This is a genomic window from Caballeronia sp. GAFFF1, from assembly GCF_023630705.1.
GTDB lineage: Bacteria > Pseudomonadota > Gammaproteobacteria > Burkholderiales > Burkholderiaceae > Caballeronia.
Genome location: NZ_JALQEM010000031.1, coordinates 1 through 56,531, shown reverse-complemented (window position 1 = coordinate 56,531; position 56,531 = coordinate 1). Strand labels below are relative to the sequence as shown.

The 56,531-nt window shown below is 64.9% G+C and carries 52 protein-coding genes and 1 pseudogene (1 of these 53 running past the window's edge); 35 read left to right on the top strand and 18 right to left on the bottom strand.

The features are described 5' to 3' along the window. The 5 genes from NCR37_RS17145 to NCR37_RS17125 all read right to left on the bottom strand — a co-directional run. Window positions 1-401, bottom strand: partial view of an ATP-grasp fold amidoligase family protein gene (locus tag NCR37_RS17145; RefSeq protein WP_250474239.1) — the beginning only. Its footprint begins 460 nt before the window's first position; 401 of the gene's 861 nt are visible here — the first part of the coding sequence; the start codon lies at window positions 399-401; the stop codon falls past the left edge of the window. Window positions 402-542: 141 nt separating this feature from the next. Beyond that, the gene (locus NCR37_RS17140) at window positions 543-1,820 is read right to left on the bottom strand and encodes a glycosyltransferase (protein ID WP_250474051.1); all 1,278 of its coding nucleotides are present in this window, start codon (window positions 1,818-1,820) and stop codon (window positions 543-545) included. A gap of 201 nt (window positions 1,821-2,021) precedes the next feature. After that, entirely contained in the window at window positions 2,022-3,341 is a 1,320-nt protein-coding gene (locus NCR37_RS17135; RefSeq protein ID WP_250474050.1) for an SUMF1/EgtB/PvdO family nonheme iron enzyme, read from the bottom strand. A 171-nt stretch (window positions 3,342-3,512) separates the two neighbouring features. Then, complete coding sequence (locus NCR37_RS17130; RefSeq protein WP_250474049.1) at window positions 3,513-4,235, bottom strand: helix-turn-helix domain-containing protein; 723 nt, start codon at window positions 4,233-4,235, stop codon at window positions 3,513-3,515. 111 nt (window positions 4,236-4,346) lie between these two features. Further along, on the bottom strand, window positions 4,347-4,823 hold the full coding sequence (locus tag NCR37_RS17125; protein ID WP_250474048.1) for a universal stress protein: 477 nt from the start codon (window positions 4,821-4,823) through the stop codon (window positions 4,347-4,349). A 216-nt stretch (window positions 4,824-5,039) separates the two neighbouring features. Between NCR37_RS17125 and NCR37_RS17120 the strand changes: the two genes are divergently transcribed. From NCR37_RS17120 to NCR37_RS17110, 3 genes are all read left to right on the top strand, one after another. Next, window positions 5,040-6,608 (top strand): MFS transporter, encoded by a 1,569-nt coding sequence (locus NCR37_RS17120; RefSeq protein ID WP_502800542.1) that lies wholly within the window; start codon window positions 5,040-5,042, stop codon window positions 6,606-6,608. A gap of 82 nt (window positions 6,609-6,690) precedes the next feature. After that, window positions 6,691-8,268 carry an aldehyde dehydrogenase (NADP(+)) gene (locus tag NCR37_RS17115; protein WP_250474047.1) on the top strand — a complete coding sequence of 526 codons (1,578 nt, stop codon included), beginning with the start codon at window positions 6,691-6,693 and terminating at the stop codon, window positions 8,266-8,268. 55 nt (window positions 8,269-8,323) lie between these two features. Then, window positions 8,324-9,262: an SMP-30/gluconolactonase/LRE family protein gene (locus tag NCR37_RS17110; RefSeq protein WP_250474046.1), complete on the top strand. Its 939-nt coding sequence runs from the start codon at window positions 8,324-8,326 to the stop codon at window positions 9,260-9,262. On the opposite strand, the gene NCR37_RS17105 is transcribed toward NCR37_RS17110, so the two are convergent. From NCR37_RS17105 to NCR37_RS17095, 3 genes are all read right to left on the bottom strand, one after another. Then, complete coding sequence (locus NCR37_RS17105; protein WP_250474045.1) at window positions 9,259-9,690, bottom strand: GNAT family N-acetyltransferase; 432 nt, start codon at window positions 9,688-9,690, stop codon at window positions 9,259-9,261. The two genes, NCR37_RS17110 and NCR37_RS17105, sit on opposite strands and share 4 nt — an antisense overlap. 48 nt (window positions 9,691-9,738) lie before the next feature. Beyond that, window positions 9,739-10,338 (bottom strand): short chain dehydrogenase, encoded by a 600-nt coding sequence (locus NCR37_RS17100; RefSeq protein WP_250474044.1) that lies wholly within the window; start codon window positions 10,336-10,338, stop codon window positions 9,739-9,741. A gap of 88 nt (window positions 10,339-10,426) precedes the next feature. Next, the gene (locus NCR37_RS17095; protein WP_250474043.1) at window positions 10,427-10,894 is read right to left on the bottom strand and encodes a hypothetical protein; all 468 of its coding nucleotides are present in this window, start codon (window positions 10,892-10,894) and stop codon (window positions 10,427-10,429) included. 178 nt (window positions 10,895-11,072) lie between these two features. Here NCR37_RS17095 and NCR37_RS17090 point away from each other — a divergent pair, with 178 nt between their 5' ends. Continuing rightward, window positions 11,073-11,225 (top strand): hypothetical protein, encoded by a 153-nt coding sequence (locus NCR37_RS17090; protein ID WP_248323117.1) that lies wholly within the window; start codon window positions 11,073-11,075, stop codon window positions 11,223-11,225. Between the two features lie 56 nt (window positions 11,226-11,281). Here NCR37_RS17090 and NCR37_RS17085 read toward each other — a convergent pair whose 3' ends face one another. Then, window positions 11,282-11,875, bottom strand: a complete 594-nt coding sequence (locus NCR37_RS17085) for a DUF3005 domain-containing protein (RefSeq protein WP_250474042.1) — start codon at window positions 11,873-11,875, stop codon at window positions 11,282-11,284. A gap of 280 nt (window positions 11,876-12,155) precedes the next feature. Here NCR37_RS17085 and NCR37_RS17080 point away from each other — a divergent pair, with 280 nt between their 5' ends. Together NCR37_RS17080 and epsC are read left to right on the top strand one after the other, a co-directional pair. Further along, the gene (locus tag NCR37_RS17080; protein ID WP_175942044.1) at window positions 12,156-12,389 is read left to right on the top strand and encodes a DUF6566 family protein; all 234 of its coding nucleotides are present in this window, start codon (window positions 12,156-12,158) and stop codon (window positions 12,387-12,389) included. Between the two features lie 165 nt (window positions 12,390-12,554). Then, window positions 12,555-13,550: a serine O-acetyltransferase EpsC gene (gene epsC / locus NCR37_RS17075; RefSeq protein WP_250474041.1), complete on the top strand. Its 996-nt coding sequence runs from the start codon at window positions 12,555-12,557 to the stop codon at window positions 13,548-13,550. Window positions 13,551-13,598: 48 nt separating this feature from the next. Here the strand turns inward: epsC and folE are convergent, their stop codons facing one another. The 3 genes from folE to NCR37_RS17060 form a co-directional block, all read right to left on the bottom strand. After that, window positions 13,599-14,249, bottom strand: coding sequence for a GTP cyclohydrolase I FolE (gene folE / locus NCR37_RS17070; protein ID WP_250474040.1), 651 nt, complete (start codon window positions 14,247-14,249; stop codon window positions 13,599-13,601). A gap of 114 nt (window positions 14,250-14,363) precedes the next feature. Then, window positions 14,364-14,816 (bottom strand): VOC family protein, encoded by a 453-nt coding sequence (locus NCR37_RS17065; protein WP_250474039.1) that lies wholly within the window; start codon window positions 14,814-14,816, stop codon window positions 14,364-14,366. Window positions 14,817-14,839: 23 nt separating this feature from the next. Next, on the bottom strand, window positions 14,840-15,262 hold the full coding sequence (locus tag NCR37_RS17060) for a YybH family protein (protein WP_250474038.1): 423 nt from the start codon (window positions 15,260-15,262) through the stop codon (window positions 14,840-14,842). 113 nt (window positions 15,263-15,375) lie between these two features. On the opposite strand from NCR37_RS17060, the gene NCR37_RS17055 reads away from it, so the two are divergent. The 5 genes from NCR37_RS17055 to NCR37_RS17035 all read left to right on the top strand — a co-directional run bounded on the left by NCR37_RS17055 (window position 15,376) and on the right by NCR37_RS17035 (window position 20,751). Further along, window positions 15,376-16,011, top strand: coding sequence for a TetR/AcrR family transcriptional regulator (locus NCR37_RS17055; protein ID WP_250474037.1), 636 nt, complete (start codon window positions 15,376-15,378; stop codon window positions 16,009-16,011). Window positions 16,012-16,149: 138 nt separating this feature from the next. Next, window positions 16,150-18,027 carry an ABC transporter permease gene (locus NCR37_RS17050; protein WP_250474036.1) on the top strand — a complete coding sequence of 626 codons (1,878 nt, stop codon included), beginning with the start codon at window positions 16,150-16,152 and terminating at the stop codon, window positions 18,025-18,027. Beyond that, window positions 18,024-18,809, top strand: coding sequence for an ABC transporter ATP-binding protein (locus NCR37_RS17045; RefSeq protein ID WP_250474035.1), 786 nt, complete (start codon window positions 18,024-18,026; stop codon window positions 18,807-18,809). The genes NCR37_RS17050 and NCR37_RS17045 overlap by 4 nt, the downstream gene beginning before the upstream one ends. Next, complete coding sequence (locus NCR37_RS17040) at window positions 18,806-19,513, top strand: ABC transporter ATP-binding protein (RefSeq protein ID WP_250474034.1); 708 nt, start codon at window positions 18,806-18,808, stop codon at window positions 19,511-19,513. Before NCR37_RS17045 ends, NCR37_RS17040 begins: the two co-directional genes overlap by 4 nt. A gap of 32 nt (window positions 19,514-19,545) precedes the next feature. Next, entirely contained in the window at window positions 19,546-20,751 is a 1,206-nt protein-coding gene (locus NCR37_RS17035) for an ABC transporter substrate-binding protein (protein ID WP_250474033.1), read from the top strand. Here NCR37_RS17035 and NCR37_RS17030 read toward each other — a convergent pair whose 3' ends face one another. After that, the gene (locus NCR37_RS17030) at window positions 20,752-21,336 is read right to left on the bottom strand and encodes a DNA-3-methyladenine glycosylase (RefSeq protein ID WP_250474237.1); all 585 of its coding nucleotides are present in this window, start codon (window positions 21,334-21,336) and stop codon (window positions 20,752-20,754) included. 34 nt (window positions 21,337-21,370) lie between these two features. Here NCR37_RS17030 and NCR37_RS17025 point away from each other — a divergent pair, with 34 nt between their 5' ends. The 16 genes from NCR37_RS17025 to NCR37_RS16950 all read left to right on the top strand — a co-directional run bounded on the left by NCR37_RS17025 (window position 21,371) and on the right by NCR37_RS16950 (window position 36,377). Then, on the top strand, window positions 21,371-21,817 hold the full coding sequence (locus NCR37_RS17025) for a low affinity iron permease family protein (protein WP_250474032.1): 447 nt from the start codon (window positions 21,371-21,373) through the stop codon (window positions 21,815-21,817). A gap of 534 nt (window positions 21,818-22,351) precedes the next feature. Further along, window positions 22,352-22,477, top strand: a complete 126-nt coding sequence (locus tag NCR37_RS17020) for a hypothetical protein (protein WP_371747449.1) — start codon at window positions 22,352-22,354, stop codon at window positions 22,475-22,477. A gap of 76 nt (window positions 22,478-22,553) precedes the next feature. After that, window positions 22,554-23,063: an A24 family peptidase gene (locus NCR37_RS17015; RefSeq protein ID WP_250474031.1), complete on the top strand. Its 510-nt coding sequence runs from the start codon at window positions 22,554-22,556 to the stop codon at window positions 23,061-23,063. Between the two features lie 12 nt (window positions 23,064-23,075). Beyond that, on the top strand, window positions 23,076-24,053 hold the full coding sequence (gene cpaB, locus NCR37_RS17010; protein WP_250474030.1) for a Flp pilus assembly protein CpaB: 978 nt from the start codon (window positions 23,076-23,078) through the stop codon (window positions 24,051-24,053). Between the two features lie 43 nt (window positions 24,054-24,096). Then, window positions 24,097-25,629 carry a type II and III secretion system protein family protein gene (locus NCR37_RS17005; protein WP_250474029.1) on the top strand — a complete coding sequence of 511 codons (1,533 nt, stop codon included), beginning with the start codon at window positions 24,097-24,099 and terminating at the stop codon, window positions 25,627-25,629. A gap of 10 nt (window positions 25,630-25,639) precedes the next feature. Further along, the gene (locus NCR37_RS17000) at window positions 25,640-26,014 is read left to right on the top strand and encodes a CpaD family pilus assembly lipoprotein (RefSeq protein WP_250474028.1); all 375 of its coding nucleotides are present in this window, start codon (window positions 25,640-25,642) and stop codon (window positions 26,012-26,014) included. Window positions 26,015-26,039: 25 nt separating this feature from the next. Further along, on the top strand, window positions 26,040-27,266 hold the full coding sequence (locus NCR37_RS16995; RefSeq protein ID WP_250474027.1) for a CpaE/TadZ family protein: 1,227 nt from the start codon (window positions 26,040-26,042) through the stop codon (window positions 27,264-27,266). Beyond that, entirely contained in the window at window positions 27,266-28,678 is a 1,413-nt protein-coding gene (locus NCR37_RS16990) for a TadA family conjugal transfer-associated ATPase (RefSeq protein WP_250474026.1), read from the top strand. Before NCR37_RS16995 ends, NCR37_RS16990 begins: the two co-directional genes overlap by 1 nt. Beyond that, the gene (locus NCR37_RS16985) at window positions 28,675-29,640 is read left to right on the top strand and encodes a type II secretion system F family protein (protein WP_250474025.1); all 966 of its coding nucleotides are present in this window, start codon (window positions 28,675-28,677) and stop codon (window positions 29,638-29,640) included. Before NCR37_RS16990 ends, NCR37_RS16985 begins: the two co-directional genes overlap by 4 nt. Beyond that, a complete protein-coding gene (locus NCR37_RS16980) occupies window positions 29,637-30,596 on the top strand; it encodes a type II secretion system F family protein (RefSeq protein ID WP_250474024.1) in 960 nt (319 codons plus the stop codon). Before NCR37_RS16985 ends, NCR37_RS16980 begins: the two co-directional genes overlap by 4 nt. Continuing rightward, complete coding sequence (locus NCR37_RS16975) at window positions 30,593-31,498, top strand: tetratricopeptide repeat protein (protein WP_250474023.1); 906 nt, start codon at window positions 30,593-30,595, stop codon at window positions 31,496-31,498. The genes NCR37_RS16980 and NCR37_RS16975 overlap by 4 nt, the downstream gene beginning before the upstream one ends. Beyond that, complete coding sequence (locus NCR37_RS16970; RefSeq protein WP_250474022.1) at window positions 31,495-32,016, top strand: TadE/TadG family type IV pilus assembly protein; 522 nt, start codon at window positions 31,495-31,497, stop codon at window positions 32,014-32,016. Before NCR37_RS16975 ends, NCR37_RS16970 begins: the two co-directional genes overlap by 4 nt. A gap of 131 nt (window positions 32,017-32,147) precedes the next feature. Further along, a complete protein-coding gene (locus NCR37_RS16965) occupies window positions 32,148-32,705 on the top strand; it encodes a pilus assembly protein (RefSeq protein WP_250474021.1) in 558 nt (185 codons plus the stop codon). Further along, the gene (locus NCR37_RS16960; RefSeq protein ID WP_250474020.1) at window positions 32,702-34,486 is read left to right on the top strand and encodes a vWA domain-containing protein; all 1,785 of its coding nucleotides are present in this window, start codon (window positions 32,702-32,704) and stop codon (window positions 34,484-34,486) included. The genes NCR37_RS16965 and NCR37_RS16960 overlap by 4 nt, the downstream gene beginning before the upstream one ends. Window positions 34,487-34,568: 82 nt before the next feature. Beyond that, entirely contained in the window at window positions 34,569-35,072 is a 504-nt protein-coding gene (locus NCR37_RS16955; RefSeq protein ID WP_250474019.1) for a DUF6496 domain-containing protein, read from the top strand. A gap of 180 nt (window positions 35,073-35,252) precedes the next feature. Further along, window positions 35,253-36,377 carry a succinylglutamate desuccinylase/aspartoacylase family protein gene (locus NCR37_RS16950; RefSeq protein WP_250474018.1) on the top strand — a complete coding sequence of 375 codons (1,125 nt, stop codon included), beginning with the start codon at window positions 35,253-35,255 and terminating at the stop codon, window positions 36,375-36,377. A 33-nt stretch (window positions 36,378-36,410) separates the two neighbouring features. Here the strand turns inward: NCR37_RS16950 and NCR37_RS16945 are convergent, their stop codons facing one another. Next, a complete protein-coding gene (locus NCR37_RS16945) occupies window positions 36,411-38,402 on the bottom strand; it encodes a glycoside hydrolase family 28 protein (protein ID WP_250474017.1) in 1,992 nt (663 codons plus the stop codon). 295 nt (window positions 38,403-38,697) lie between these two features. Between NCR37_RS16945 and NCR37_RS16940 the strand changes: the two genes are divergently transcribed. The 4 genes from NCR37_RS16940 (at window position 38,698) to NCR37_RS16925 (ending at window position 47,300) form a co-directional block, all read left to right on the top strand. Then, window positions 38,698-39,591: an alpha/beta fold hydrolase gene (locus NCR37_RS16940; protein ID WP_250474016.1), complete on the top strand. Its 894-nt coding sequence runs from the start codon at window positions 38,698-38,700 to the stop codon at window positions 39,589-39,591. Window positions 39,592-39,765: 174 nt separating this feature from the next. Continuing rightward, a complete protein-coding gene (gene uvrA / locus NCR37_RS16935; RefSeq protein ID WP_250474015.1) occupies window positions 39,766-45,576 on the top strand; it encodes an excinuclease ABC subunit UvrA in 5,811 nt (1,936 codons plus the stop codon). Then, window positions 45,576-45,980 carry an ACT domain-containing protein gene (locus NCR37_RS16930; protein ID WP_250474014.1) on the top strand — a complete coding sequence of 135 codons (405 nt, stop codon included), beginning with the start codon at window positions 45,576-45,578 and terminating at the stop codon, window positions 45,978-45,980. The genes uvrA and NCR37_RS16930 overlap by 1 nt, the downstream gene beginning before the upstream one ends. Before the next feature lie 39 nt (window positions 45,981-46,019). Continuing rightward, window positions 46,020-47,300, top strand: a complete 1,281-nt coding sequence (locus NCR37_RS16925) for a DUF445 domain-containing protein (protein ID WP_250474013.1) — start codon at window positions 46,020-46,022, stop codon at window positions 47,298-47,300. Window positions 47,301-47,302: 2 nt separating this feature from the next. On the opposite strand, the gene NCR37_RS16920 is transcribed toward NCR37_RS16925, so the two are convergent. Together NCR37_RS16920 and NCR37_RS16915 are read right to left on the bottom strand one after the other, a co-directional pair. Next, window positions 47,303-48,490: a hypothetical protein gene (locus NCR37_RS16920; protein WP_250474012.1), complete on the bottom strand. Its 1,188-nt coding sequence runs from the start codon at window positions 48,488-48,490 to the stop codon at window positions 47,303-47,305. A gap of 392 nt (window positions 48,491-48,882) precedes the next feature. Continuing rightward, a complete protein-coding gene (locus NCR37_RS16915) occupies window positions 48,883-49,149 on the bottom strand; it encodes a hypothetical protein (RefSeq protein WP_250474011.1) in 267 nt (88 codons plus the stop codon). Between NCR37_RS16915 and NCR37_RS16910 the strand changes: the two genes are divergently transcribed. From NCR37_RS16910 to NCR37_RS16895, 4 genes are all read left to right on the top strand, one after another. Next, entirely contained in the window at window positions 49,124-49,600 is a 477-nt protein-coding gene (locus tag NCR37_RS16910; protein ID WP_250474010.1) for a nuclear transport factor 2 family protein, read from the top strand. The two genes, NCR37_RS16915 and NCR37_RS16910, sit on opposite strands and share 26 nt — an antisense overlap. Continuing rightward, entirely contained in the window at window positions 49,597-51,510 is a 1,914-nt protein-coding gene (locus NCR37_RS16905) for an amylo-alpha-1,6-glucosidase (protein WP_250474009.1), read from the top strand. The genes NCR37_RS16910 and NCR37_RS16905 overlap by 4 nt, the downstream gene beginning before the upstream one ends. 88 nt (window positions 51,511-51,598) lie before the next feature. After that, window positions 51,599-54,334: an MGH1-like glycoside hydrolase domain-containing protein gene (locus NCR37_RS16900; protein WP_250474008.1), complete on the top strand. Its 2,736-nt coding sequence runs from the start codon at window positions 51,599-51,601 to the stop codon at window positions 54,332-54,334. A 124-nt stretch (window positions 54,335-54,458) separates the two neighbouring features. Continuing rightward, a complete protein-coding gene (locus NCR37_RS16895) occupies window positions 54,459-54,899 on the top strand; it encodes a hypothetical protein (protein ID WP_250474007.1) in 441 nt (146 codons plus the stop codon). A gap of 9 nt (window positions 54,900-54,908) precedes the next feature. On the opposite strand, the gene NCR37_RS16890 is transcribed toward NCR37_RS16895, so the two are convergent. Together NCR37_RS16890 and NCR37_RS16885 are read right to left on the bottom strand one after the other, a co-directional pair. Next, window positions 54,909-56,045, bottom strand: a complete 1,137-nt coding sequence (locus NCR37_RS16890; RefSeq protein ID WP_250474006.1) for a TAXI family TRAP transporter solute-binding subunit — start codon at window positions 56,043-56,045, stop codon at window positions 54,909-54,911. 122 nt (window positions 56,046-56,167) lie between these two features. Beyond that, window positions 56,168-56,531 (bottom strand): annotated as a pseudogene (locus tag NCR37_RS16885) (hypothetical protein); the annotation flags it as partial.

Here is a 56,531-nt window from a genome sequence, read left to right as displayed (position 1 = left end):
GACAACCAGCGCTGCGCCAGCGCATTCAGCGCCTCGAACGAGGTCTCGCGCTTGTCCCTGACGAGCTTCACGAACCCGCAGCCGTGATTCGCCTTCATCACGAAGGTAGAAGGAAGCGCGTCGAAGTCGCGCTGGGTGAAAGAGGACGGCGCGGCAAACAACGGAATCAGATACTTTTCGCCAATCTTGTCCGCGACATAGGCGCGAACCTTCAGCTTGTCGGAGAGATCGGAATAGCGCGGGTCGGGCGCAAGGCACCGCTGCAAGACTTTCTCGTTGAACGTGGCCGGATTGCGCAGATTCGGAAAGCGCCCGATCCTGCGACGATGATAGAGGCTCAACAACACTTTGTCGGGCAAGCAATACTTGATGCCGTGAATGAGCATTTGTCTGGCGGTCATTCGTTTGCCTCCATCGTCAGCGGTCGATTCAAACGCTCGCTCAGTTAGGATCGGAACGCACAATGACGAGATTCGGATGCTGGACGCGACGTGGCTCGACGGGGAGCCCGGCGCCGGAATGGTCAAACGAGAATGCAGGCACTAGCTGGGTGGACGGTTGCAACCGACTGCTACCTCGTCGCCATGATAGGCGTGGTCTTCCGCGCCTGCGGCAGTAGCGTATCCGAACGTTCGGACGAGCAGTCTTTCCAGATCCGCATCGAGCGCCTGGCCGTTGAACTCGTTCTCCACCTTGCGACGGGCGTTCTTGCGGATCGCCTCGACGTCGACCTTGCCCTCCACGATTGCGGACAGCGCCTCGGCAATGCCGTTTGCCGATCGCTCCTCGACGAGCAGGCCGGTCGCGCCGTGCGTCACGAGTTCCGGTATTCCGCTATGCCGGGTCGCGACGACCAGCACGCCGGTCGCCATGGCCTCCATGATCGACACCGGAATGCCTTCCATGTCGCCGTTGCTGGCCACGACCGAGGGCAGCAGGAACACGTCGGCGCTCTTCAGTTCTTCGAATACGCGCTCGTGCGCGCACTTGCCGAGAAAGTTGATCTCGTTCGTGCTGGACGACGCAGCGCGGCGCAGCGTGTCTTCGAGCGGTCCGAAACCGATGAGATTGAGTTGCACCGGATGCCGGCAACTGCGCACGCCTTCGATGGCGTACGCCAACCCCTTCTTCTCGGTGAATCGAGCCACGCTCAGCACCCTGAGCGGGCGATGCAGCGGCCGGTTGCTCGCCTGCGGAGTCAGCCGGTGCGTCTCCACGCCCACATGGTGAACCTTCGTTCGCGATTCGGGCGCGCCCCATTCGATGAGCCGGTTGCGCCACAGATTACTGATCGGAAGGAGCAGCGGGCTCAGGCGAAAGAGGCGCCGATAATGCGGCAGCCATCGTTCGACGACCGCCTGATCGCTCATGTCGGCACCATGAAAGACGGTGACGATGGGCCCGGTCAACAGTCCGGCTTCCTTCAGATACATGGCACGCACGCCGATGGGGCCGAAGTGCGCGATTACCACGTCGAAGTCGATGCCCTCCGTGTCGCCGCCCGACACGATGTCGATGAATGCAGAACGGCAGCCGGTCGCCGCCGCGCGAAGGGCGACAGACAGGCGCTTGCGCCGCTTGTCGTCGATGCACGCGAGCGCGCCGAGTTTCGCGCACGACATGGAGTGGCGCAGCATGCTGACGTCCTGCCGGAAGACGCGCAACTGCACGCGTCCCCGCGTGGGATCCACCGCAGAGTCGTCGTACTTCGCGGCCAGGGCGAATACCTCGTGACCGCGCTCTGCGAAGCCTTTCATCTGACGGAGAACGAACGTTTCGGAAGGAACCGGCAACTTGTCGACGATAAATGCAATTCGCATCGGCTACCCTCGGTGAAATGGTCGCGTCAAGGGCCGATGGTAGACCATCGAAAATGGAAATGCACTCGCTGCGTGGCCGCTGCAATCGATTCATTCGTCGCACGAATCGACGGGTGGCGATGTCGTTGCCGGTTCGATATCCGGGTGAAGCGATAGAATGATTCGTTCACCGAACGAATGTTCTACGCTTCCCGGCTGGGCTCAGGGGCCGGTTACGCAGCGAAAGCCTGCATAGACGTACTGATAGTGCCCCTGAAACCAGTTGCGAAAGCTCGGGCGCAGCATGCATGCAGCCGTTCGCGGAGAACCGCCTTTGATGACGAAGTGCTTGCCGTCGAAGAAGTTGGCGGAATAGCCGAGATAGAAGGGAAACGGCTTGAAGCCTTCGAGCGGGCCGAAGGTCGTCGATGTCCACTCCCAGCCGTTGCCGTACTGCCCTTCCACGCCGAAGTCGCTGCGGTTGTCCGGATGCGCCTGCACGGGCGTCGGGTCCCAGCGGCGGAAGTCGAAGTTGCCTTCCGCGACGTGCGGCGCGCCGATGGCCGCGCGCTGCCATTCCGCTTCCGTCGGCAGGCGCTTGCCGGCCCAGCGAGCATACGCGTTCGCTTCGGCATAGCTCACGTAGACGGGCCAGTCGAGCGGCAGCGCGATCTCTTCGAACATCGTGCGCAGCTTCCAGCCCGAGTCGGTTCGGCGCTGGCTGTCGGCGCCTTCGTCGCCGCGCACCCAGAACGCCGGATGCGCGATGCGCTGCGCCTCTTTCCACGCCCAGTCGGCGTCGTTCCATAGTTCGCGGTTCCAGTAACCGCCCGCGTCGATGAAGCGCAGATAGTCGCCGTTCGTCACCATGTAGCGGTCGATCTCGAATGCAGGCACGTCCACGCGCACTTCGCCGAATTCGTTGTCCCAGCCGAATCGCTGGCTTTCGCGCGAGAGACCGAGCGTCACGCTGCCGGCCGGCACGTGCACGGTTTCATGCGAAAGGACGCGGTCCGACGTGCGCTCGGACGCGGCATCGGCCGGTGCTTTTTTCCTGTCGACCGGTAATTGATGCAACATGTACGCGAGCGTTTCCGCGTGCATGAGCCGATGCTCGATCGCGACTTCGAGCAGCTTCGCCGGCGAGTCGTCGGTGGAAACGGGGTGCGGGACGAGCGAGATGGGATCGAAGCGCGCGTCGATGTCAGCGCGCACTTGCGCACGGTACGCGTGCACTTCGTCGAGCGAAGGCCAGTCGCCGGGTTCGTCCGTCGGCAGGCCGCCGTCCACCGGGTCGATGCCGAACGCGAAAAGTCGATCGTAAGCGGGCTGGGCGTTCGGCAGATGGAACAGGCGCTGGTCGAACAGATTGCGGTCGAACGCCTCGAGGTGGCCGATATAGAACACGATACGGTGCCGCTCGGCAATCGGCCGGTCGTACAGATGCTCGCGCTTGACGATATCGAAGAGTTCGTCCGTGACGCGGCGCGCTTCGGCGAGCCGGTCGAGCAGCGGATGACGCAGGGATGGTTCGCGATTCATGTCGCTCGGTCTCCGTGGCAGGCCAAGGCTGTGCCCTGGAAATCACAAAAGACTAATGCGAAGCGAAGCGCGTGCCAAGCCGATAATGGCCGGCGTTTGTTCGGGCATGGCGAAGAATCCGACTCGAAGCCACGCCGGGCGGGGCGGCAGGCGAATCGTCAGGTTTTGCGGTCAGATACTGCGCAGGCGCTCGAAATCGCGTATGCGGATGGATTTGCCGTGCGCCTCGATGAGCCCGAGCTTGTCGAAGCGTGACAGCGTGCGGCTCACGGTTTCGAGCGTCATGCCGAGATAGCTGCCGATGTCGTCGCGTGTCATGCGCATGGTGAACTCCGTCGCGGCGTAGCCTCGCCGCGCGAGCCGCGCCGACATGTCGAGCAGAAGGCGCGCGACGCGTTCGTCGGCGCGCAGCATGCCGAGTCGCACGACATGGTCCGATTCACGGTTGATGGCCTGGCTCATCATGCGATGCATGCGCCGCTGAAGCGCGTCGGTTTCGCGGCACATGCGCTCGAAAAGCGCGTAAGGCACGACGCAGACGGTGCTGTCTTCCAGCGCCACCGCGTCGCACGTATGCCGCCCGTCGCCGATGCCGTCGAGGCCCAGGGCGTCGCCCGCGAGTAAGAGTCCGGTGACGCGCTCGCGGCCGCCGTCGCGGCTGCTGCCATGCGTGACGAGCGTCTTGAGCGAGCCCGAGCGCACGGCGTAGAGCGAATCGAACGGGTCGCCGGCGCGAAACAGCGCCTCGCCGCGCCGTATCTTGCGCGTGACCGAGATGATGTTCTCCAGCCGCGAGACGTCGTTCGCGCAGAGCCCTTCAGGCATGCACAGATGGCGCATGGCGCAGCTCGAACAATGCGCGGCCCGGCGCCGCATGGAAGTCGAATCGGACATGGCGGACTTCGTTTCTTGATAAATGACAAAACGATTGTCCCATAGCAGACGTTGCCGACACCGCGAAAAAATGCCGCGCCCCGGCGCCTTGCCGGATGCTTACGTCATGAGTTATTCGGGGCGTCCCGAAACGTCCGAAGCGCCTGCCGCCGAGGGAATCAGCAGCACCGGCAGCGTGGCCTGGCGCAGACAACGCTCGGCGACGCTGCCGAGAATCAGCCGTTGCATGCCCTTGCGGCCGTGCGTGCCCATCACGAGCAGGTCGGCATTGAACGTGCTGGCAGCCGAGAGAATCAGCGAGGCGACGTCGTCGCTCGCGGTGGCGTCGGCGGTCACGACACTGCCCGGAATGCCGCGCGCTTTCATCGCCTCGCCGGCCTCGCGGGCGAGCGTCGCGCCTTGCTCGGCGAGCCCCGCCTGCAACAGCGACGGATCGTAGCCGGGCACGTCCATGTAGAGCGGCCCGCTTTCGATGACGTAGAACGGCTGCATGACGGCCTCGTGCTTGACCGCGAGATCGAGCGCCGTCTGGAAGGCGCGTTGCGAGGTGCGGCTACCGTCGATAGCGACGATGATGCGCTTGAACATGGCATGTGCTCCGTTGATCGATGTCGAATGCGGGACGGCGTCTCGCTGCGGCCCGGCGCGTGGGCGCGGCTGAACGCACGGGCAGGATAGCGCGCGCATTCCGCATACGGCTCGCGCATTTTGGCGATGAGTCGATCCGCCGCATGCAACGCCGTACAATTCGTCTTTCCACCGACTAAGCGCCCGCTTAACACCGACCGCATGACCGACGCCCGCATGACCGACGCCCCTCCGCACGCCCTTGCGTTCCGCACGGCTCTTTACGCGATGCTCGGCATCGGTCTCGTCAACATGCTGGTCGCGCTGGATCAGACCGTGGTCAGCACGGCGCTGCCGTCCATCGTCGCGGAACTGCACGGCTTCGAGTATTACGCGTGGATCGCGAGTGCCTACCTGCTTGCTTCCGTCGTCACGGTGCCCGTGTTCGGGCGGCTCGGCGACTATTTCGGGCGCAAGCGCTTCGTCATCGCGGCGGTGATTACGTTCACCCTGGCGTCCGTGCTGTGCGGGCTCGCGCCGAACATGCTGTTTCTCGCGCTGGCGCGCGGGCTGCAAGGCGTCGGCGGCGGCATGATGGTCGGCACCGCGTTCGCCGCGATTCCCGATCTTTTCCCCGATCCACGCACGCGCGTGCGCTGGCAAGTCGTGCTTGCGGCGGCCTACGGCATCGGCACGGCGGCGGGGCCGTCCCTCGGCGGCTGGATGAGCCAGCACTGGGGCTGGCGTTCGACCTTCCTCGTCAATCTGCCGGTCGGCGCGGCGGCGTTGTACTTCATCTGGGCGCATCTGCCGAATCTGCACCGGCCGCGCGAAGGCGGCGTCAAGATCGACTGGCTCGGCGCGGCGCTCGTCGCGCTCGTGCTCGGCGGATTTCAGTCGCTGATCGAGTCCGTGCCGAAAAGCGGCTTGTCGGGCGGCAACATCGCGCTCGGCTGCGTGGTCGTGGCGGGCGCGGCGGCGCTTCTCGTCTGCGAGCGGCGCGCGACGCATCCGATCCTGCCGCTCGACATCTTCCGCGATCCGCATCTGGTCACGCTGTTCACGCTGTCGTTTCTCGCGGGCTTCGTGATGTTCTCGCTGATCTTCTTCGCGCCGCTGTTGTTGCAGGGCGGCTTCGGGCTTTCGCCGCAAGAAGCCGGTCTGCTCGCGACGCCGATTGCCGCGTGCATCGCCATCGGCAGCTTCGTCAATACGCGCATCGTGATTCATCTGCGCAAGCCGACGAAAATCCTGACCATCGGGTTTTCGCTCTTGCTGGTGGCCTCGGTTGCGCTGGCGTTCGCGCGCGCCACGACGCCGCACGTGTGGATCGAGTTGCCGATGGCCGCGGTCGGCATCGGCCTCGGCTTCGTGCTCAACAACATGAATGTGTTCGGACAGGAGATCGCGGGCCGCGAGCGCTTCGGCATCACGACGGCGCTCCTGCAATCGACGCGCATGGTGGGCGGCATGCTCGGCACGAGCATCGTGGGGACGATCGTCGCGCATCATTACGCGAGCGTCGTGACGCGCACGATCAGCGTGCTCGGCGCGGGCGCGGCGGCGCAGTGGCAGCCGCGTTTCGCGGACCCGCGTATTCTCGTGGACGAAGCGTTGCGCGACACCGTGCTGCGCGAGCTGACGGCGGCGGGGCTGGACGCGCCCGCGCTTTTCGACGCCGCCCGCGATGCGCTCGTGCAGTCGGTGCATATCGGCGTCATGCTGACGGGCGTGGCCGCGCTCGTCGCCGCGCTGCTCGTGCGGCGCATCGGACACATCACGTTCCGGCGGGCGGGAAAGGTCTGAGCGGCACGCGTAATGCGTGCGCGGCACGTTCACACTCGTTGGCGCCCGTGACGGGCGGCAGCACCAGCACGGAGAAATCACCATGATGATCACCGGAGAAATGCTCATCGGCACGACGGCCGTGCGGGGCACGGACGCCACGCTGCGCGCCTTCGACCCGGCGCGCAACGTCGATCTCGAACCCGTGTTCGGCGGCGGCGGGGCGGCGGAAGTCGCGCGCGCGTGCGAGCTGGCCGACGCCGCGTTCGATCCGTATCGCCAGGCGCCGCTCGAAACGCGCGCGCAACTGCTGGAAGCGATCGCGGACAACATCCTCGGAATGGGCGATGCGCTCATCGAGCGCGCGCAGGCCGAATCGGCGCTGGCGAAGGCGCGGCTCGAAGGCGAACGGGCGCGCACCGTCGCGCAGTTGCGGCTCTTTGCGTCGCTCGTGCGCGAGGGGCGCTGGCTCACCGCGACGCTCGATTCCGCGCAGCCGGAGCGCAAGCCCGCGCCGCGCCCGGACTTGCGCTTGCAGAAGATTCCGGTCGGACCGGTCGCCGTGTTCGGCGCGAGCAATTTCCCGCTAGCGTTCTCGGTTGCGGGCGGCGACACGGCGGCGGCGCTGGCAGCGGGCTGTCCGGTCGTCGTCAAGTCGCATCCGGCGCATCTCGGCACCTCCGAGATGGTCGGGCGCGCGGTGCAGAAGGCCGTCGCGGAAACGGGCCTGCACGAAGGCGTGTTCTCGCTCGTCGTCGGCGCGGGCAATGCCATCGGCGAGGCGCTCGTCGCGCATCCGGCGATCAAGGCGGTCGGCTTCACGGGCTCGCGACGCGGCGGGCTGGCGCTCATGGAGATCGCATCGAAGCGCCCGGAGCCGATCCCGGTCTTCGCGGAAATGAGCAGCGTCAACCCGATGTTCGCGCTGCCGGGCGCGCTCGCCACGCGCGGCGAGTCGCTTGCGGCGGGTTACATCGACTCGGTGACGCTCGGCGTCGGACAGTTCTGCACGAACCCGGGGCTCGTGTTCGCGCTCGCGGATGCCAAGCTCGACGCTTTCGTGGATCACGCGACAGCCGCGCTCGAAAAGAAGGAAACGCAGACAATGCTCACCGCGGGCATCGCGGCGGCGTACGACGACGGCATCCGGCATCGCGACGAGTCGGGCGCGCAGCGCATCGCGACGGGACAGCAGACGGAGGCGGCGAGCGGCGCGCTGCCGGCGCTGTATCGGGTGAGCGCGGAGCAGTTTCTCGCGAAGCCGCATCTCGCCGACGAGATTTTCGGGCCGACGTCCGTGATCGTCGCGTGCGAGGACGAAGACCAGATGATCGCGGTGGCGCGTCAGCTCGAAGGCCAGCTGACGGCGACGCTGCTGATGGATAACGACGATATCGACTTCGCGCGGCGGCTGTTGCCGGTGCTCGAACGCAAGGCCGGGCGGATTCTGGCGAACGGGTTTCCGACGGGCGTCGAGGTGTCGTACGCGATGGTTCACGGCGGCCCGTATCCGGCGACATCCGATGGCCGCTCGACCTCCGTCGGCGCGATGGCAATCGAGCGCTTTCTGCGGCCGGTGTGCTATCAGGACTTGCCGGCGGCGCTCTTGCCCGAGGCGCTCGCCGACGAAAACCCGCTGAATCTCTGGCGCCTGCGCGATGGCGAACTGGGGCCGAACTGACAACGCCGTGTCCTCTTGCGGCATTCCATCGAACCTTCAACGAAAACTCGAACCGATGACCCTTTCCGACCGCCGCTATCCCGACCCCGCCGTACGCGTGCTCGATCCGCGTTTCAACGCGCTGCGCATTGCATCGGCGTCGGTCGAGTGTCTCTATCAGGGCGCGCGCTGGTCGGAAGGTCCGGTCTGGTTCGGCGACGGGCGGTATCTCTTGTGGAGCGACATACCGAACAACCGCATCCTGCGCTGGGACGAGGAAAGCGGGCAGGTCGGCGTGTTTCGCAAGCCGTCGAACAACGCGAACGGCAACACGCGCGACCGCGAAGGGCGGCTCGTGACGTGCGAGCATCTCACGCGGCGCGTGACGCGCACCGAGTACGACGGCTCCATCACCGTGCTCGCGGATCGTTATGACGGCAAGCCGCTCAATTCGCCGAACGATGTAGTCGTGAAGTCGGACGGCTCCATCTGGTTCAGCGATCCGACCTTCGGCATCGACGGCTTCTACGAAGGCGAGAAGCAGTCCTCGCAACTCAAGCCGTGCGTGTATCGCGTCGACGGACAGAGCGGCGAGATCACCGTAGTGATCGACGACTTCATCGGTCCGAACGGACTCGCGTTTTCACCCGACGAATCGGTGCTGTACGTGGTCGAGTCGCGCTCGACGCCGCGCAAGATCTTCGCATTCGACGTGCTCGACGGCGGTCGCGCGCTCGGCAAGCGGCGCGAAGTCATCGACGCGGGTCCCGGCACGCCCGATGGCTTTCGCGTCGATATTCACGGCAATTTGTGGTGCGGCTGGGGCATGGGCGACGCCGGGCTCGACGGCGTGCGCATCTTCACGCCGGAAGGCGAGGCGATCGGCCACATCGACCTGCCCGAGCGATGCGCGAACGTGTGCTTCGGCGGACGGCATCGCAACCGGCTCTTCATGGCGGCGAGCCACGGGCTGTATTCGCTCTACGTCAACACGCAAGGCGTGAAGGGCGGCTAGGCGGAACGCGCGCCGGTCTTCTCCATGATCCGCTCGGGATGCGCGCTCGTGCGAAAGCCGAAGCGCGCATAGAGGCCGTGCGCGTCGGACGTGACGAGCATCATGCGGCGCAAGCCCTGCAAGTCGGGATGCGCCATCACGCATTCGATCATCCACTTGCCGAGGCCCGCGCCCTGACGCTCGGGCAGCACGAAAACGTCGGCCAGATAGGCGAAGGTCGCGGTGTCGGTAATCATGCGTGCATAGCCGATCTGCCGCGCGCCCTCGAAGAGGCCGAACGCGAGCGAATGACGCGCCGCGCGCTCGACCGTTTCGCGCGCGACGCCCGGCGACCAGTACGCCACTTCGCTCAGATAGCGGTGAATCACGTCGAAGTCGAACGAAGCGATATCCGTCGTCACGCGCCATTCGCCACGAGTCCATTCCATCGCGCTGTTCCTCTTTACAGAAGCGCCGAGCTTAAACGAACCACGCGCTCAATGCACGGCATACACGCGGCCGGTTTCCGCGCCTTCCACGCTGCGGCTATAGCCCAATGCCACGCGCGCGCCGCTCGCCGCCTCGAAGCCGCGAAAATACGGCCCGAAGCTCTCGCGCGCTTCTTCCAGCATGGTCGGGCTGACCGCGTTGATGCGCAGGCCGCGCGGCAGTTCGATCGCGGCGCCGCGCACGAAGCCTTCGATCGCGCCGTTGACGGCTGCCGCGCTCGCGCCTTGCCGGATCGGCTGGGCGCCGACGATGCCGCTCGTGAGCGTGAAAGAGCCGCCATCGTTGAGATAATCGCGCGCCGTGAGCACAAGGTTGACCTGGCCCATGAGCTTGTCGTCGAGGCCGAGGCGAAACTGCGCGGGCGTCATCTTGACGAGCTCGCCGAAGTGGACATGACCGGCCGTGGCGACAATCGCATCGACCCGGCCGATGGCATCGAAAAGACGCTTGATGCTGTCCAGATCGAGCAGATCGACGCGATGCGCGCCGCGCGTCGCGCCGATCTCGGTGACTTCGTGACGCGGTTGGAATTCGGCGCAGACGGCCCGGCCGACCGTGCCGGTGGCGCCGATGACAGCGATTTTCATGAGCGGCCTCGCAAGCGTTGCAGTGGGAGAACGGCAACGCATTGTGCACGCGCAAAGGCTCGATGAAAAGCCGCGGCAGTAAGGGGCGTCAGGCGGCCCGGCGCGCGGGCATCGGCGAGAGCAGGAACAACGACGCCGCGAGACGGCACGCGAGCGTCAGCCCCGACACCACGGCCGCTGCGGGGAAGACGTGCCATTGCAGCGCGAGCGTCGGCGCAACCAGCGCCACCGTGACGAAGCCGAGCGCGACGGTCAGCCAGCGCGCCCATTGCAGGCGAGAGGCGACGCACAGATACAGCAGGCCGACGAGCACGCGCGACACGATCGACGCCGCGACCGGATGGCTTGCCGCATCGCCCGGAAAGCCCATGGCGAGCGCGAGCCCGAGTTCCGCCCACGACAGCGCATACGCTGCCCCGAGGCACGCGAGCGCCGACTTGAACCGTTGCTGCGCCGCGCTGCGTTCGGGTGCGGCGGGACGCGCTTCGCGCAGTGCCTCGTCGTCGCCGGTCTCATCCGTGGCGTTCAGGCCGTCGTAGGTCTGACTCGTGGTCATCGCCTTCCCCTTTATTCGAATGTATGCGGTCCCAGATTCTTGTCGTTCGTTTTGCTCGAATAAGAGCAGAAGGCATCTCGCAATCGCTGTGCCTGCCTCGCGCCCCGTGCGGAACGATGTTTGCTGCACATCTGGCGACGTATCCTCGCTAGCCGAGCCACGACAAAAGGAGCCGACCATGAGCAACACCAAAGAGCAGAACCCGACTTCCGAGCGCGATGAAGACACGGTCGACAAGGCCGTGGAAGACACGTTCCCGGCCAGCGATCCGCCGGCAACGGGCGGCGTGACCCGCATCGAGACGGACGACGAGAAGGACGAAAAAAAGTAAGCGCAGCGAGGGCGGCCGCGCCGGACCGCGCGGCCACCCGATTTCTCAGAGGCCGTTCAGGGCTTTTCGATCACGATCAGCCGCGACGGCCGCAAGTGGTTCAGCGCATAGTGCGTGCGCCCCTCCAGCGTATGGCCGTGGGCATCGCGCGCGACGAAGCGCAGATGTTGCTCGACGTCCGGCACCGCGGGCGCGACCATTCCCCGGTCGATGACGCGATACCCGTTCGCCACCGCCAGCGCGAAATCCTTCTGCCCCGGACGGCTGTCGAAACCAGCCAGGACGCCGCTCGCCTCCGGCACATGATTCGATAGCGTGGCATTCGAGAAGATCACGGCGTCGGGATCGCGGGCGAGCATTTCCGCTTCGCGTTTCGCGTGAATGTTCTTCGCGTCAGTATCGACGGTGTCGTCGAGCGTGTCGTCGTTGAGCACATCGATGCCACGCGGCCGGCGCGGCACGGCATCGGTCACCGCCGCCGGTTCCGGCTCGGCTTGCGGAGTGTGCGGGCGCGCGTCTCGGCCGGACTCTGCCGCTTTCGCATCGCTCATGCGGATATGCGCCGTCTCCGTCGACGGCGTCTTGATGGGACTGTCGGCCGCCCGGCCGGCTTGCCTGTCTTGCGGCTCGTTGGATTCGGCGTTGTTCATCGCGCGTTCCTCCTGCAAACAAAGAAGGGCTTGGCAAGAGTCGTTCCGGCTATTTAGCGACGGAACGGTCGCCCTCGTCTGATGGGCATGGTCCCGACCGCCCAAAATTTCGCGGGCGATTTCCGAGACTAAGGGCTTTCACTACCAGTATTATTTGTAGCTTGTCGCCGGCAAAGCGCAATAGGGCAACGCGAGCAATACAGGAGGGCGCGTTGAGGACACCTGCCGGCGTGAGAGCAATGCCATTCGAAAGAGCAGGGCACTTTAAGACGGGTGACTCATGCAACACGATGCCGCCTTTTCGCATAGAGGCTATCTGCTGAACTGCGCGCCCGCACGGACGGCAGAAGGCACGTACCAACCTTACGTGGTGATCTCGCGATCGAGTGACGGCGAACTGGTCGCGAACCGCTTCTTTCCCGCGGACTTGCGCTTTCGAAGCGAAGACGAGGCTATCGCGCACGCGCGCGACTGGGCCGTGCGCTGGATCGACGCGAGCCACGTCACGGTATAGCGCCCGGCGCAGCGCACATGGCTTGCAAACGATTGCGCGCAACGTATGCTGGACGTGCGGCGCGCGCGTTGCGGCACGGTCGGTCGAAACCGGGTACTCTTGGCGTTCGTCCGCCGCGCTGGCCACGGCGGTTGTCACCATCGCTTAGAGATTGATACGCAGAACATGGCTTCGCCCAGCAGATCCGTGCCGCCCGGCACTTCGCCCGAATCTTCCGGTGCCGTCACCGCTCCCGCACCGCGCGAATGGGGCTTGTCGCGCATCGTGGCGGAGTTGCGCGAGTCGCGCGAACAACTGCATCGCACGAGGCATCCGCTCGGCATCCGCGAGCTGCCGTCGCGCGACGCCATCGTGAAGATCGTCAACGGGCTGCGCTCCGCGCTCTTTCCGACGCATTACGGCACGCCCGATCTCACCGACGAAAGCGTGGATTACTACGTCGGCCAGACGCTCGAAACCACGTTGCGCCTGCTGCACGAGCAGATTCGCCGCGCCTTGCGCTTTCTGCCGGAAAATCGCGAGACGAGCGACGCCGACCTGAGCGCGAAGGCGTTCGAGACCGCGCGGGAATTCGGCGCGCAACTGCCCGCGATCCGGGCGCTGCTGGTGTCGGACATTCTGGCCGCGTTTTCGGGCGATCCGGCCGCGCAGCACATCACCGAGATTTTGCTGTGCTATCCCGGCGTGTGGGCCATGATGCATCATCGGCTCGCTCATGCGCTGCATCGTCTGGGCGTGCCGCTGCTTGCGCGCTTCATCAACGAGATCGCGCATTCGCTGACGGGCATCGACATTCACCCGGGCGCGACCATCGGCCCGAGCTTTTTCATCGATCACGGCACGGGCGTGGTGATCGGCGAGACGGCGATCATCGGCGAGCGCGTGCGGGTTTATCAGGCGGTGACGCTCGGCGCGAAGAGCTTTCCTGCCGGTGGCGACGGCATGCTCGTGAAGGGCAATGCGCGGCATCCTATTGTCGAGGACGATGTCGTGATCTACGCGGGCGCGACCATTCTCGGGCGCGTCACCATCGGCAAAGGTTCGGTGATCGGCGGCAACGTCTGGCTGACGCATAGCGTTCCGCCGGGCAGCAATGTGTCGCAAGGCAAGGTGCGCGAAGGCACGGGCGCTAATGCGCCGCGCAACGGCTTCGGCGCATGAAACACAAAAGGGCCGCGGCGCGGCCCTCTCACGTTTTCGTTAGCCTCTTCAGGTATTCGACACGCTGAAGCCGGACTGCTGTCCGACGATGGCGAGAAACTCACGCCGCGTGGAAGGGTCGTCGCGGAACGAGCCGAGCATGCGCGAGGTCACCATCGAGACGCCCGCCTTGTGCACGCCGCGCGTGGACATGCACTGATGCGCGGCTTCGAGAATCACGCCGACGCCGAGCGGTTGCAGCACTTCTTCGAGCGTATCGGCGATCTGCGCGGTCATCTTCTCCTGAATCTGCAGGCGCTTGGCGAAAGCATCGACGAGACGCGCGAGCTTGGAAATGCCGACGACGCGCTTGTTCGGCAGATACGCGACGTGCGCCCGGCCGATGATCGGCACCATGTGATGCTCGCAATAGCTCTCGAAGCGAATGTCCTTGAGCACGATCATCTCGTCGTAGCCCTGCACCTCGGAGAACGTGCGCGCGAGAATCTCGTGCGGGTTCTGCGCGTAACCGGCGAAGAACTCCTCGTAGGAGCGGACGACGCGCGCCGGCGTGTCGAGGAGACCTTCGCGGCGCGGATCGTCGCCGGCCCAGCGCAGGAGCACGCGCACGGCGGCTTCGGCTTCCTCGCGCGTCGGACGATCGGCTGATTCAGCGGGCATGTCCGAGCCGGTGAGATGATGGGTGTGCGGGGCGCTCATGAAAGCTCCTGTCGGTCTATGTTCGGATATCAGCCGACATTGTTCCACGTTTTCGAATGCCCTTATGCGCGTCAGGTGTTTCAGGCTGTTACGCCCCGCATTTTTCGCCGACCATCACGCGGGCTTGTGCTCCACTCCGCCCAACACCATCCACGACACGCCGAACATGTCCTGAACCATGCCGAAGCGTTTAGCGAAAAAGGTCTGCGTCATCGGCATCTGAACCTGTCCGCCCTTGGCGAGCGCATTGAAGTACTTCTCGGCCTGCTGCTCGTCGTCTGCGGTGAGCGAGAGCGACACGCCCTGAAAATTCGGCTTGCCGCTGCACATGCCGTCGGACGCCATCACCGTGGAATCGCCGATGGTGAACGCGGTATGCATGATCTTGTCTTCGGAGCCGGGCGGCATGCTGCAGCCGCTCGCCGCTTCGCTGCCGCCTTGCTTGCCTGCGTCCGGATTGTCCCGGTAACGCATCGTCATCAGCACCTGTGCGCCCAGATGCTCGCGATAAAACGACACGGCTTCTTCGCAGCGGCCTTCGAAAAACAGATACGGTTGCACTGTCATGTCTGCTCCTTGGGTGAGGACGGTCAGGATGCTTCGTCGGGGTCCATGTCCATCATGAGCGGCACGGACGCGTGTTCGTGCACCACGCGCCAGTCGCCGCCGATCTTCCGGAAACACACGGTCGCGCGCACGATGTCGTCGCGCCCGCCCGCCGCCACGCGGTTGAGCGAGTGCGCGTGCGCCAGCTCGCCGCTGACCGCGATATGCATGTCCACGATGTCGAACGCGAGCGGGCCGCTGATGCTGTCGAACCAGCGTTGCCAGTTCTCGCGATAACGCTCCACTCCGGTCATCGAAGCGGGCGGCACGACATCGAACACGACGACATCGGGCGCGTAGTGCGCGACGAGCGCCGCTGCGTCCTTTCCCAGCACGGCTTGCCGCCAGGCTTCCGTCAGCTCGCGGATACGCGCTTCGTCACGCGCACGATCGTTCTCGTCGTTCATGTTCGCTCCCTTCGACGGACAAATTCGACTTGTGTACAGCGTCCACAAAAAATAGCAGAGATAATGGACAGTGTCCACATCGGACCGTCACCGTCGAGATAACAAGAAATCCCATGAAAAAAACCAGGCCGCGAAACACTTACAGACACGGCGACCTTCGGCGCGCGCTCATCGACGCGGGCATTCAGCTCGCCCGCGAAGGCGGCCCCAATGCGATCGTCCTGCGCGAAGCAACGCGCCGTGCGGGCGTCGTGCCGAATGCGGCGTACCGGCACTTCGAAAACAGGGACGCGCTGTTGTCCGCGGTGCGCTCGGCGGCGCTGTCGTCGGTGGCCGAAGCGATGGAAGAAGAACTGGCCGCTGGCCCGAAGAAGCGCCGTCGCGCCGATGCCGCCCGTGCCGGACTGCGCGCGATCGGCGCCGGCTATTTACGCTTCGCCCAGGCGGAAACGGGTTTGTTTCGCACCGCGTTCGCTGCGGCGCAGGCGGAGTGGAGAGAGCACGATGAACCGTACGGAGCGGGGCCGAGCGGTCTGGACCCGTTCCAGCTCTTGAGCCGCGCGCTCGATGAGATGGTGGAGGCGGGCGCGCTCGATGCGCGGCGTCGGCCCGACGCGGAATATCTCGCGTGGAGCGCGGTGCACGGCTTTGCGCTGCTGCTGATCGAAGGGCCGCTGCAAGGGCTGGGCGCGGAGTCGGTCGAACCGCTTGCCGCGCGGCTCTTGTCGATGGTGGAGAACGGCTTGTGACCCGACCGCGCGAGTCATCACGGCGCCGGCTTTTTGTCGTATAGGGAAGAGGGCGCGCAATTCACCGATAATGTCGCCTCGTCGCCGCTTGCTCCCTTAGCCGTCAACCATTCAGCAATCAAGCTCGTCACGCGCCCGATGTTCGCCAACCTGCTCGTTCAACTCGTCAATGGCCTGGCCGATGCCTGCGCGCTCTTTCTCGTCGCCTCGGGACTGTCGCTCATCTTCGGCGTCACGCGCATCGTCAACTTCGCGCACGGCTCGCTGTACATGTTGGGCGTCTATGTCGCCTATAGCCTGACGAGCCGGTTTGGGGCGAGCATCATGGGTTTCTGGGCGTCGATTGTCGGCGCGGCGCTGATCGTCGGCGCACTGGGCGCGATCATCGAAGTCGGTGTGCTGAGACGCATCTATCGCGCGCCGGAGCTGTTCCATTTACTCGCGACGTTCGCGCTCGTGCTGATATTGCGCGACGCCGCGCTTTACGTATGGGGACCGGACGATCTGTTCGGGCCGCGCGCGCCGCATCTCGGGGGCGCCGTGCCATTGCTCGGACATGCGTTGCCCGTCTATGACCTGGTGCTGATCGTGGCCGGTCCGCTCGTGCTGGGCGTGCTCTGGTACGCGCTCACACGTACGCGCTGGGGCACGCTGGTGCGGGCCGCGAGTTCCGATCGCGAAATGCTCGGCGCGCTAGGCGTGAATCAGGCGTGGCTGTTCACCAGTGTCTTTTTCGCGGGCGCATGCCTCGCGGGCCTCGGCGGCGCGCTGCAGATACCGAGGATGCCGGCGAATCTCTCGCTCGATATCGACACCATCGGCAATGCGTTCGTGGTTGTCGTGGTCGGCGGCATGGGCTCGATTCCGGGCGCGTTCGTCGCGGCATTGTTGATCGCGGAGATCAAGGCGCTGTGCATCGGCATCGGGCAAGTATCGGTGTTCGGTATCGCGTTCTCACTGTCGAAGTTTACGCTCGTCGCCGAATTCGTTTTGATGGCCGTCGTATTGGTGTTTCGTCCGTGGGGCTTGTTCGGGCGCCCGCAGACCGTTGCGCGAACCGCCGCGCCCGCGGACAGGCCGCTTTTACCCGCAACGCGCCGCGTCAAGGTCGGCTGGGCCGTCGTCGTCTTGCTGCTCGCGCTCGCGCCTTTGGGAGCCGGCGCTTTCCCGTATCTTCCCGTGTTGATGGTCGAAGTCCTGATCGCCGTTCTCTTCGCCGCGAGCCTGCATTTCATCATGGGACCGGGCGGCATGCATTCGTTCGGACATGCGGCTTATTTCGGACTGGGCGCTTATGGCGCGGCGCTTTTTCTCAAGGCGCTGGCCTTGCCGATGGAAGCGGCGCTCGCGCTCGGGCCACTCGTCGCGGGCATCGGCGCGATCGTGTTCGGATGGTTCTGCGTGCGGCTATCCGGCGTTTATCTCGCGATGCTGACGCTCGCGTTCGCGCAGATCGTGTGGTCGATCGTCTATCAATGGGATGCGGTCACAGGCGGCAGCAACGGGCTACTCGGCATGTGGCCGTCGCCGTGGCTATCATCGCCCGTTGCGTTCTACTACCTCACGCTCGTTGCCGCGATAGCCGGCGTATGGCTCTTGCGACGACTGCTCTTCGCGCCGCTCGGATTCGCGATGCGCGCGGGCCGCGATTCGCCGTTGCGCGCGGAAGCAATCGGCATCGACGTCGCCCGCGTGCAATGGATCGCCTTCGTCGCTGCTGCGCTCGTATGCGGGCTCGCGGGCTCGCTGTACGCATTCTCCAAAGGCAACATCTCGCCGGAAGCCGTTAGCGTCGGTCGCTCCGTGGACGGTCTCGTGATGGTGCTGCTCGGCGGCATTCAGACGCTCGCGGGACCCATCGTCGGCGCGGCGGTATTCACGTGGTTGCAAGACACGGTGGCGCGGCAGACCGACTATTGGCAAGCGTTGCTCGGGGCAGCCATTCTCGTGCTCGTCGTGGCGTTTCCGCAAGGCATCGCGGGCTTCGTGCGTGACCGGTTCACGGAGGCGCAATGACGCTTCTGCGCATCGACAAACTATCCAAGTCCTTCGACGGCGTGAAGGCCGTCAACGACGTGTCGTTCTCGGTTGAAGCAGGGCAACTCCTCGCGTTGATCGGCCCTAACGGCGCCGGCAAGTCGACGTGCTTCAACATGATCAACGGGCAACTCAAGCCCACGTCGGGCACCATTCATCTGGACGGCCACGACATCACGGGAAGACGTCCGCGCGATATCTGGCGGCAGGGCGTCGGCAGGACGTTTCAGGTGGCCGCTACGTTCAACTCGATGACGGTGCTCGAAAACATGCAGATGGCGTTGCTCTCGCACGAGCGGCGCGCGTTCGGCTTCTTCTCGCGCGTGGCGTCATCGCATGAAGACGAAGCCATGGCATTGCTCGATCTCGTCGGCATGGCGGCGCACGCGCGGCGCAGTTGCGCGGTGCTCGCATACGGCGACGTCAAGCGCGTGGAACTGGCGATGGCGCTATCCAACCGCCCGAAACTGCTGCTGATGGACGAGCCCACGGCGGGCATGGCGCCCGAGGAACGCAACGCGCTCATGGCGCTCACCGCGCGTCTTGCCAGGGAGCGCAACATGGGCGTGCTCTTCACCGAACACAGCATGGATGTGGTGTTCGAACATGCCGATACGCTGGTGGTGCTGGCGCGAGGGCAGTTGATTGCAGAAGGCGACGCCGATGCGATCCGCAACGACGCCCGCGTGCGCGAGGTCTATCTGGGCACGGGCGCATCGTATGCGCCGCGCGCCGTTTCAATCGACGGAGCCGCGCGATGACGCTCTTGCGTGTCGATGCGCTGAATGCGTTCTATGGCCGCGCGCAGATTCTGTTCGATGTCGCGCTCGAAGTCGGACAGGGCGAGGTCGTCGCGCTGATGGGCCGCAACGGCGCGGGCAAATCCACGACCATGAAAGCCATCATGGGCCTGCTGCCGCGCGTGACCGGCACGGTCATGTTCATGGGCGAGAACATATCGGGAATGGCGCCGTATCGCATCGCGCGACGCGGGCTTGGGTATGTGCCGGAAGATCGCCGCATCTTCGGCGACCTGACCGTCATGGAGAATCTGGAGACGGGCCACCAGCCGCCGCGCGAAGGCGCGCCGCAATGGACGCCGGACACGCTCTTTCGCGTCTTCCCGAATCTCGGCGAGATGCGCGGGCGCCGCGCGAGCCGCATGAGCGGCGGCGAGCAACAGATGCTGACCGTGGCGCGCACGCTGATGGGCAATCCGCGTGTCGTGTTGCTCGACGAGCCGTCGGAAGGCGTGGCGCCGGTCATCGTCGAGCAGATGGCCGATATGATTCTCCGACTGAAGCGCGAAGGGCTCGCGGTTCTGCTATCGGAGCAGAACCTGCACTTCGCTGAACTCGTCAGCGACCGCGTGGTTGTGCTGGAGAAAGGCCAGGTTCGCCATGCCGGAGCGATGCAGGCGTTCGTTCGCGACGATGCCGCTCGCCGCGCTTATCTGGGCGTTTGAGCCCGAAGCATATCGTTAGAGGAGAAGCATCGATGATTCATCAAGCAAGAAAAGTGCTGCGCGCGAGCGTGGCTGCCCTCGCGGCCGTCGCGGCCTGCGCCGCGCACGCCGACAGCATCAAGATCGGCGAGATCAACAGCTATAAGGCGCAGCCCGCGTTTCTCCTGCCCTACAGAAACGGCTGGAATCTCGCGCTCGATCAGATCAACGCGGCAGGCGGCATCGACGGCAACAAGCTCGAAGTCGTTTCCCGCGACGACAACGGCAATCCCGGCGATACCGTGCGTGTCGCGCAGGAACTCGTTTCACGGGAGCAGGTGAAGCTCTTGTTCGGCGGCTATCTGTCGAACACGGGCCTCGCGCTCGCGGACTACGCGAAGCAGCGCCGCATTTTCTTCCTCGCCGCCGAACCGCTCACCGACAAGATCGTCTGGCAGGACGGCAACAAATACACGTATCGCCTGCGGCCATCGACGTATATGCAGGTGGCCATGCTCGTCCCCGAAGCAGCCAAGCTCAAGAAGAAGCGTTGGGCGCTCGTCTATCCGAATTACGAGTACGGTCAGTCGGCCGTGGCGACATTCAAGCGCTTGCTGAAGGCCGCGCAGCCCGATGTCGAGTTCGTCGCGGAACAGGCGACGCCGCTAGGCAATGTCGATGCAGGCGCCGTCACGCAGGCGCTTGCCGATGCGAAGCCCGACGCCATCTTCAACGTGCTCTTCAGCGCGGACCTCGGCAAGTTCGTTCGCGAGGGCAATACGCGCGGGCTCTTCAAGGATCGCGCGGTGGTGTCGCTGCTGACGGGCGAGCCCGATTATCTCGATCCGCTCGGGGCGGAAGCGCCGGTCGGATGGATCGTCACGGGCTACCCGTGGTATGCCATCGACACACCGGCTAACAAGCAGTTCGTCGCGGCTTATCAAGCGAAGTATCACGACTATCCGCGCCTGGGCTCGGTTGTCGGATATACGGCGATGATGTCGCTCGCCAATGGCCTCAGGAAAGCGGGCAGCACGGACGCGGACAAGCTCGCCGCCGCATTCAAGGGCTTGCCGGTGAACACGCCGTTCGGTCCTATCGTCTATCGCAAGCAGGACAATCAATCGACGATGGGCGCTTATGTCGGCGTCACGGCACAGAAGGACGGCAAGGGCGTGATGACGTCGTTCCGCTATATCGACGGCGCGAGCGTCCAGCCCTCGGACGAAGAAGTGCGAAAGCTGCGCCCGGCGGACTGATCACGCCTTGGGAAAGGGCTTGCTGACGAATTTCGATCCGGCAAGCCCGAAGCGCCACGGAACATCCATCGCCTTGCTGATGCCGATGCGCGGACCCGTGACGACATCGCATGCCTCGTCGGGCGGCTGAATATCGAAAGGCGCTTCGAGCAGCGACGCGCCGTTGTCCTTGTGCGTGATGCCGAGCGCCTGCGCGAGCCGCCCGGGCCCCGAACACAGCAGCTTGAGCGGTTCGACGCCGCGCCGCTGGCGCATGACGTCGATGCCGGTCAGCGGCTCGATGGCGCGGATCAGCACGCCGGCGCCGTGGCCTGCTTCGCGGCATACGAAGTTCAGGCACCAGTGGATGCCGTACGACCGATAGACGTAAGCATGCGCGGGCGGCCCGAACATGGACGCGTTGCGCGGCGTGGGGCCGGAGAACGTGTGCGAGGCGGGATCTTCGCGGTCATAAGCTTCGGTCTCGACGATGCGCCCGCCGACGCCGTCCACGGTGAAGATGGCGCCGATCAGGCGGCGCGCGACTTCTTCCGATGCGGCGGAGAAGTCGATGAAGGGATGTTTGATTTTGGGGCTCACAGGCATCATTCTAATCAACGACGCTCACAGGAGACGCGCGATGAAAAAGTCTTGGTTCCTCAGATTCTCCAATGCGCTATCGCACGTCACGGGCCGGGCATCGACGTTCGTCATCGCGGTCGTGCTGGTGATCGCGTGGGCGGTCTCCGGACCGCTCTTTCACTTCAGCGATACGTGGCAACTCGTCATCAATACCTCTACGACCATCGTCACGTTTCTCATGGTCTTTCTGATTCAGAACACGCAGAACCGCGACACGGCGGCCATGCAGATCAAGCTGGACGAACTCATACGCGCGACGGAGCGTGCGCATAATGCGTTGCTGGATTTGGAGGAGTTGGATGAGAAGGACCTCACGCGTTTCCGCAAGCGTTACGAAGAACTTGCGGAAAGAGCGCGCGGCGAATTGCGCTCCACAGACGGTGGACAGGACATCGACTTGTCGGGCTTCGATCGGGAAGACGATAAAAAGCATACGCTGACATAACGCCCGCGAATCGCAAGCGCAAACAACGTCGCAGCAAAGCGACGGTGGATCTCGCCGGTTGCAGCCCTTGCACATCGAATCGGCGGCACTACGTATTGATTTCCGACCTCGCCAGTAACCGGGAATGAATATGCGCAGTGCTTTGCTTTCTTTCCTTTCGGCGGGCTGATTACCGCAAACGTTTTACCTTTCATCGGGCCGCGCAATGCGGCTGTCGCTGCACGGCGCCGTACGAACGCGTTGCCAGACGTCCGAGTACGAAATCGCCGGTTGCCCTCCACTGAATTCCACGACGAACCTAAAGTTTCCCGCCTTCGGGCCGTTAGCGAAGGAACACACGTCCGCTAAAACCTCGAATTGAGGGTTGTTCAGGCCTCTGAACGACGCTGTCGTAGCACCGAGGTGTAGCTAGGATGTGTCGTGTCCGGCGCCTCTCTCACCGGAAAACCACACGTTACCTCAACTCGTATCAAGGGAATAAAAATGCTCAAGTTTGCGAAAGCTTTTACGCGTGATGAGCGCGGCGTCAGCGCCATGGAATACGCAATCCTCGCCGGCATCATCGTCGTGGCGCTGACCGCGTCGATGACGTCGTTCAAGACCGCGTTCACGGGTCTGTGGACGACCATCACGACCAAAGTCAACAACGCAGGCCAGTAATAGCCGTACCTCCGGAGGCCCGGATGTTTTTCGTCCGGTTCTCCGCTCCATTCCCAACTCACCTCGCGGCTTCATCGTGCTGACCTTGTCCATCGCCATTCGTCTCGTCGTCTTCTGCGCGCTCGTTTTGCTCGCGGTCATCGACATTCGTTCACGGCGACTGCCGACGAACATCGTCCTCGTGATTGGCGGACTGTTCTTCGTGGACGCTGTCCTGCGCCAGATGCCGCTCGACACGATGATCGCCCACCTCGTGGTCGCCATCGGCGTGTTCCTCGTCTGCGCGCTGCTGTTCGCGGCGCGGATGCTCGGCGGCGGCGACGCCAAGCTCGCGGCGGTGATCTTTCTCTGGGCGGGCGTCGGCCTTTCGCTGCCGGCACTCAGCCTCATTTCAGTGACAGGCATGTTCGTGTCGCTGATCAGTCTTGCAACGCGAAACATGAATCCCGACCGCCACGCGATGCCCATGCGCGCGCTGGCGTTGTTCTCCGGAGCGCGCGGCGTGCCTTACGGCGTCGCGCTCGCCTGTGGCGGCATCGCTGTCATCGTGCTGCCCGTTGTGCTTCCCTTGATCTTGACGCGATAGGACGGCGTCGCTATGTCCAACATCATCAAATTTGCCGTGCTGCTCGTCGGCGCACTTCTCATCGCGCTGATCGTGCGCGTCGTTGTCGCCAGCTCGTCCAAACCGAGCGAAGTCAAGATCACCACCGCCAAGGTGCAGGTGAGCGCGGCGGACCTGCCGCAGGGACTTCTGCTGCGCGATGAAGACATCGGCTGGAAAGCGATCCCCGCCACCGAGGTGCCGGCGAACGCCATCGTGCAGGGCGCGCCGGGTTCGGCAGACCTGAAGGGCGCGCTGCTGCGCCATCCGGTGACGAGCGGCACGATTCTCACCGGCGACGACGTCATTCTGCCGAGCGCGCCGGGTTTTCTGGCCGCTACGCTGAAGCCGGAAATGCGCGCCGTGTCGGTCGCCGTGGACGATGTCTCCGGCAACGCCGGCCTGATTCAGCCGGGCGATTACGTCGATCTGTTGCTGACACAGCAAATGGACCGGCGCACGGATTCGCCGGACCTCGCGGTATCGAGCGAAACGGTGGTGGAGCACGTCCGCGTGCTGGCGGTCGGTTCCGAAATCAAGCGTCCGAAGAACAACGGCGCGGCGCCCGAAACGGTGACGCCCGCCCGCACGGTCACGCTGGAAGTCACGCCGCGCATGGGCGAAGTCGTCGCGGTCGCCGCGCGTCTGGGCAGTCTGTCGCTCGCGCTGCGCAGTTTCGCGACGGTCACCCGCGACCCGGCGGCATCCGCGGCTATCCCCGTTTCGTCGGCGGAACGCGCGCCGATCTGGGCCGGCGACATTTCGCGCGCGGTACGCGCGCTGCCCCATGCCCGCACCGCTGAGGCGAGCACGGGCGGCCCGTCCGCGCCGCCGCTTCCCCACACGGTGACGGTCTACCGCGGTTCTGAAAAGACGGACAACTCTGGGGGTGCTGCGGGGAGCGCAACCACGTCGGTTGCGGCAAATTCCGTCGCTGGCGCGCCTCCGCTCCCTACAGTCCCCGCGCGTTGATGCCGTAAGCACGGGTACAGAGTGAATCGCCAGGTATACAGTCATGAATAAGCAGTCGAGTTCGGTTCTTGTCGATGCAAACGTTGCGGCGAAAGCCGTGGCGTGCGCGGGCGCGCTGTCCGCAGCACTTGCCGCGACGCTGCCCGCGACGTCGAACGCCGCCGAACCGCCGCAGACCGCGCAGCAGGCCTATCAGGCACAGGCGCGCGTCGCGAACCGGAAGGCTCTGCCCGCCGCGGCCGACGCGACGGCGGCAGCCGATAGTTACAGTCCCCTCAACATCGACGCGGGCAAGGGCACGCTGCTGCGCCTGAACGAAGAAGCGTCGTCCGTGTTCGTCGCCGATCCGACGGTCGCCGATGTGCACGTTCCGTCGCCTAAAGCGGTGTTCGTGCTCGGCAAGAAGTCCGGCACGACGACGCTCTACGCGCTCGGCGCGAACAACAAGCCGATCCTGCAACGCACGATCGTCGTCGCGCGCGACATGATGCTCCTGCGCAGCACCATCGCGAGCCGCTTCCCGGACCTCAACGTCCAGATCGGCACGACGCTCGGTTCGCTCGTCCTGACCGGGCAGGTTCATACCTCGCTCGAAGCGGATGCCGTCGTGCAAGCCGTCACGCCGTTCCTCGCCGACAAGGAAGTGCTGGTCAACCGCATGACGGTGGATCGTCCGCAGCAGGTTCAGTTGCGCGTGCGGATCACGGAAGTGGACCGCAACATCACGCAGCAGCTCGGCATCAACTGGCAGTCGATCGGCAATGCGGCGGGCAATTTCTTCGGCGGCATCTACAGCGGCCGCTCGATCTACAACCTGACGCAGCCGCTCACCAATGCAGCCGGCCAGACGACTTATCCCGTCAACCTGCCGAGCAACAACGCGTATTCGCTGTTCGGCGCGTTCCGCACGAACAACGTCGACATCCGCGCGATGATCGATGCGCTGAATCAGGAAGGCTTGCTGACCGTGCTCGCGGAGCCGAATCTCGTTGCGCTGTCCGGTCAGACGGCGAGCTTCCTCGCGGGCGGCGAATTTCCGATTCCGGTCTCGCAAGTCAACGGCGCGATCTCGGTCGAATTCAAGCAGTTCGGCGTGAAACTGGATTTCACTCCGACGGTGCTCGACGAGCATCGCATCAGCCTGAAAGTGCGGCCGGAAGTGAGCCAGATCGATACCTCGGTGAGCGTGACGACCAACGGCATAACGGTGCCGGGCCTCTCCGTGCGCCGCGCCGACACCACCGTGGAACTGGGCAGCGGCCAGAGTTTCGCTATCGGCGGCCTGTTGCAAAGCAATACGCAGGACATCGTTTCCCAGGTTCCGGGTCTCGGTTCGCTGCCGGTGCTGGGCAAGCTGTTCTCGTCGACGAACTACCAGAACAACAAGACCGAACTCGTGATCATGGTGACGCCCTATATCGTCGAGCCGACCGATCCCGCGAAGCTGCGCTCGCCGCTCGATTCGCTGATCTCGCCGAGTTCGGACGTGGAGTACGGCTTCCAGCGCCGCACGGGCACCGACGCGCCTTCGGCCGGCGAACCGCGTCTCGTCGGCGCGGCCGGATATGTCTATTGAGCGCATTGCCATGAAACACGCACGCATTCTCACGCTTTCTCTTTCCTGCGCGATCGCGCTCGGCGCAGCGGGCTGCTTCAAGCCGCCGCGCAACATGCCCAACGAAACGGTCATCGGTTACGACGGCCGCTCGGCCACGCCGCCCGATTGCGAAAGCCTGTCCCGCGCCTCGCTGCTGACGGATGCCGGCATTCGCCGCCCGAGCATGCAATGGGGCTGCGCGACGTACACGAATCTCGCCGCCCAGCTTGCGCATCCGGAAGACATCGTTCATCCGCGCACGCTCGGCCCCGCCGATGCAGCCGTTGCCGCAAGCGCCGCGCATCGTTACCAGACCGAACACGTGATTCCGCTCGACAAGAGCACGTCGCGCGACGCCAAGTGATGCATGCCATCTCACGAGCACGACCATGAGCACGACAGACCTTCCTTTCTTGAAGAGCAAGAACAAGACGGCGGCGCGCGCCGCGGACTTCATCGCGTTCGTCTCGGACCGCACGACTGAGCAGGTGCTCAAGAGCTTCGTGCTCGAACAGGCGATGCCGCACGTCCATATCGCGGTCGGCACCGTCGATGACGCCATTGCGTATCTGGAAAGGATCGAGCGCTCGCCGCTCTTTCTGATGATCGACCTGCAGGACTCGGTGATGCCGCTGTCCGATCTGGGACGTCTGGCCGAAGTCTGCGAGCCGTCGGTGCAGGTCGTGGCGCTCGGCGAGCGTAACGACGTCGGCCTGTTCCGCAGCCTCCTGAAGCTGGGCGTGCGCGATTATCTGGTCAAACCGCTGACGGTCGAACTGCTCAAGCGCACGGTCAACGTGGCCGGCGGAAAGGTGAGCGATGTCGTCATGTCGCGCGCCGGCAAGACCATTGCGTTCGTCGGCTCGCGCGGCGGCGTGGGCGTGACCACGCTGGCACTGAACGTCGCGCGCTATCTCTCCGACGAAACGCACCGCCGGGTGGCCTACGTCGATTTGAACCTCCACGGCAGCGCCGCCAACGTGATGCTCGGCCTGCAAAGCAACAACGGCCTCTCCGACGTGCTGGAGAATCAGCACCGGCTGGACCCGCAATACGTGGACCGCACGCTCGTCGCCAAGGGCACGCGCCTTTTCATGCTGACAGCGGAGCGTCCGTTCAGCGCGGCGCCAGCCTTTGAACCCGGATCGCTCGCGCGCGTGCTGCAAGTGCTGTGCGACAGCTTCCACTACGTCATCATCGACATTCCCGGCCCGTCCGATGCGCTCGCGCAGGAAGCGTTCGATCACGCGTCGCGTTGCTATATCGTCGCTGACCGCTCGGTGCATTCGGCGCGCGAAACGATAAAACTGCTGCGCCATATCGAGGATCGCGACAACAATCCGCCGACTTCTTTGCTGCTCAACAACCCCAATGCCGCGACGGCCGGAAAGGTGCAGCCGGCGGATTTCGTCGGCGCGATCGGCCGTGCCGTGCTGCACGAAATCCCGTTCGAGTCCAAGGCCGTGGCGGTCGCAGAAAATCTCGGCGAGAAGCCCAAGGACAAATCGCAGAACGGCTTCACTCAGAGCGTGGTGCGCGTCGCCGCTGATCTGACCGGTCAGCACACGATGGTGGAGCGTTCGTTCCTGCAGAAATTCAAGCTGAGGAGAGGCTGATGTTCGGGCAGAAGCAGATCGCGAAGCCGAGCGTCGATCCGGTCGACAACGCCGCGGTCGTGGCGGTCGCCGAACACGCGCCGGCTGCGGTCCCCACGCCGGCGCCCGCGCCGCCGCGCGCCCGTCCCGGCATGCCCGAGGGCAACGAAGTGCTGGTGCGCTCCGATCTCTTCAAAGTGATCCGGACCGGCGTGTTCGGCGCGATGAACGCATCGGCTGCGGTCGGTAAGACGCGCGAGCAGATGAAGCCGGGCGTCGAGGCGCTCGTGCTCGAAATCGCGGAGCGCGAACGGCTCAACATCACGATCGCGGAGCAGGCGCAGATCGTCGGCGAACTGCTGAACGACATGTTCGGCCTCGGCCCGATCGAACCGCTGCTGGCCGACGAAACCATCACGGACGTGCTGGTGAACGGTCCTGATCAGGTATTCGTGGAACGGCACGGCCGCCTCGAACTCACGCCCTACAAGTTTCGCGATAACGCGCATGTGGTCAACGTCGCGCAGCGGATCGCGGCGGGCGTGGGGCGGCGCGTCGACGAAAGCAGTCCGATGGTCGATGCCCGTCTGGCCGATGGCAGCCGGGTCAACGTCGTGTTGCCGCCGCTCGCGATCCACGGCACGTCGATCTCGATCCGTAAGTTTTCCAAGCGCAACATCACGCTGCATCGCATGGCGCAGCAGGGCAACATGTCCGCCGAAATGGCGACGGTGCTCAAGCTCGCAAGCACATGCCGGCTGAATATCATCGTGTCCGGCGGCACGGGCTCGGGCAAGACGACGCTGCTCAACGCGCTGTCGCACTTCATCGGGCTCGGCGAGCGCACCATCACCATCGAAGACGCGGCGGAATTGCAGCTCGTGCAGCCGCATGTGGTGAGCCTCGAAACGCGCCCCGAGAACGCCGAAGGACTCGGCGCGGTCACGCAGCGCGATCTCGTGCGAAACGCGCTGCGGATGCGTCCGGACCGCATCATCCTCGGCGAAACGCGCGGCCCCGAAGCCTTCGACGTGTTGCAGGCCATGAACACCGGCCACGACGGGTCGATGACCACCATCCACGCGAACACGCCGCGCGACGGCATCACGCGTCTGGAAAGCATGGTCATGATGGCGAACGGCAATCTGCCGCTCATGTCCATCCGGCGTCAGATTGCGAGCGCAGTGCACATGATCGTGCAGATCGAGCGGATGCGCGACGGCATGCGGCGCGTGACGCGCATCACCGAACTGGTGGGCATGGAAGGCGACGTCATCATCACGCAGGATCTGTTCACGTTCCGCTATGACGCGAGCGCTTACAGCGAGGAAGTGAAGGGCGTCTACGAGTCGTCCGCGGTGCGGCCGGCGTTTTCGGCGCGTGCGGCGTACTACGGCCTGGAGGACGCGCTCCTGGAGGCGATGCGCCTATGAACACCGCCGATCTCTTCACCGGGTGCGCGTTTATCGTCACCTTGTTGCTGGGCGTGATGGCGCTGGTGGTGCAGGACATGCGCAAACAGCGGCCCGATGCCCGCATCAAGTCGCGCATGGCCGAGGCGTTCTTCGTCGAGGGACGCAAGACGCTCAAGCTGGACACCGACTTGTTCAAGGTCGAGCGCGAACAGAACGCGCTGATGCGCTGGCTCAGTCCGAAGATCGCGCGCTTGCGCACGGTCGCGGGCGCGAACGGCATTCGCATCGTCGTGGCCGTCGCCATCTTCGGAGAGATCGTCGCCCTGTTGATGTCCGACTATGCGCCGCTGCCGTCGTTCGTGCCGCCGATCCTGATCGTCGGCCTGCCGGCGTTTCTGGTCGTGCGCACCTACAACTTTCTGGTCAACCGGTTCCGCCAGCGTTTCCTCGATGGCTTTCCGGACCTCATCGACCTGATCGTGCGCGCGGTGCGCGCGGGTGTGCCGGTGACGCATGTGATCCATTCGGCGGCGAGCGAGGTGCCGGAACCGCTGCGCAGCGAGTTCAAGATCATGGGCGATTCGCTGCAAGTCGGCCTCGATCTCGAGGAAGTGCTTTCGGTCGCGGTCGCGCGCATCGGCATTGCGGACTTCTCCTTTTTCTGCGTGTGTTTGCTGTTGCAGCGCGAGACCGGCGGTCAACTCGGCGAAACGCTCGAGAACCTGTCGGGCATCGTGCGCACGCGCCGCGAAATTCGTCAGAAGACCAAAGCGCTCACCGGCGAGGCGCGCATCACGACGAAAATCCTCGCGGCCATTCCAGTCATCATTCTGCTCAGCACTTATGTTTTGAACAGGGAATACCTCATGGTGCTGTTCGACACGCAAGCAGGCCAGAAATGCCTGACCTTCGCGGCGGTTTCGCTCGTGATCGGCATTTCGATCGTCAATAAGATGTCCAAGATGGATACCTCGCGATGAGCCAGGAAAACTTCGATGCCATCGTCAACCTGTCGATGCTGCTCGCGCTCGTCGCGGGCATCGCGATCTGGTATGCGACGAAATTCGGCGGCCTGCGCGGCCGCATCGCGGAGCGCGTGCGCAACGTGGCGATCACGCAGCCGGTCAGTGGCGCCGACGTCGCGGAAGTGCTCGACACCAGCATCCGCAGCCGCGCGGTGGCGCTGTTCGCGCGCATCGGCGACCGCCTTCCGCTTTTCGACGCGAAGTACCGCCTGAAGCTTCAGAAGGAAATGATTCGCGGCGGCTATCGCAGCAAGATGGCGGTGTCGATCCTGCTCGCCGCGAAGTTCCTCACCGGTCTGGTCTGCGCGACGGCCATGGTCATGCTCGGTTCGAACATCCCGGTTGTCGGCGGCTATCCTGCCGTGCGCGGCATGCTGATGCTCGGCGTGTTCGTCGCAGGCATGATCGTTCCCGAATACGTCCTGGCGTTTCTTTCCATGCGCCGCCGCAAGGCCATCGAGAGTTGCCTGCCCGATGCGCTCGATCTGCTCGTGATCTGCACGAACGCGGGTAACAGCCTGGGCGTGAGCATCCGCCGCGTGGCGGACGAAATGAAGCTGATCTGCCCGCCGCTCTCCGACGAACTCTCGCTGACGGCGGACGAGTTGACGCTCTCCGGCGACAACATGCGCTCGTTACAGGCGCTGGGCGAACGGATCGATCTGCCGTCGGTGCGCGCGCTCATCTCCACGCTCAATCAGTCGATGAAGTACGGCACGCCGATCACGCAGGCGTTGCGGACGCTCTCGCGCACCGAGCGCCTCGCGCACATGGTTTCGCTCGAAGAGAAAGCGGCCAAGCTCGCCCCGAAGATGGTCGTGCCGATGATGATCTTCATTCTTCCCGCGGTCATGGTGATTTCAGCCGGGCCGTCAATCATTCAGCTCATGGACGCGTTGGCCAAGCAATGAAAGCAACTCAGATTCTCTCCGTGGCGCGCGCCCACGAACTCAGCCGCGCGGTGATCACCGTATGCGCGATCGCGCTGGCCGGCGCCTTGTCCGCCTGCACGACCACCTCCACGCTGCATCAGACGGCTGAGGCGCGGCCCGTCACGCAGAACACGTCGCCCAGCGCGATGAGCGAACTGCGCATCGCCGATACGGCCATCGAATCCGGCAACGTCGAACTCGCGACGACGCTCTACGACCGCATCGTGAAGGCCGATCCGCGTTCGGTGCCCGGCCTCACCGGACTGGGCAACACGCTCTACGCCGTGGGCGACTACACGCGCGCGGGCGTGTACTACGACAAGGCGAGCGCCATCGATCCGACCGCGGGGATGCCTTTGATCGGCTCCGCGCGCGTGGCGATCCATCAACGCCGCTTCGACGACGCAATCGCCACGTACCGCCGCGTGCTCGCGATGAAGGCGGGCGATGCGCTGGCGTCCGCCGGACTAGGCGCCGCGCTCGACCTGAAGGGCGACCACGCAGGCGCGCAAGCCGTGCTGCGGGACGCCTTGAAGGCCAATCCCGGCGACCCGATGCTTTCCGTGAATCTCGGCATGTCGCTGATTCTCGGCGGCGATCCGCGCGCGGGCGCGAACGTGCTGCTCGACGTGACCCGCTACCCGCAAGCGCCGTCGCAGGCTCGTCAGGATCTCGCGCTCGCGTATGGCCTGCTCGGCAATACGGAAGCCGCGTCCGAGATCCTCTCGCGCGATCTGCCGAAAGCGTCGGTGCAGGACAACCTTCGCTACTACGAGATCCAGCGCGCGCGTCTGGCGCAGCCGTCGGAGGGCCAGCCGGCCGCCGCCGCGACCGTCGGCACCGTTCAGAACGCGACCCTGCAGTCCGCGAGCCTGCGATGACTACGCCGCGCGTTGCGCCATCGCTCGAGCGGGGCGACGTGGCCGCCGGGCGTATCGGTGCGCGGTTGCTGCGCGACGACAGCGGTGTGGCCGCCATCGAAATGGCGTTTCTGATGATGTTCGCCATTTTCATCGTGCTGGGCACGATCGAACTGGCGCTTGACATGATCGTGGACGCTACCGTGCAGATCGCCGCGCAGCACGCATCGCGCGTCGGCCTGACGACGAGCGCGCCGAGCAACGGCAACACGCGCGCGCAGCAGGCGCAGGCGCAGATTCTCGGGGTGCTCAAGCCCTGGACCAACATGGGCGGCAAAGTGACGGTCACTACGCTGAACTACGGTACTTACAACAACGTGGGGACGAGCAGTTCGCAGGCGAACATGGGCGGTTACGGCGATGTCGTGTCCTACAACATCACCTTGACGATGAACAGCTTCACCGGCATCCCCAAACTGCTCGGTCAGACCGGCACGTTCACGTATTCACGCAATTACCTCGTGCAGAACGAAAAATGAAGAGCGCGTCGAGATTTTCTTCGCGGAACCGGGCCGGGCGGACGCCTCACCGCACGATGGGCCGGTTCTTCAGCCGCGTGTTGCGGTCCCAGCGCGGGGCGGCGTCGATCGAATTCGTCATCGTCGCGCCCATGATGATCATGATGATGCTCGGGTTCGCCGAGGTCTACATGTACATTCGCGCCGTGAGCGTGGTCGAGCATACGGCGTTCACGCTGGCGGATTCGATCGGTCAGATGCAGACCGTCATCAACAATGCGAGCACCTCGAACTCCAACAATCTCGGCTCCATCTTCAACGCCGCAAGTCTGCTCGCGCAGCCCTACGATCTGAAAGGCAAAGGCATGGTGGTGGTCAGCTCGATCTGCGACAACAGCAGCGGTTGCACGCCAGTCTCCGCGCCGACGATGGTGGCCGGCGCGCCGAAACTTTTGTGGCAGGCGAAGGCGCCCTGGTCGGGCAGCACGATGGCCTCGCAGAACTCGGCCGTCACGCAGACCAACGCGCTGCCGTCGGGCTGGCCGTTTCGCAACGGCGATTCGGCGATCGTGGTCGAGGTTTTCCTGTCGTACAACCCGTTCACGATGACGGCCAACTTCTGGTCCGATGCGCCCGGCACGCAGATCATCTCGCGGCGTGTGTACGTCCGTCCGCGCTTGCCGCAGCCTTTGACTCTGGCGGCATCATGATGACCAGCAGAATGTTCCGCGCGGCGCGGGCCGAGGCTCTGCGTGCGCGCGCCGCAGCGCTCTTTAGCGGCGACCGTGGCGCGATCGGCGTGTTCTTTGCGATGTGCTCCAGCGTGATGGCCGGCGCGATGTGCATGTCGCTCGGCATGATTCAATACGAATTGATGCAGGCGCACATGCAGATGGCGCTCGACGTCGCCACGCTCTCGGCCGCGGCGAACATTCGCCATTACGCGCAGCCGAACATGCAAAACGTCGCGCAGTGGCAGAGAGACGCGCGCGCCTATTACGACGCCAACATGCCGACCGGCTATGAAGGTCTCGTGATGCCGGATACGGGCTTCACGGCCAACATCTCCGGCGACGCGAGCGCCGGTTTCACGGTCAAGCTGTCCGCCTCGGGCACGCTGCCCTTGCTGGCGTCGAATATCTTCGGCGCGCTGATTTCGGGCACGAATGCGGCCGGCGCGGGCCCGCAAGACACGATGACCATATCCGCGAACAATACGGCGATTTACTCGCCGAAAACCACGCTCGAACTCGTGATGGTGCTGGACAACACCGGTTCGATGGCCGACCCCGCGAGCACTGACTCATCGCAAGGCAGCAAGATTCAGGGCTTGAGAGCCGCGTCGCAGCATCTCGTGACGAGCATCTTCAACCAGCCCAACGGCGATTCCTACATTGGTCTGGTGCCGTTCACGACGGTCGTCAATCTGACGGGCGCGCTTTCGGGCAGTTCCAACTGGATGACGCCCAGGTTCGCTTACAACCCGACGAACATGTCGATGGCGCCGAATCCGAGTATCACGCAATCCGGTTGGCAGGGCTGCGCCGTCGAACCGCGGGACGCGAGCGGCAATCTCTATCCGAAGGCGTATGCCCCAAAGGACACGCCGGGATTCACGCCGTTCTATTACAACGTGCCGCCGACCGGATTCAAGATCACGACGTACAGCCAGAGCGATTGCACCAGCGCCGTATCGACGAAGACGGTGATGGGCGTGCCGCTGACGCGCCAGACCAACGGCACTTCGACGCAGTGCGGCAACGGATCGGCCACCGGCATCTGGAGCCAGTGGTTCCAGCCGAACACGACGAGCGGTACCACGACGATCTATCAGAACGGCAACACGAACGCCTCGGGTGCGAGCAACGGCCCGTGCGGCATTCAGCCGGCCATTTTCCTGACGAAGGATCAGACCGCGCTCACGAATTCGATCAACGCGATGAAGGCGAACGGCTCCACGATCATCCCGACCGGCTTGCTGTGGGGCTGGCGAATGCTGTCGTCGGACTGGTCCAACGATGTATCGAAAGGCAACGGCTGGATCTCGACGGACAGTTCGCTGCCGCGTCCCGAGACGAACGAGGGCCTCTTGCGTGTGGCGATTCTGCTGACTGACGGCGAAAACGATCCGGGAAGCACTGACGGGCTCATGCCACTGACCGCGTTCAACGGCTTGTCGGGCGTTGCCAACGGCACGCTCCGGGCGCCGACCATCACGCGTTCGAACGGAACGGCGCTCACGGACGGAAAGATGAGCTCGGTCACGGACATCAACGCGTTCCAGCTGGGCGTATGCAGCGCGATGAAGGCGCAAGGCATCATCATCTACGGGATCACGTTCGGCACGGGCGCGACCAGCAGCGCGGCGGTGAAGACGATGCAGTCGTGCGCGTCGCCGGGCAATTACTATCATGCTCCGTCGAACGCGGACCTCGACACGATCTTCCAGGAAATCGCGACCGGGCTGGGCATCCTGCGGCTTACACAATAACGTCTAGCAAGACGCGAGCGAATGAAGCGGGCACATGCGTTGCTCGCTCGATCGGCATCTCCACGCCACAAGGAGCACCGACATGCCCGAGAAGAAAACCCTCGAACGCGCCGAGAAAGCCAAGCGCGCAGGGAAGTCGCCGAGCACGCAGGCGGGCGCGTTCGTGAAGGAGCAGATCGACCACGTACGCGAAGGCAAGCACGGCGCGAAGTCGGCCAAGCAGGCCATTGCGATCGGCTTGTCGGAGGCGCGGCGCGCGGGCGTCAAGCTCAAGACGCCGAAGAAAGGCGAAGCCTCCGAAGGCACGCGCAAGAAAGCGGCGCAGGATACCAAGGCCGCGCATCGCAAGACGAAGAGCCCGAGCACCGAGTCGAAGGCGAAGCGATCCGCCACCTCCACGCGCGTGCTCAAGCGCGAAAGCTCGAAGGCCGCGTCGCACAAGTCGCTCTCAAAGCAGGCGCACGCGAGTGCAAGCCGCCGCTCGGCCGCCGACCGTTCCGCTGCCGCCAGGAAGGGCTGGGCCACGCGACGCGCGAACGCGGCGGGCAAGAAGTCGCATTCGGCTTCGCGTCACGCATCGCGTTGAAGCGACTCTCGCGCGGGTGCTAGCGCGCCCGCGGAATCATGCATGCAGCGCTAGCCCCAGTGGTTCGAGCGCGCGATAATCCGTGCGCGCGATGCAGTGCATCGCGTCGAACACGGCCTCGCAAGTCGCGGTGATCAAACGCCGACTCCGGGCACATGCAATCAATACGAACCACTAACTATGCGCATTGAACGCACGCCGCTCGTCACCACGACGCTCGGCACGACGCGCGAACTGGTCAGCTTTCACTTCGGGGTGCCGGGTGCCCACGGAAAGGTCTACGTGCAAGCATCGCTTCACGCGGACGAGACGCCCGCCATGCTCGCGGCCTGGCGGCTGAAGCAGCGGCTCAAAGATCTCGAAGCGAGCGGACGCGTGCGCGGCGAAGTGGTGCTCGTGCCGGTGGCCAATCCCATCGGTTTGTCGCAGCATGTGCTCGGCCAGTTCTTCGGGCGCTTCGAGAGCAACAGCGGGCACAACTTCAACCGCAACTTTCCGATGCCGCCTGCAAGCGCGTTGGTCGAACGCATTGGTTCACGCTTGTCGGCCACGGATGCCACGCACAACACACGGCTTCTACGCGCGGCGGTGCGTGAGATGCTCGGCGAAATGACCGCGCCTAACGAGTTCGAATCGTTGCGGCTCGCGTTGCTCAGGCACGCGTCGGACGCGGACATCGTGCTCGATCTGCATTGCTCGCGGGAAGCGACGATGCATCTCTACACCAGCCCTGCAAGCTGGCCCGCCATCGAGCCGCTTGCCCGCTATCTCGGCACGAACGGCGTGCTGCTCGCGACCGATTCCGGCGGCCAGTCGTTCGACGAGATCCACGCGTTGCTGTGGAACGAAGTGCGTGCGTTGCTGGGCGAAGGCACGCCGCTCGGCGCGCCGAACGTCGCGGCGACGGTGGAGCATCGCGGCCAGTGCGACGTGGACTATGAACACGCAGACCGCGATGCAGAAGCCATCGTCGACTTCCTGATTGCACGCGGTGTAATTGAAGGCGAGGCGCGCACGCTGCCGCCGCTCGCGCAAGCCGCGACGCCGCTTGCCGGCAGCGAGCAACTGACGGCGCCGGCGAGCGGCATCGTCGTGTATCGCGCGGCAATCGGCGCGAAGCTGAAGGCGGGCGATGCAGTCCTCGACATCATCGATCCGCTGACGGATGCCGTGACCACCGTCACCACGAAAAACGATGGCGTCTTCTATATGCGACGCGCCATTCGCTTCGTCTACGCAGGCGCGCCGATCGGACGAATCACGGGTGCAACGGCGTTCCGAACCGGCGTGCTGATCGGCGCGTGACGCAGCAGGAATGCCGCGGCACGCGCGTGGTCTTTACCGCGCGTCGGTGATGGTCTGATTCAACGTCTTTCCTGCGATCACCGTATTGTTGAGCACGATGTCATGCACGTTGTACGCGTAGATCGGTCCGGGCGTCGTCGCCGTGGCCGGTCCCGCTGCGACAGGCGTGCCGAAATCGCAGTTGGTGATGGTCACCCCGGCAATCGCGGGAATCGCGGGCGTCGGCGCAGGTCCGTTGTAGTCGAACGCAACGGGGCCTTGCGCAACGATCGCCTGAAAGCATGAGCCGGTGGCGCCGTTCAGCGTGACGTTGCTGGCCTTCACGTTCGAGATGTTGACGTTCTGCACGAGCGCCGGGCGCGTGCGGATCGCGTCCTTCGACGGCTGGTAGTCGCAATCGAACGTGATGATGCCGCCTTGCGCCGCCGACGGATTCGCCGCGCTCGCCGTGACCACGCCGAGCGGCACCGTCGCGTTGATCGGACTCCCCGCGAGCAGGCTGCTGCCGTAGCCCGACGGCGTCAGACTCACGCCGTTGGGTAGCGTCACGTTATCGACATAGAAGTTCTTCACGAAGCCGCCGCGATTCATGTTGGTCTTCACGCGAATCGCGATATTGAGCGAGTTCGTCGCCCAGAACTTGTTCAGCATCTGAAGGTTGCGGGCATAGATGTTCTGCACGCCGCCGCCCATTTCGCTGCCGAGCGTGATGCCGCCGTGGCCGCTGTTCATCGTGCAGTTCTGAATCACGTGATTCTGCGCGGGGCCGTACTGCGTGTCGAGGTCCTTGCCCGACTTGATCGCGATGCAGTCGTCGCCGGTGTTAAACGTGACGTTTTCGCACAGCACCATGTCGCAGGCATCGGGATCGAAGCCGTCGTTGTTCGGGCCAATGCTATCCACCGTCACGCCGGTAATGACCACATTCTTGCAATCGGTCGGATGATGTTGCCAGAACGGCGTATTGATGGTGCGGTAGCCTTGCATCAGAACATTAGTACACCCGATGAATTCGACCATGCTCGGCCGCAGATAATGCCCGATGCCGAAGATGCGCTTCTCGATCGCCACGCCGGCCTCCGACAGCGCGGGCAGATAGTTTTGGTCCTGCTGCCACGGCGTGGCGGGGTCGGTGAGCTTCGTGTAGAGCGCATCGGAAATGCCGGGCGCCGCGGTCTTCAGATCGACGTTGTTCGGATTGGCGAACGCCTGCGAGGGTGTCGACGAGCCTGCGTAGCCGTAGGCGCCGCTATTGCCTTTCCACGTCCACCAGCACGTCGACGTGTTGCCGCTGCCGGCGAACGGCGTCATGGCCTGGCCGTTGAGGACCGATGTATCGCCTTCGCCGGTGATCGCGATGTTCGTCTGGTTGCGCGCGTAGACGGGCGGGCCGTAGTTCAGGCAGTCGTTGGCCTGCCATCGGCTGTAGTACAGCTTGCCGTTCGCGCCGCAGTCGATCGGGCCGTCCTTCGCGTAGTCCGCCGGATTCGGGCTGAAGAAGATCTCGCAGTTTGCGCTCAGGTGAAAGTCGACGTTGGATTGGAGGATGATCGGCCCCGCGCAATACCAGTTGCCGGCGGGCACGACCACGCGCCCGCCGCCCGCCGCACTGCATGCCGCGATGGCCGCGAGGAACGCGGGGCGCGAGTCGAAGGAGCCGGGCGCCTGCGTCTGGTCCGCGCCGGTGCTGAGCGGCGACTTCGACGGGTCGGTGTACGGGCTCGTCGCGGCAATCACGGTGCACGGCTTCGCGCCATAGTCGGTGACGAGGAACTGCCGGCTCGGCACCATCGACGTGGACACGTTCTTCAGCGCGTTAATGATCTGCGTCGCGGAACCGGACGGGCCCCAGATCGGGTCTTCAGGCGTGGTCGGGGTGCTCGAATCGTGGTGGCCGCCTCCGCAGCCGGCGAGCACGCTCAGACTGCCGAGGCCGCCGATGAGCGGAGCGCTCGCCGACGCGCCGGCGAATTTCAGCAGCGAGCGGCGGCGGGCAGAAGCAGGGGCGATGGGGCGCTGTTTCATGGTGTCTCCGTTCCGGTATTGACCGGTTTTGATGTGGGCGCATCGAACGATGTCGTATGACAACAGGTAGCTTAAGCGGCCATGTAAGAAAGCGTTTTCCTGTGTGACGATAGCGACGTGAAGAGCCATCCGTCAAGGCATGCGTGGAGGCGATAGGGTCGGGACTTTCCCTTAAGGAAGCGATTACCCGTGCCTGCGTCTCATACGACATCATGTGTCAGTATTGCCGCTGCCGTCCGGCGTGGAATCGCACGCGGCTCTAGAATTGATGCTTCGCTTCCCGAACGGAGGAGCCATGCTGATCTTCGAACTGCACGCAGAGACGCCGACGCTCAATATCGCCTACGCCGACGCCGGCCCCGCCGATGGACCGCCCGTCATCCTGCTGCACGGCTGGCCGGACGCCGCGCGCGCGTGGTCGAACGTCGCGGCGCGGCTCAATGCGGCGGGCTACCGCACCATCGTTCCGGAGTTGCGCGGATCGGGCGGCACCCGCTTCCTGCGCGCGGGCAGCATCCGCGATGGCTCCGGCGTCGCGCTGGCGCAAGACGCAATCGATCTGGCGGATGCGCTTGGCATCGCCCGTTTCGATGTAGTCGGTCACGACTGGGGCGCGCGCGCCGCCTACACGCTCGCCGCGCTGTTCCCCGACCGCGTGCGGCGCATGGCGGCCATTGCGCTGGCGTTTCAGCCGCGCGGCAAGTTCACGTTGCCGCGGGATTTCGCGCAGGCGCGGCGCTTCTGGTACCAGTGGTTCATGTCGCTCGATGACGCGCCGGACGTGATCGCCGCCGATCCGAAAGGCTTCGCGCGCATCCAATGGGACACATGGTCGCCGCCCGGCTGGTTCGACGAAGCCGAGTTCGCCGCCACCGCGCGCGCCTTCGAGAATCCGGACTGGGTGCCGATCACGCTGAACGGGTATCGCCGCCGCTGGCGCAGCGATCAGCCGTCGGACCCGGCGCTCGAACCGTTGTCCGAGCGGCTTGCGACCATCGAGCGCATCGGCGTGCCGGCGCTGATGATTCAGGGCGGGTCGGATTTCTGCGACGACGTCTCGATGTCCGAAGGACAGGAAGGCCGCTTTACGGCGGGCTATCGGCGTGTCGTGATCGACGGGGCGGGGCACTTTCCGCCGCGCGAAGCGCCCGACGCCGTCGCGGATGCGCTCATCGCTCACCTTGGCTGACGGCGAGCGGGCGAGCTACTTGCAAGTGCCGGGCGAACGCTTCGCCCGCTTTTTGCGACCGGTACTGTATGGGTGTACAGTACCGGTCGCTGCGGCAGGCGCCTGCCGCCGGAGAACCGCGCGGCGCCGCCCAGGGCCTGACAGGCCGTCCATCACATTGAACCGGTTGAAAAATTGGCATCGAACAACGCAATCCGCATTCGCGGCGCCCGTCAACATAACCTCAAGAATCTCGATATCGACTTGCACACCGGCCAGATGACGGTCGTGACCGGCCCGTCGGGTTCGGGCAAGTCGAGCCTCGTGTTCGACACGCTCTACGCCGAAGGCCAGCGTCGTTACGTCGAAACGTTCAGCGCGTACGCACGCCAGTTCCTCGACCGCATGGACCGCCCGCAGGTCGATCGCGTGGACGGCGTGCCGCCCGCCATCGCCATCGACCAGACGAACCCGGTGCGCAGTTCGCGCTCGACGGTCGGCACGATGACCGAGCTCAACGATCACCTGAAGCTCTTCTATGCGCGTGCCGCCGAACTCTTCGACAGGAAGACCGCGCATCGCGTGCGGCACGACACGCCCGAGACCATCTACGCGGAACTGCTGGAGCGCACGCGCGACGCCGATCCGCGGCTCGCGGTGACGTTTCCCGTCGAACTGCCGGACACGGCGAGCGACGACGAAGTCGCGCAGTGGCTTTCCGCGAGCGGCTATACGCGCGTGCAGGCCAAGCGCCATGTAGAGACAGAAGCGGGCGCGCGGCAGGTGCTCGATGTGGTTGCGGACCGTTTTCGCCTGCAAGGCACGGAGCGCTCGCGGGCGCTGGAGGCCATCGAAGGCGCGCTGCTGCGCGGCACCGGGCGCGTGAACGTCTATGTGCTGAAGGACGAAGCCGAACCCGATATCTGGCGCTTCTCGACCGGCCTGCATAGCCCGGAAAGCGACCTGCGTTATGCCGATCCGCAGCCGGCGTTGTTCTCGTTCAACTCGGCCTATGGCGCGTGCGAGACGTGTCGCGGTTTCGGCCGCGTGATCGGCGTGGATTACGGCCTCGTCATTCCGGACGAGAAAAAGACGCTGCGCGAAGGCGCGATCAAGACGCTGCAAACGCCCGCGTGGAAAGAGAATCAGGATGACCTCGTGCGCTACGGCGCGAAGGCGGGCATCCGGCTCGGCGTGCCGTGGAGCGAGCTGACGCAGAAAGAGCGCGACTGGGTCATCCACGGATCCCCCGACTGGAACGGCAAATGGGGCAGCCAGTGGTACGGCGTGCAGCGTTTCTTCGACTATCTGGAGTCGAAGGCGTACAAGATGCACATTCGCGTGCTGCTCTCCAAGTACCGCAGCTATACGACGTGTCCCGTCTGCGCGGGCGCGCGGCTCAAGACCGAATCGCTCTTGTGGCGCCTCGGCACGAAGGAACAGGCCGACGCGGTGCTCGCGCCCGCGGATCGCTTCTTACCGAACGGCGTCGACTGGACGCGCGATCAGCTCGAAGCGTTGCCGGGCCTGACCGTGCACGACCTGATGCTGATGCCGATCGAGCGCATCCGCCGCTTCTTCGATTCGCTCACGCTGCCGTCCACGTTGCTCGACGAGGCGCTCAAGCTGCTGCACGCCGAAGTGCGCACGCGCCTCAAGTATCTGTGCGACGTCGGGCTCGGCTATCTGACGCTGGACCGGCAAAGCCGCACGCTGTCGGGCGGCGAAGTGCAGCGCATCAACCTGACGACCGCGCTCGGCACGTCGCTCGTCAACACGCTGTTCGTGCTGGATGAGCCGAGCATCGGGCTGCATCCGCGCGACCTGAACCGCATCGTGGAGGCCATGCACCGTCTGCGCGACGCGGGCAATACGCTCGTCGTCGTGGAGCACGATCCTTCGGTGATGCTCGCGGCGGATCGCCTGATCGACATGGGACCGGGGCCGGGCGAGCGCGGCGGCGAAATCGTCTACGACGGCACGCCCGACGATATTCAATCGAGCGACACGCTCACCGGCGCGTATCTCGGCGGCCGCAAGCACGTCGCGCATGCGTCGAACTGGACGCGCCGCACGGTCGATGCCAACTCGCCGCGTCTCGTCCTCGAAGGCGCGAGCGATCACAACTTGCGGGACATGACCGTTGAGATTCCGCTGGAGCGCCTCGTCTGCGTGACGGGCGTCTCCGGCTCGGGCAAATCGACGCTGATTCAGGACGTGCTCGCGCCCGCGCTCATGCGCCACTTCGGCAAGGCGACCGAAGCGCCCGGCGCGTTTCGCGCGCTGAAGGGCGCGGATCAACTGAGCGACGTCGTGTTCGTCGACCAGTCGCCGATCGGCCGCACGGCGCGCTCGAATCCGGCGAGCTATGTCGGCGCGTTCGACGAAATCCGCAAACTCTTCGCGAAAGCGCCGCTGGCGGCGCAGCGCGGCTACGGCGCGAGCATGTTCAGCTTCAACTCGGGCGACGGCCGCTGCCCGACGTGCGGCGGCTCGGGCTTCGAGCACGTCGAAATGCAGTTCCTCTCCGATGTCTACCTGCGCTGCCCCGATTGCGACGGCCGGCGCTATCGCGCGGAAATCCTCGATGTGAAGATCGAGCGTTGCGGGCGCGAACTGAGCGTCGCGGACGTGCTGGACCTGACCGTGAGCGAAGCCGTCGAGTGCTTCGCGAGCGACGCGGACGTGCTGCGCGTGCTACAGCCTATCGTCGACGTCGGCCTCGAATATGTGAAGCTCGGCCAGCCGGTGCCGACGCTCTCGGGCGGCGAAGCCCAGCGCCTGAAGCTTGCGGGTTTTCTCGCGGAAACGGCGTCGCCGAACCAGAAAGCGCGGCTTTTCATGTTCGACGAGCCGACCACGGGCCTGCATTTCGACGACATCGCCAAGTTGATGCAGGCGTTGCGCAGGCTGCTCGAGCGCGGGCATTCGCTGATCGTCATCGAGCACAATCTCGACGTGATTCGCGCGGCGGACTGGATCATCGATCTCGGTCCGGAAGGCGGCGACGGCGGCGGTCAAGTGGTGTGCGTCGGCACGCCGGATGACGTCGCGGCTTGCGAGCAGTCGCACACGGGCCGCGCGCTCCTCGACTACGAAGAAGCCATGACGCCCGGCGCGGCGGAAAAGCGCGCAGGCGTGCCGCTGCAACTCGCGGCGGAAGTGGCGAGCGCGCGGCGCGCATTGCAGGGCGAGGATGTCGTGCGCATCGTGAATGCGCGCGAGCACAATCTGAAGTCGCTCGATGTCGATATCCCGCACAACAAGTTCAACGTCGTGACGGGCGTGTCCGGCTCCGGCAAGTCGACGCTCGCGTTCGATATTCTGTTCCACGAAGGACAGCGGCGTTATCTGGAGTCGCTGAACGCGTATGCGCGCTCCATCGTGCAGCCGGCGGGCCGCCCGGAAGTCGATGCGGTCTATGGCATTCCGCCGACGGTTGCCATCGAGCAGCGGCTCTCGCGCGGCGGGCGCAAGAGCACGGTCGCGACGACTTCGGAAGTCTGGCACTTCCTGCGCCTTCTTTATGTGAAGCTCGGCATCCAGCATTGCATTCACGACGGAACGCCGGTTCAGGCGCAAAGCTCCGAGCAGATTGCCGCGCAGATCTTGCGCGACTTCAAGGGCCAGCATGTGGGCCTGCTTGCGCCGCTCGTCGTGAATCGCAAGGGCGTCTATACCGACCTCGCGAAGTGGGCGAAAGCGCGCGGCAACACGCATCTACGCGTGGACGGCGACTTCCTGCCGGTCGATCCGTGGCCGAAGCTCGACCGCTTCCGCGAACACACCATCGAGCTGCCGGTCGCGGATCTCGTCGTCTCGGCGGAAAACGAAGCGGACCTGCGGCGCCTGCTGGACGAGACGCTCGAAATCGGAAAGGGCGTCATGCATCTGTGCGCGCCGCTCGACGAACTGCACGGCGCGCTGTCGAGCGGCAAGCGGCGCGGCAAGGAAGAGAGCATCGTGTTTTCGACCAAGCGCGCGTGTCCGGTCTGCGGCACGAGCTATCCGGAACTCGACCCGCGCATGTTCTCCTACAACAGCAAGCATGGCTGGTGCAACACGTGCGTCGGCACCGGCGTCAAGCTGACGCGCGAGCAGCGCGCCGCCTTCGACGATACGGTGTTCGCGCAGGATGATCGCGGCCGCGAGCAGAGCATCGGCTCGGTGGATCAGGAGCCGGACGATATCGTCGATCAGCCGTGCGCGGAATGCGAAGGCACGCGCCTGAACGAGGTCGCGCGTGCGGTGACGTTCGGCAATTATCCGATCACCGAGGTCGGGCGCTGGACCGTGACGGACACGCGCGAGTGGATCGCGACGCTCAAGCTCACGGGCCGCGACGCCGACATCGCGCGCGATGTGGTCAGCGAAATCGAAGGGCGCCTTCAGTTCCTGGAGGAAGTCGGGCTCGGTTATCTGAGTCTCGACCGCGCCGCGCCGACGCTCTCGGGCGGCGAGGCGCAGCGCATTCGTCTCGCCGCGCAACTCGGCAGCAACCTGCAAGGCGTCTGCTATGTGCTGGATGAACCGACCATCGGCCTGCATCCGCGCGACAACCTCATTCTCCTGAGCGCGCTCAAGAAGCTGAACGACAAGGGCAACACGCTCGTCGTCGTGGAGCACGACGAGGACACGATCCGGCGTGCCGATCACATCATCGATATCGGGCCGGGCGCGGGCAAACGCGGCGGCACGGTGGTCGCGCAGGGCAGCGTGACGGACCTCGCGGCGCACAAGGCGTCGCTGACCGGGCAGATGTTGGCAAACCCGATCGTCCATCCGTTGCAGCCGCGCCGCGAAGTGCGCGCGGCCGTCGGCAAGCGCCCGGCTGTGCCGGAGCAATGGCTCACGGTGCAGAACGCGACGCTGCACAACCTGCGCAACGTGACGGCGAGCGTGCCGCTGAACCGGCTCGTCGCGATCACGGGCGTATCCGGCTCGGGCAAATCGACGCTCGCCCGCGACGTGCTCATGACGAACCTGCTCGATGCCGTCGGCCGCTCGGTGCTGTCGTCGCCGGCGGTGCGGCGCGCGCGCAAGGCGGCGCAAGCCGACGCCCCGGCCGCGAAATCGCGCGCCAGCGTGCTCGCCCGCGAAACCCCGCGCCCGAAGTTCGATGTGGTCCACGCCTGGCAGGGCTGCTCGGGCGTCACCGGTTTCGAAGCGATCGACCGCGTGCTCGAAGTCGATCAGACGCCGATCGGCAAGACGCCGCGTTCGTGCCCGGCGACCTACATCGGCATGTGGGACACCATCCGCAAGCTCTTTGCCGACACGCTCGAAGCGCGGGCGCGCGGCTATACGCCGTCGCGCTTCTCGTTCAATACGGGCAATGGGCGCTGCCCCGCATGCGAAGGGCAGGGCGTGCGCACCATCGCGATGAACTTCCTGCCGGACGTCAAGGTTCCATGCGACGTGTGCCACGGCCAGCGCTTCAATCCCGAGACGCTCGCGGTGACGTGGCGCGGCAAGAACATCGGCGAAGTGCTGACCATGGAGATCGACGAGGCCGTCGAGTTCTTCGCGTCGATGCCGAGCATCGGGCATCCGCTGCAACTGATGAAGGACGTGGGCCTCGGTTATCTGACGCTCGGCCAGCCGTCGCCGACGCTCTCGGGCGGCGAGGCGCAGCGCATCAAGCTCGTCACCGAGTTGTCGAAGGTGCGCGACGACATCACGCGGCGCGGCCAAAAGCCGCCGCATACGCTTTATGTGCTCGACGAACCGACGGTCGGCCTGCACATGGCGGACGTCGCGAAGCTGATCCGCGTGCTGCACCGGCTGGTGGACGGCGGGCATAGCGTGATCGTGATCGAGCACGACCTCGACGTGATCGCGGAAGCCGACTGGGTGCTCGATCTCGGGCCGGAAGGCGGCGTGAACGGCGGGACCATCGTCGCGGCGGCGGACCCGGACACGCTCGCGAGTCATCCGCGCAGCCACACGGGCACCGCGCTGCGGCCGGTGCTCGGCAGAACGCGGCCCGCCGAGGATGCCGCCTGATGACGCCGGCGCCCGTCTCCGATCTGCGGACGCTGCTGGCGTCCATGCAGCCCGAGCTTCAGCCCGGCGTCTATGTGTTCGCGTCGCTGCCGCATGACGCCGCGCCGGGCGGCGCGGGCATCGTCGCGACGTTTCGCGAGCGCGAAGGCGTGACCGTCGTCATGGAAGAAGGCGCGGCCCTTGCCGCTGGCGTCACGCCACTCTTTCGCGCGGCGTGGATCACGCTGACCGTGCACTCGGATCTGAACGCCGTCGGGCTGACTGCCGCGTTCGCTCGCGCGCTCGGTGACGCCGGCATCAGTTGCAATGTGATGGCGGGCGCGTTTCACGATCACATCTTCGTGCCGGTGGAAGCAGCCGGCCGCGCCGTGGATGCGCTCTTGAAGTTGCAGCAAGGGCGTTGATATGCTTGCGCGCTTCCACACTTCTATACCGACAAGCAGATGGAAACGCAGGATAAAGCCGTAGCCCTGAAAAGGATGAAGTGGTTCGCCGCCGCGTTGCTCGTCGGCGCGGGCGTGCTGTTCGCCATCGCGAAGAGCCAGCACGACGCGGGCGCGTGGGCGTGGGTGTCTGCGTTCGCGGAAGCGGCAATGGTCGGCGCGCTCGCGGACTGGTTCGCCGTCGTCGCGCTGTTTCGCCATCCGCTCGGCGTGCCGGTGCCGCATACGGCCATCCTGCCCGCGAACAAGGCGCGCGTCGCCGACAACCTCGCCGTCTTCGTGCGCGACCGCTTTCTCGGCACGGATGCGCTCGTTGCGCGCGTCGATGCGTTCGATCCCGCAAGCCGGCTATCGGTGTGGCTCGCGGAGCCGAAAAACGCCGAGTTGCTGGGCGATCGCGCGGTTGCAGCGGTCGGCCAGTTGCTGGCGTTCATCGACGACACGCGCATCAAGTCCATGCTCCACGACGCGATTCGCCGCCGCGCCGAGGCCTTCGATCTTTCCGCCGCCGCGGGCAATCTGCTTTCGACGCTCACCGCCGACCGCCGCCATCAATTGCTGCTCGACGAGGGCCTCAGGCAAATGGCGGCCTGGCTCGACAAGCCCGAGGTGCAGGAGATGCTCGCGACGCGCATCGTCGCGGTGGCGGGCGAGGAGTATCCGAAGCTCATCGGCATGCTCGGCTTCGTCGGGCTGGATGCGGGCGACCTCGGCAACAAGTTCGCGGCGGGCCTCGTGCGCGGCGCGAACCAGTGGCTGCACGACGTGACGAGCGACCCGGAGCACGAACGCCGCAAAGCCTTCGATGCCGCAGTGGAGCGCTTCGTCGAGCGTCTGAAGTCCGATCCCGCGTTCAAGGCGCGCATCGACGAGCACAAGCGCGAATGGCTCGATCGCCCCGAATTGCGCGGCTACGTGGACGGCCTGTGGGACGAGTTCACCGCGTGGCTCGCCGCGGACCTGAAGCGCCCCGACTCCGCGCTGCACGCGAAAGTAGTGGAAGTCGCCGCGGGTTTCGCGCAGGCGCTCGGCGGCGATCCGCTTCTGCGCGATTCGATCAACGAGCATATGCGCGATGCGCTGAAGGCGCTCGCGCCCGAGTTGCGCGAAGGCATTGCGAAGCACATCGCCGCGACCGTCAAGCAGTGGGACGACGCCACGCTCGTGCGCGATGTCGAGTTGAACATCGGGCGCGACCTTCAGTTCATTCGCGTGAACGGCACGCTCGTGGGCGGCGCGGTCGGGCTGCTGATTCACGCGGTCACGGCGTTCGCTCTCTGACGCTAGCTGCGCGCGACGGTTACGCTGCCGGCTTCCAGCGGCGTGTCTCTGCCCTCGATGCCGTTGACGGTCACGCTGAGCCCGCCCGTCAGCGCGAGCGCGAGCAGCGGGCCGCGCCCCGGTTGCCCGCGCCCGAACGCGGGCACGGCCCATTCGTCGCCGTCCGGCGTCTGAAGCACGTAACGGGTGTCGGGACCGAGCGCGTCCGAATCGATCATGCGGACGATGCTGCCGGTCTCGGTCTTCGGAAAACGCGTCGCCTGGCAATGGAACGTCGGGCTGCCCCGATGCGGCAGTCCGACCGACACGCCCGTGACATTCGAATTCGCGTCGGCTGTCACGCTCACCGGAAGATGGAGCGCGAGCGCCGTCATCAGCATCTGGTGCCGGCTCGCATGTTTCGCGGCGTTCATCTGGGCGCAAAAATGCGCGCCGTCGGATGCGCGCAGCACGTAGCGGATCTGGTCGAGCGCGTCCGAGTCGATGATGCGCACCAGCGTTCCGCTCTGCATGCCGGTCAGCTTCTGGCCGAACAGGATCATGGAAGGCGCCGCGTCCGAAGACAGCGCGCCGACCGCGATTCCGGTGATAGTGTGATCCTCGTTGCCGCTGACCGTGACGGGCAAGCTCGAGCGCAACGCCACCATGGCGAGGTGGTGCCGGTTCGCGTGCTCCTGCCGGTCCATTCGGGCATGGTAGCGCGTGGCCTCCGGCGTCTTGACGATGACGCTCAACGTCTCGGCCGCCTCCGTGTCGATGATCTCGTCGATGACGCCGGAACGAGGCGTCGTCGAGATGAGGCCCGGCGCGCAGTTGAAGTTCGGCCCGAACGCTCTCGATCCGACTGAAATGGCGTTGAGATAGTAGTCGGCGTCTCCGGCGACGGTCACGGGCAGCTTCGCCCTGAAAGCGGCCATCAGCAGGGTGCTCCGGTAGCCGTGCTCGTTCGGGCACATCTGCACGCAATGATGCAAGCCGTCCGGGCTGCGGATGATGTACGCCATACTGCCGAGCAGATTGGCGTCTTCCACCTGCACGACCGCGCCGGTCCGCACGTCTTCCAGCAGGCGCCACGTGTGGCCGAGCGCGGGCAGCGGGGCGACGTTCGGCAGCGTCGCGGCGAGGTCGGTGATATGGTGCGTGGCATCCGCGCGAACCGTCACCGTCAGGCCTAATTCGAGCGCCGCCATGAGAATGGCATTTCGAACCGGATGCTCCCGATAATCAACTTGCGCGCAATACTGCGATCCGTCTTCAGTCCTTAAAATGTAAATAATGATATCCGGCGATTGCGGATGAATCGCGCGGCTGATAATGCCGGTGCGTAAGTCCGTCAAGAAATAATCCGCAGACGCCAATGAAAGCGTGCTGATTCGAGGCCTAATTTTCATGGTGCGCGACGTGCGACCTTTAGCGGGCGCGGGCTGATGAAAGTGTTGACGATGGCGAAGCGTGCACGCACGAGAGCCACCGCATAGGTAAGCGACGGTTGAATAATCGAGATTAGAACGACCGTTCTAGAAATCTATGTTAAGAATAATTCCGCGTCAATTAATATCTGAAGTTTTTAAAATCGAGTTTATTAAGACATTTCTTGCGGATAATAAGACTGTCTTAGAATCGAAGCGGTGAAACCGGTTTCCTGATAATCGAAAACCGCTTTGTTTAATAAACGCGCGCCATTCAACGTGCGATTGTCTAAACAAACGGTTGGTTTTCCCAAATGCCCGCACGACAGCAAAACATCGAGCGGCAAGCTGCAATTCGGCCGCAGTCGCGCGAAAATGCCCACTTCCGCGCGGCGCGACTCTGCCAGGACCACCATGCCGAATACGAACGCCGAACTCATCGAACGCTTCTACCGTGCGTTTCAGCGCGCCGACGCCGACGCCATGGCGGCCTGCTATGCGTCCGACATCCGCTTCGAAGATCCGGCGTTCGGGCTGCTGCATGGCCGCGAAGTCGGCGACATGTGGCGCATGCTGCTCGGCCGCGCGGCCGACTTCACGCTGACTTTCGACGGCATCAGCACGCTCGGGCAAACCGCGAGCGCGAACGCCGTCGCGCGCTACACGTATTCCGCGACAGGGCGCGCAGTGGTCAATGAGATCGCGACGAAGTTCGCCATCCGCGACGGCCTGATCGCCGAGCAGACCGATACGTTCGACCTCTGGCGCTGGAGCCGCCAGGCGCTGGGCGTCTCCGGCTGGCTGTTCGGCTGGACGCCGCGCATGCAGAGCGCCATTCGCACGAAGGCGCGACGCGCGCTCACCGAGTACCGCAAACGGGCGGCGGCATGACGGCGATCGACTCGACGCGGCTAGAAGACGAATGGCTCGAAGCGGACGCGCACGGCGGCTTCGCTTCCGGCACGGTGGGAACCATGCGAACTCGCCGTTATCAGGCGTTGTTGCTTGCCGCGACGCAGCCGCCTGCGGGGCGCGTGGTGCTCGTCAACGGCATCGAGGCGTGGGTCGAGATAGGCGGCGAGCGCTACCCGCTGACCATGCAGCACTACGCGCCCGACGTGCTGTACCCGGACGCCTCCGCGAGTCTCGCTTCCTTCGATACATCGCCGTGGCCGACGTGGCGCTATCGCGTGGGCGATGCGCAAGCGGTCGTGGCCGAGTTGTTCGTCGCGAAAGAGAGCGGCGAGACCGTGCTGCGCTGGCGCCTCGAAACGGATGCGCGCGCGCCGTCCGCGACGCTGCATGTGCGCCCGCTGCTGTCGGGGCGCGACTATCACGCGCTGCATCGCGAGAATCCGGCGTTGTGCTTCGACGCCACGACGGACGGCGAGCGCGTTCACTGGCGGCCGTACCCGGATTTGCCGGCCATCGGCGCGACGGCGAACGGCGCGTATCGGCACGCGCCCGACTGGTATCGCAATTTCTGCTATGCGCGCGAGCGCGAGCGCGGCCTCGATTTCATCGAAGATCTGGCGACGCCGGGCGTCTTCACGTTCGATCTGACCGCCCGCGAAGCCGTGATGATTCTGCACGCCGATACCGGCAGCAACGTGCCGCGCGAAGCGGATGCGCTCGCGCACGCGTCGCGGCTCGCGGCTCGCGAGTCCGAACGCCGCGCGGCGTTCGCATCGCGCCTCGCCCGTTCCGCCGATGCGTATGTCGTCAACCGCAGAGAGGGGCGAACCATCATCGCGGGCTTTCCGTGGTTCACTGACTGGGGCCGCGATACCTTCATTTCCATGCGCGGCTTGCTGATCGCGAGCGGCCGCCACGAGGACGCCGAATCGATTCTGCTCGAATGGACCGACGCGCTTTCCGAAGGCATGCTGCCCAACCGTTTTCCCGACAGCGGCGGCCAGCCGGAATACAACTCGGTGGATGCGTCGCTGTGGTTCGTGATCGCCGTCCACGACTATCTGGCGACCGGCCATGCGCTTGCGGCCACGGCGAGCCGCCTGCAACGCGCGGTCGATACGATTCTCGAAGGCTACGCGGGCGGCACGCGCTATCGAATCGCCGCCGACGAAGACGGCCTCTTGCGCGCAGGCGTGCCGGGCGTGCAACTCACGTGGATGGACGCGAAAGCCGGCGACTGGGTGGTGACGCCGCGCATCGGCAAGCCGGTCGAGGTCCAGGCGCTGTGGATCAATGCGCTTGCCATCGCGTCGGCTTGGAACCCGCGCTGGCAGACGCTGTGCGCGCGCGCCCGGCAGAGTTTCGCGGCGCGCTTTGTCGATCCGGACACGCACGCGCTCTACGATGTCGTCGATGCCGGCCACGAGCCGGGCAAGCTCGACCGCTCGATTCGCCCGAACCAGATCTTCGCGGTCGGCGGCCTGCCGTTTCCGCTCGTCGACGGCGATATCGCCCGCGCGGTGGTCGATCAGGTCGAAGCGCATCTGCTGACGCCGCTCGGGCTGCGCACGCTCGCGCCGTCCGACCCGGCGTATCGTCCGCATTACGCAGGCGGCGTGCTGGAGCGCGACGGCGCCTATCATCAGGGCACCGTCTGGCCGTGGCTGATGGGGCCGTTCGTCGAGGCGTGGCTGCGTGTGCGCGGCGCGGCGGGCGTGCGCGAGCGCTTCCTCGCGCCGCTCTACGCACATCTGGACCATTACGGGCTGAATCACGTGAGCGAAGTCGCGGACGGCGACGCGCCGCACGCGCCGGGCGGCGCGCCGTTTCAGGCGTGGTCGCTCGCGGAACTGCTGCGCATCGAAACGCTGCTCGGCGCGGCGTGAGGGCCGTCGAATGTGCGTCCTGTCGTGAAAACGCGCTAAATTAGCCGTTTCCCGCAAGCTGCACCGAAGGCCGCATCAGGAGACGCCCATGGCGAAGACGCGCACCGTCAATCAGATCGACACCGTGGAAGGCTCGCGGCTGCATTCGGGCGACTGCCCGCGGTGGCAGCGTTGGGGGCCGTATCTGAGCGAGCGGCAGTGGGGCACCGTGCGCGAGGACTACAGCGAGTTCGGGACCGCGTGGGAGTACTTTCCGCACGATCACGCGCGCAGCCGCGCGTATCGCTGGGGCGAGGACGGCATCGCGGGATTCGGCGACGACAAGCTCAACTGGTGCGTCTCACTCGCGCTCTGGAACGGGCGCGATCCGATTCTGAAAGAACGCCTGTTCGGCCTCACGAATCAGCAAGGCAATCACGGCGAGGACGTGAAGGAGCTGTACTTCTATCTGGACGGCACGCCGACGCATTCCTATATGCGCATGCTGTACAAGTATCCGCATGCGGCGTTTCCGTATGCCGATCTCGTCGATGAGAACGCGCGGCGCGGCGCGGACGTGCCCGAGTACGAAGTGCTCGATACCGGCGTGTTCGACGACGAGCGTTACTTCGACGTGCAGGTGGAATATGCGAAGCACACGCCCGACGATATCGTGATGCGCGTGACCGTCGGAAACCGCGCGGCCTATCCCGCCACGCTCGACGTGCTGCCGCAAATCTGGGCGCGCAATACGTGGTCTTGGAAGCCGACGCCAGCCAAGCCGTCGCTGAAGCTGCGAACGGAGCGCGGCGTCACGCAGGTCGCAGCCGTCCATCACGGTCACGAGCCGATGATCGTCACGGCGTGGTCGCCGGATACGGACGGCATCGAATGGCTTTTCTGCGAGAACGAGACCAATGTGCGGCGTCTGTTCAGCATGGAAGGCGAGGGCCCGTTCAAGGACGGCTTCAACGACTATATCGTCGCGGGCGATGAAGACGCCGTTCGCCGCGATGCCGGCACCCGCGCCGCGGCCCGTGCGCAACTCACGCTCGACGCGCACGCGACGGCCACGGTGTTTCTGCGCTGGCGTCCCGAGTCCGCGCCCGACACAGTGCCGCTCGATGCCGATGCGCTTTTCGCGCGCCGCATCGCGGAAGCCGACGAGTTCTACGGCGCGTTGCAGCACGACATCGCGGGCGCGGATCAGCGGCTCGTGCAGCGGCAGGCGCTCGCGGGCATGCTGTGGTCGAAGCAGTACTACCAGTTCGACGTCACGCGCTGGCTCGACGGCGATCCGCTTCAGCCTAAGCCGCCGAAACAGCGGCGCACCGGGCGCAATGCGGACTGGCGGCATCTGTGCAACGCGGACATCGTGTCGATGCCGGACAAATGGGAATACCCGTGGTACGCGTCGTGGGACCTCGCGTTTCATGCGGCGGCGTTCGCGCTCATCGACCCGGCGTTCGCGAAGCGGCAGTTGCTGTTGCTCGTGAAGGACCGATATCAGCATCCGAACGGCCAGTTGCCGGCCTACGAATGGGCGTTCAGCGACGCGAATCCGCCAGTGCATGCGTGGGCGACGTGGCGCGTATACGAGATCGACCGCGCGATCACCGGCAAGGGCGACCGCGACTTTCTGGAACTCGTCTTCCACAAGCTGCTGCTGAACTTCTCGTGGTGGGTGAACCGCAAGGACGCCGACGGTCGCAACATCTTTCAGGGCGGGTTTCTCGGGCTGGATAACGTCGGCATCTTCGATCGTTCAGCGCCGCTGCCGACGGGCGGTCATATCGATCAGGCCGACGGCACCGCGTGGATGGCCGCGTATGCGCTCGATCTCATGCGCATCGCGCTGGAACTCGCGTATGCGAACCCGGTGTTCGTGGATATCGCCGTGAAGTTCTTCGAGCACTTCCTGTATATCGCCGAAGCGGTCAGTTGCGAGGACGGCTGCGACACGGGCTTGTGGGACAGCGAGGACGAGTTCTTCTACGACAAGCTGCGCCTGCCGGACGGCACAAGCGTGCCGATGCGCGTGCGGTCGATCGTCGGGCTGATTCCGCTCTTCGCGGTGCATGTGCTGGAGCCGAGCGTGTATCGCGCGTTGCCGGAGTTGCGCGAGCGCTTGCACTGGTTCCTCGAACATCGGCTTGATTTGTCGCGGCTCGTCTCGCGCTGGAATATCGCGGGTCAGGGCAATAGCGTGCTGCTGTCGCTGTTGCGCGGGCATCGCATGAAGGCGCTTCTGAGGCGCATGCTGGACGAGTCCGAGTTTCTGTCCGATCACGGCGTGCGGGCGCTGTCCCGCGTGCATCGCGACAATCCGTTCGTCTTCTATCACAACGGCGAGAGCTTCTGCGTGCAGTATCAGCCGGCGGAATCGACCTCGCGCGTCTTCGGCGGCAACTCGAACTGGCGCGGGCCGGTGTGGATGCCGGTGAATTATCTGCTGATCGAGTCCATTCTCGAATTCCACCGCTATTACGGCGACGATTTTCGCGTGGAGTATCCGACAGGTTCGGGACAGACCTTCTCGCTCGCCGAAATCGCCGATGAACTCGCGCGCCGCGTGACTACGCTGTTCCTGCTCGACAAGAACGGCGAGCGACCCGTGATGGCGGCGTATCCGCTGTTGCAGGCCGATCCGCGCTCGCGTGATCTGGTGCTCTTTCACGAGTACTTTCACGGCGACAACGGGCGCGGCGTCGGCGCGTCGCATCAGACCGGCTGGACGGGGCTCGTCGCGTTGTTGTTGCAGCCGCGCGCATCGGGTCCATCGGGCGTCGTACCGCTCGCGGGCGAAGCCGATGCCGACTTGCAGGAATTCGCCGGCGCAAAGTAGCTAGTCAGCAGGCAGTTTCCCGCGCGCAATGCGTGCCGGGGTTGTTCGGATAAGTCTTATATCGCTGTTCTCTGCATCTGCGTAACTTTTGCGGACGCGAATCCGCGGCGCATGGAGAACAAAGATGAACCGATCAGCGAATGCTTACGACATGAGACTGGCCGCGGCCGGACACGGCCCGCGGCTCGCTTGCCGCACGGAGCACGAGGAGAGTCCGCCGTTCGCGTGGGTCATGCTGGTCTTCTTCGCGGCGATGTGCGGCGGCGCATGTGTCACCTGCGCGTTCGACAGCATGGCGGCCGGATGGATCGCGGGCGTCGGCATCCTCGCGGCGTTCGGGGGCGCCATCGACCACTGGTTCGCGGGCGCGGCGGCGCTGGAACGCCGCCTCGAAGCGCGTTCGCGGGCGCGTCATCGCGCGCTCCACAAATCGGCCTGCAAGGGCGGCCTTGCGGCGCAACGCCACTACCGCTCCGGCGCGACGGCACGGGAATGGACCTCGATCTCGGCTTATCGCAGATATCCGCCGTTCGAGTCCGCTTTCATGCCGTCGCTTCGAAGCTAGCGCCGGGAGTTACTGGTCGCAGAGCAGCAGCAGCTTTTCCTGCGCGGTGCAGGAGGACTTTTTCTTCTGCGCGGCGGCGTCCGTGCCGCGCGCCGACACGGTCTGCGCCGAGCCCTGCGACTGCGCGAGCGCCGCGCGCTTGGCGATGCACGCGCGCAAGTGCTTTTCCATCGGCGGATAGTATTTCCAGCCGCGCGTGAGCGGCGGCAATTCCAGGTGGACCTGCTTCCACTTCGGATGCCCGCTCGCCTGCAGCGTATCGAAATTCGTGCAGAGCGAATCCGCGAACTTCGACAGCGCGCCAACCGTGCCGCGCAGACCGTAGTCGTACGTGACGAGGAACGCCTTCACGGTCAGCGTTGGCGTGTCTTCCTGAATCCAGTTCGGGTAGCTCGTCGTGCGGATGGTCGCGGGGAAATACGTCTGCTTCGCGCGAGCCGTTTCAGGGGCGGACGGGTCGAGGCGCAGCAACTTGATCTGCTGGAGCAACTCGGGGTTCATGTCCTGAAAGAGCTTGGCGGGCTGGCCGGCGACGATCACCGCGACGTCGATCTTGCGCACGATGAGCTTGGCGAGCGCGTCTTCGTTGTTGTAGTGCTGCTCGTTGGCATCGGGGATCGGCTCGCCGAACATCAGACGGTACAACGTTTCGGCGGACTGCGCCGTGCCGCTGCCGATCGGCCCGACGCTGATGTTCTTGCCCTTGATCTCGTTGATGTTCTTGAGCTGCGAATCCGAACGAACGACGAAATAAATCTCCTCGTCGTACAGCGGCATGATGAGCCGCAGCGGCTGAATGATCCGGCCGGCCTCGGCGTTGCCGGAGTTCGCCATGTCAAGGTAAGCCTGATACACGTCCGACTGCACCAGCGCGAACTTCACGCCGGGCTCGTAGCGCATGCGCTGGACGTTTTCGGCCGATCCTTTCGACGGCAGCACTTCCAGGTCCATGCCGGCGGGCTCGGCCACGTACTTCGACAAATCCTGCCCGATCTGAATATAGGTGCCGCGTTCCTGCCCGGTCGTGATCTTGTACGGCACGGGATCGGCCGCGTAGCCGGCTTGCGCGGCGCAGGCGAGTCCGACGAAAGCGCAAAGGGCGAACGCCCTCCGCGCGGCATTCCGCATGAATTGGCTGGAGACCATGATTGACCCTTGAGTCGAGTTGGACGGGTTCTTTGAAAGTCACGCGACGCGCGGGCGTCGCGTGAAACGGGTGATGCGGTAATGCCGGTAATGCGATAGCGCGGAGGTGATGCGGAAACCGGTCAGCGCGCGGGCGCGGGCCTTTCGTTGCCGCTGCTCCAGCCGTATTGCTTGATGGCGCGCTCCACATCGTCGGTCTTGTCGGCGTCCATGCGCGCCGCCACGCCCGACGCCCCGAAGGATGTTGCCGTGCGTGCGGTGCCGCTGACGGTTGTCGTGGGCAGCGTGCTCGCGGTGGCGGTCGCGGCGGTCGCGGTGGCGACAGCCGGACGCTCCATGCTGGCGGGCCGGACGGCCTGCGAGCCGGACGGCAATGCGTGCGCGGCTTGCGGCTGGATCGCGGCAGCCTGCGGCAGAAGCGGCGGCATTGACGACTGCGGGCCCGAAGGCGTCGCGCGCTGGGTCGGCGCGGCAGCCGGCGCGGGC

Bases quoted from the DNA above. Each gene is read 5' to 3' on its own strand.
- NCR37_RS16985 (WP_250474025.1), top strand. From the start codon at position 28,675: ATGAACACCGCCGATCTCTTCACCGGGTGCGCGTTTATCGTCACCTTG.
- NCR37_RS17090 (WP_248323117.1), top strand. From the start codon at position 11,073: ATGAGCAACACCAAAGAGCAGAACCCGACTTCCGAGCGCGATGAAGAC.
- NCR37_RS17005 (WP_250474029.1), top strand. From the start codon at position 24,097: ATGAATAAGCAGTCGAGTTCGGTTCTTGTCGATGCAAACGTTGCGGCG.
- NCR37_RS16940 (WP_250474016.1), top strand. From the start codon at position 38,698: ATGCTGATCTTCGAACTGCACGCAGAGACGCCGACGCTCAATATCGCC.
- NCR37_RS17085 (WP_250474042.1), bottom strand. From the start codon at position 11,875: ATGAACAACGCCGAATCCAACGAGCCGCAAGACAGGCAAGCCGGCCGG.
- NCR37_RS16930 (WP_250474014.1), top strand. From the start codon at position 45,576: ATGACGCCGGCGCCCGTCTCCGATCTGCGGACGCTGCTGGCGTCCATG.
- NCR37_RS17050 (WP_250474036.1), top strand. From the start codon at position 16,150: ATGTTCGCCAACCTGCTCGTTCAACTCGTCAATGGCCTGGCCGATGCC.
- NCR37_RS17030 (WP_250474237.1), bottom strand. From the start codon at position 21,336: ATGCCTGTGAGCCCCAAAATCAAACATCCCTTCATCGACTTCTCCGCC.
- folE (WP_250474040.1), bottom strand. From the start codon at position 14,249: ATGAGCGCCCCGCACACCCATCATCTCACCGGCTCGGACATGCCCGCT.
- NCR37_RS17020 (WP_371747449.1), top strand. From the start codon at position 22,352: ATGGAATACGCAATCCTCGCCGGCATCATCGTCGTGGCGCTGACCGCG.
- NCR37_RS16890 (WP_250474006.1), bottom strand. From the start codon at position 56,045: ATGGTCTCCAGCCAATTCATGCGGAATGCCGCGCGGAGGGCGTTCGCC.
- NCR37_RS17080 (WP_175942044.1), top strand. From the start codon at position 12,156: ATGCAACACGATGCCGCCTTTTCGCATAGAGGCTATCTGCTGAACTGC.
- NCR37_RS17115 (WP_250474047.1), top strand. From the start codon at position 6,691: ATGATGATCACCGGAGAAATGCTCATCGGCACGACGGCCGTGCGGGGC.
- NCR37_RS16975 (WP_250474023.1), top strand. From the start codon at position 30,593: ATGAAAGCAACTCAGATTCTCTCCGTGGCGCGCGCCCACGAACTCAGC.
- NCR37_RS17125 (WP_250474048.1), bottom strand. From the start codon at position 4,823: ATGTTCAAGCGCATCATCGTCGCTATCGACGGTAGCCGCACCTCGCAA.
- NCR37_RS17060 (WP_250474038.1), bottom strand. From the start codon at position 15,262: ATGAACGACGAGAACGATCGTGCGCGTGACGAAGCGCGTATCCGCGAG.
- NCR37_RS16995 (WP_250474027.1), top strand. From the start codon at position 26,040: ATGAGCACGACAGACCTTCCTTTCTTGAAGAGCAAGAACAAGACGGCG.
- NCR37_RS17065 (WP_250474039.1), bottom strand. From the start codon at position 14,816: ATGACAGTGCAACCGTATCTGTTTTTCGAAGGCCGCTGCGAAGAAGCC.
- NCR37_RS16980 (WP_250474024.1), top strand. From the start codon at position 29,637: ATGAGCCAGGAAAACTTCGATGCCATCGTCAACCTGTCGATGCTGCTC.
- NCR37_RS17140 (WP_250474051.1), bottom strand. From the start codon at position 1,820: ATGCGAATTGCATTTATCGTCGACAAGTTGCCGGTTCCTTCCGAAACG.
- NCR37_RS17055 (WP_250474037.1), top strand. From the start codon at position 15,376: ATGAAAAAAACCAGGCCGCGAAACACTTACAGACACGGCGACCTTCGG.
- NCR37_RS16960 (WP_250474020.1), top strand. From the start codon at position 32,702: ATGATGACCAGCAGAATGTTCCGCGCGGCGCGGGCCGAGGCTCTGCGT.
- cpaB (WP_250474030.1), top strand. From the start codon at position 23,076: ATGTCCAACATCATCAAATTTGCCGTGCTGCTCGTCGGCGCACTTCTC.
- NCR37_RS16990 (WP_250474026.1), top strand. From the start codon at position 27,266: ATGTTCGGGCAGAAGCAGATCGCGAAGCCGAGCGTCGATCCGGTCGAC.
- NCR37_RS17105 (WP_250474045.1), bottom strand. From the start codon at position 9,690: ATGGAATGGACTCGTGGCGAATGGCGCGTGACGACGGATATCGCTTCG.
- NCR37_RS16970 (WP_250474022.1), top strand. From the start codon at position 31,495: ATGACTACGCCGCGCGTTGCGCCATCGCTCGAGCGGGGCGACGTGGCC.
- NCR37_RS17130 (WP_250474049.1), bottom strand. From the start codon at position 4,235: ATGTCCGATTCGACTTCCATGCGGCGCCGGGCCGCGCATTGTTCGAGC.
- NCR37_RS16945 (WP_250474017.1), bottom strand. From the start codon at position 38,402: ATGAAACAGCGCCCCATCGCCCCTGCTTCTGCCCGCCGCCGCTCGCTG.
- NCR37_RS17100 (WP_250474044.1), bottom strand. From the start codon at position 10,338: ATGAAAATCGCTGTCATCGGCGCCACCGGCACGGTCGGCCGGGCCGTC.
- NCR37_RS16920 (WP_250474012.1), bottom strand. From the start codon at position 48,490: ATGGCGGCGCTCGAATTAGGCCTGACGGTGACGGTTCGCGCGGATGCC.
- NCR37_RS16900 (WP_250474008.1), top strand. From the start codon at position 51,599: ATGGCGAAGACGCGCACCGTCAATCAGATCGACACCGTGGAAGGCTCG.
- NCR37_RS17135 (WP_250474050.1), bottom strand. From the start codon at position 3,341: ATGAATCGCGAACCATCCCTGCGTCATCCGCTGCTCGACCGGCTCGCC.
- NCR37_RS16905 (WP_250474009.1), top strand. From the start codon at position 49,597: ATGACGGCGATCGACTCGACGCGGCTAGAAGACGAATGGCTCGAAGCG.
- NCR37_RS16925 (WP_250474013.1), top strand. From the start codon at position 46,020: ATGGAAACGCAGGATAAAGCCGTAGCCCTGAAAAGGATGAAGTGGTTC.
- NCR37_RS16950 (WP_250474018.1), top strand. From the start codon at position 35,253: ATGCGCATTGAACGCACGCCGCTCGTCACCACGACGCTCGGCACGACG.
- NCR37_RS17110 (WP_250474046.1), top strand. From the start codon at position 8,324: ATGACCCTTTCCGACCGCCGCTATCCCGACCCCGCCGTACGCGTGCTC.
- NCR37_RS16955 (WP_250474019.1), top strand. From the start codon at position 34,569: ATGCCCGAGAAGAAAACCCTCGAACGCGCCGAGAAAGCCAAGCGCGCA.
- NCR37_RS17045 (WP_250474035.1), top strand. From the start codon at position 18,024: ATGACGCTTCTGCGCATCGACAAACTATCCAAGTCCTTCGACGGCGTG.
- NCR37_RS17040 (WP_250474034.1), top strand. From the start codon at position 18,806: ATGACGCTCTTGCGTGTCGATGCGCTGAATGCGTTCTATGGCCGCGCG.
- NCR37_RS16910 (WP_250474010.1), top strand. From the start codon at position 49,124: ATGCCGAATACGAACGCCGAACTCATCGAACGCTTCTACCGTGCGTTT.
- NCR37_RS17035 (WP_250474033.1), top strand. From the start codon at position 19,546: ATGATTCATCAAGCAAGAAAAGTGCTGCGCGCGAGCGTGGCTGCCCTC.
- NCR37_RS16965 (WP_250474021.1), top strand. From the start codon at position 32,148: ATGATGATCATGATGATGCTCGGGTTCGCCGAGGTCTACATGTACATT.
- NCR37_RS16915 (WP_250474011.1), bottom strand. From the start codon at position 49,149: ATGAGTTCGGCGTTCGTATTCGGCATGGTGGTCCTGGCAGAGTCGCGC.
- NCR37_RS17000 (WP_250474028.1), top strand. From the start codon at position 25,640: ATGAAACACGCACGCATTCTCACGCTTTCTCTTTCCTGCGCGATCGCG.
- NCR37_RS17095 (WP_250474043.1), bottom strand. From the start codon at position 10,894: ATGACCACGAGTCAGACCTACGACGGCCTGAACGCCACGGATGAGACC.
- NCR37_RS17120 (WP_502800542.1), top strand. From the start codon at position 5,040: ATGACCGACGCCCCTCCGCACGCCCTTGCGTTCCGCACGGCTCTTTAC.
- NCR37_RS16895 (WP_250474007.1), top strand. From the start codon at position 54,459: ATGAACCGATCAGCGAATGCTTACGACATGAGACTGGCCGCGGCCGGA.
- NCR37_RS17025 (WP_250474032.1), top strand. From the start codon at position 21,371: ATGAAAAAGTCTTGGTTCCTCAGATTCTCCAATGCGCTATCGCACGTC.
- epsC (WP_250474041.1), top strand. From the start codon at position 12,555: ATGGCTTCGCCCAGCAGATCCGTGCCGCCCGGCACTTCGCCCGAATCT.